A 57,671-nucleotide genomic window follows, 5' to 3' on the forward strand; every position below is an offset into this window, starting at 1 on the left:
AAAACAATGCCATTTTTGAGCAATCCGACCACACTTCCGTAGGCCAACTCTATGCCAAAGAACACAGCAATCCGGGTCAGGGGTTTTTCCACCTGATGAAGCCCCCGCAGCGCGGGAATAATCAGCATGCTGCTTACCAGCAGCGGTGCCAGACTCAACAAGGAAACCGAGTGGTACGTCCCCTCCATCCAGTCCACAATCCGGCGGATTTCCGGCCCCACCGCCCATACAACTAACGAGTAAGGAATCAGCAGCCGCGATTGAAAGATTGCCAGCAGAAAGGCTGGAAAAACGAGCGCTAGCAATATGGCTCCTTGCTGGCTCGTGGTGGGATTCATCTTGGCGCTGACAAATCCGATGACAAGCGGCAGCATGCAAGCCAGCACCCCCGCGCCAATCATGCCGATTCCCCGCCGATTTCCCAATAAAATAGACATCTGCTGATCTGCCAACCGACTCACGTTTCTCACCTCTGACCTCCCTTCATCCGTTCCCGTTTGAATATTTCCTTGAACAGCAGCACAAGAAACTGGGAATCCTCGATCAAATATCTCCTCCACAAACGTTTAGGCTCCTGAGACAACCGCCAAAACCATTCAAAGCCCGTCTTCTGCATCAGCTTTGGTGCCCTCTTCACATTTCCCGACAGAAAATCAAAAGTGGCTCCCACTCCAATCGAAACCGGAGCGCGGTATGTCTCATAGTATCTGTAAATCCATTTTTCCTGTTTGGGTGCGCCTACGCCTACAAAAACGATGTCCGGCCTGGCCTCTTGAAGCAAGCGGACAATGTGTTTGTTCTCTTCCTCATTTGACTCAAAGCCATAGGAAGGAGAGTAGCAACCCACCACATTCATGTTGGGATACGATCGCTGGAGATTGCGCATGGCCTTCTCCGGTATACCGTCAGCCGCACCCAGAAAAAACAGTCGGTAGCCCCGATCCTCAAAAGCCTCTCCCAGCCGGATAAACAAATCTGATCCCGACACCTTTTGCTTGAGGGGCTTTTTCAGCAGCTTGGAGGCCCATATGATAGGCATGCCATCGGCCACTATAGCTCCTGCGTCCGAATATACCTTGCGGAATTCATCATCCTTGCGGAGTTTGATCACATGATCGACATTACAGGTCAAAATGTAGGAATGACGCTGATGCACAATTGAAGTATCTATAAATTCGAGTAGATCGTTAAAATCGTAATTATTAAAGTTGACATCGAACATGTTCACTCTGCTCATCGTATCACTTCACTTTGCAAAAATCGGTTTGAGTAGATGTCTGGTATAATGCATTCAAATACCAGCAAAACGGAATGATCATCTGAACCGTCGACAACGTATTATCTGAAAAGGAATAAATCAGAAAGCCCGCAATCAAGCTTGCAAAATAAGGTTTGATCGATTTGGCAAGCGCCCGGTAAATAAGAACGAACACAACCAGCAATGAAAGCATTAGAAGCCCGCAGCCAATATATCCCGTGTCAAAATAAAAGCGTATATACTCGTTATGTGGTACAACAAAACCGTTGAATAGCGTTCCATCATTTGCAACCGTTACTGCACCAAGTCCTCTGCCAGACCACGGGTAATCATGAACTTTGTTCAAAAAATATTCCCATGCCTCCGAGCGCCCCGACAGGTCAATGCCTGTATCGGTCTCCCGCTCGAAGGAGCGTTTTTTTAAATTGTTCCATTGCAGGGCCACTGCCCCCAGAGCAACCAAAAACGATCCGGCCAGCGGTAGCAAATAATTGACTTTGCCCTTGAGGTACTGACGGGCAATATCAAACAGATACACAGCAAGCATCAATAACAAGGCCAAAATCGGCCCGCGAGTACCAGTAGCGATCAAAATCAGGAAATTCAAAGCTAGTACGGTGTAATAAAAGGCAGCTTGCTTCGGCTTGCGCTTGATCTCAATCAGGGAAACGGCAATTCCGAGAAAGGAGAGCATCGCCAGATGCGGCGGTATGTTCGCTCCCTGTATTCTTACCGCGCCCGTAAATTCCACATCGGTAAATGAATGCAGCCCTGCGGCCTGCAAGCCTAATCCAATGACCACACTAATCGTGGGCAGTAAACTGATCAGCAGAATATGCTTTTCCGCCACCTCCTTTTTCCACTGAATCAATAAAAAAATAAAGGGGAGTGATAATCCGACGAACGCCTTCACTGCAATCGAGGTCGTCAGCAAAGGCAGCCATGCTGAAAACCCAAATGTAATCCCGAGCATGACCACCAGGGCCCAGACCGGATAACTGAACTTGAGACGTATACCGTACACGAGCATACAGGGCACCAGCAGAGCCAAAATACCCAATTTGTACAGGGACAAGATCTCAATGCCGAACACGCCGCCCTGATACAGGGAATCTACCGATACTGCTGTGCTTAGCAAGACTGCATAACCGATGCGCTCCGGATGATGAATAGAAACGGCCAGCAGAAGCAGCAAGCATACTGCAGCAATACTGGCCGCAGGCTGATATGTAGCCGCAATTCCTACAGCAAAAGCGCCCAGCAGAAAAATAAAAACATGCTGTATGATGTTCATTCTGGAAGTCCAAGGATAATTGCTCATGTTCAATTTTTCACCCCGCAGCTGACTCGCTTTTCCGGTTGCGCAACGTATCCAGCGTTCCGCGAATACTTTCAAACCTGCATCGGTTTAACAGCTTCCTGCTCTCAGTACGTGCCAGCAGCGAATCCATCGTGATGTATAACACTTTGGCTGCTGTCTTTGCCATCAGCATTGCGTTGCCAAGCAGGCCTACAGCCTGAGCAGCGTTAGACATGCCTTGACAGTAGTAGCGATTCATAATCCATTCCTTCGTTAGCCGTGCCGCCGGAACAAAATGCTTTACAGCCATGTGCGGATGATACATGATCGTTCCGCCATTTTTGCGAATTTGCTCAAATACCCATGATTCTTCACCAGACAACAGGATATCTCCCTTTCTGCCCAGATGAAGCGGGAACATGACCGCGGCAAAAGCTGTCTTGCGCATGGCCATATTGGCTCCGAACGGGTTCAGTCCCACCGGATACTCGCGTACGGCCTTCCCCAGATCAATTATTGTGTATGGCAGCTCAAGCGGGCCTGTCAGCCACCCCGGTCGCTCCGTTTCAAACATAGGCTCAATTTTGCCGCCCATAGCCGTCAGCTCGGAATTGCTCCCAAAAGCCGACATAATCGTTTGCAGCCATGTAGCACAAGGGATGGCATCATCATCCAGAAACGCAATGACTTCTGCTCTCGATAGCGTAATGCCCGCATTACGAGCAGCGGACAAGCCTTGCTCGCGCTCATAATGATACCGGAGGTGAATATGCTGACCATGTGCGGCACTAAATTTTTTGATCGTCTCCGCTGTATGATCGGTGGACCGGTTATCGACCACAATGATCTCAGCCAGTGCAAGGTCCTCCAGCTTCAGCAGAGACATTAGCGTTTTTTCCAGCAGGTCCGCCCGGTTATAGGTGCAAATAACGACAGACACAGCGGGACATCGCTTGAATACATCCATCAGTAAGCATCCTTGGAGAACAGCATCTTAACGCCTGTTTTCATGATGATTTTAAGGTCAAGCCACGTATTGCGGGCATGGATATACTTCAAATCCATTTGCACCATTTCTTCGAAGCCTACGCTGTTACGTGCGCTCACCTGCCAGTAGCCGGTACATCCCGGTGTTACAATCAGGCGCTGCTTGTCATAATCGGTGTATTGCTCGACCTCGCTGGGCAGTGGCGGACGCGGACCTACTAACGACATGTCCCCGACCAGCACATTCCACAGCTGCGGAATTTCATCAATACTTGTCTTGCGCAAGAAACTGCCAACCTTCGTAATCCGGGGATCGTTTTTAATCTTGAACATGGCGCCGCTCACTTCATTCAGCTCCATTAAGTCCTTTTTCAGCTCCTCGGCATTGGATACCATTGAACGGAATTTATACATGTTGAATAACTTCTCGTTCTTGCCCACCCGGATTTGCTTGAAAAATACGCTTCCCTTTGGATCTTCGAGCTTAATCAGTATGCCTACGACTACAAAAAGCGGAAGCAGGAAGATCAAACCCACGAAAGACAACAGGATATCAAGGAAACGCTTTGTGACCAGGTAAGACGTTTTATCCTGGATTTGTGTATTTCCGTATGGCATGTAAAACGCTTTACCTGACATGACAGCCTCGCCGTCCTCCGGTAAATTTTCCATGCTCATGCTGACGTACCTCCTCTCAACCTACTGTGGTTGTTTTCTCGGTCTTTTTCAACCATTCATGCATGGCCTCCATAACCGGATACTTCAGATCATCGTTGGCGAGTGCAAATTCAAGTGTGGTCAAAATATATCCGAGACGCTCACCTACGTCATATCGGGTGCCTTCAAAGTCATAAGCGTAGACGCGTTCGCTCTGATTCAGCTTTTGGATGGCATCCGTCAGCTGAATTTCGCCGCCAGCACCTTTTTCCTGAAGATCAAGATATTTGAAAATTTTCGGCGAGAACACGTAGCGGCCCATAATCGCCAAGTCGGATGGCGCTGTGCCCGGAGCCGGTTTTTCTATAAAATTGTTTACTCGGTACAAGCGTCCGTCCTGTTGATCCGGTTCGATGATGCCGTAGCGGTTCGTGAATTCCTGCGGAACCCGCTGCACGCCGATCACGGAATTTTGTGTTTCCTCATATTGATCCATGAGCTGGCGCAGGCAAGGTGTCTGGCCTGTTACGATATCATCGCCCAGCAATACACCGAATGGCTCGTCCCCGATAAAACGTCTGGCGCACCATACCGCATGTCCAAGACCTTTGGGTTCTTTCTGGCGAATGTAGTGAATTTCCACTCCAGAAGAGCGCTGTACTTCTTCCAAAAGCTTCAGCTTGCCGTCCTCCAAAAGTCTTGATTCCAGCTCAAATGCGTTGTCAAAGTGATCCTCAATCGCACGTTTGCCTTTACCCGTAACGATAATGATGTCCTCAATACCGGAAGCAATCGCTTCTTCGACAATATATTGAATCGTAGGCTTATTGATGATTGGAAGCATTTCCTTTGGCATTGCTTTGGTCGCAGGAAGGAAGCGTGTACCTAGTCCTGCTGCTGGAATAATGGCCTTTTTCACTCTCTTCATCATCGCACTCATTCTCCTTGTTTCATTGAATTTTGGTGTTGCTTACTTCACCTGATTCATCACAATTCCAACCAGTGTCGCACCGGCCTGTTCCATGAGTTGCTTGGTTTTGCGTAGATCATCGCGTCTGGTCCGGCCCTGTCTGGCGACGAGAATCACACCATCCGTCAAGCCCGCGATCAGGCGGGCATCCGTATAGTTCAGCGCTGGCGCAGAATCGAGCAGGATCATATCGTATTCACGTTTAAGCTCTTCCAGCAGTTCTCCCATGCGTTCGCTGCCCAGCAAATCTGCGGCGTTATACAAGGTGTCTCCACCTGGAACAACTGATATCTCCAGGCCTTCATGTCTAACAATGGATTTGGAAGAAGCGCCGCCGCGCAAATAAGCCGATAACCCCCCTGTATTCTCCATTCCGAACATCTCGTGTAGCGCCGGTTTATGCAGATTGCAATCCACCAAAGCCACCTTTTTGCCTTCCTGAGCAAAAGTAACCCCGATATTGGCAAGCAGCGTGGTTTTACCCGCTCCGTTTTCCGGCGAGGTCAGCAGCAGGACCGTTCCACGGTCCTTTTGCCTGATGACCTGCTGCCGGATATATGTACGGAGGGAACGAAATGATTCGGAGATATACGACGAAGGATTGCTTTCTGTAATCAACAAGTCATTCAATCGCAGCATATTTACGCTCCCCTACCCGTTCTTTGGAATTTCCAATTGTCCCGTCGATGTCCTTCTTGCGAATGACCGGAATCGATGCAATCACTGAAAGACCGATATCTGCATCCGCTTCTTTTTCCGATTGCAGAGTTCCGTTAATACTTTCCAGAAACACAATCGTGCCCAGCGCAATCATCAGCGATACAAGAAAGCTAATTGCAATATTCATGAGCGGATTTCCATTAGTCGGGTCAGGATGGACCTGCGGGTCCGCTTCATTCAAAATTTTCACATTATTTAATCCCATCAGCCCCGGAACCGTCTGCACGAACTTCTGAGCTACCGCATTGACAATAGCAGCGGCCTGTGAATAGCTCCCTGCCTCAAATGTCAAGCCAATAACCTGGCTTTTATCCGAGGATTTAATCTGGAGCTTTTCGACCAACTTTTGCTGCGTCAAACCAAATTCCGGATGAGTTGCTACGACAGCCTCCATAATTTTGGGTGAAGTGAGAATTTGCTTGTAGCTTTCCACCAAATTAAGACTTGTGTTGACGTCGTTCAGATTGTTGCTTCCCTGCTTGGCGGAAATGTGGTTAATCAGCAGCTGGCTTGAAGCAGAATAGACTGGCTTTACGACAATGCCGCTCACAATGTAAGTCGTTACACATGAGAGCAAGACAAAAATCGCAATCAGCCACAATCTTCTTTTGATCAGGACCAGATAATCCAAAATGGTTTTCTCCACAAAAATCCTCCCTCCTGTACAATTTCTCTTCTTATCTTAAGTATGACTTTATTGTAACAATCTGCTTTGTGGACGACATGGAACCGAATGTCACTTTCTCCCTCACCAGAGAGGAAGGGGAATGTATACTTTGGGATACGGCATGGTATACTTTTGTACCATTTTTTGTCGATATTGCCGAAAAAGAAATCGAGAAAAAGCCCCAAAACCACCGAAATTGGTGATTTTGGGGCTTTTTCTGCTGCTTGCACGCGAACGTGTGGCGCAGCTTGATGAAGTCAGCGCATCATACCATGTTGGTTGGCTCGTACTTCGCCAGGCCAATGGCATTGGCATACAATGCTGCCTGCGTACGATCGGCCAGCCGCAGCTTGGCCAGAATCTGACTGACATGTTTTTTGACAGTAAACTCACTGATAAATAACCGGGATGCAATTTCACGATTGCAGGCGCCCTGCCCCAGCTCGACCAACACTTCCTTCTCCTTCGGTGTCAGATCGTCTGTCAGGTTGCCTGCATCCTCACGCAGCTTATTTTCTAGAATAGCCGGATCATAATATTTGCGTCCTTTGTTGACAAGGTGAATCGCGTAAATTAGTTCCTCAGGCAAAGCCTCCTTAAGTACATAACCGTCCACGGAAGCTTCCTCCGCTTTCAGAAAATCTTCACGTGTTGCAGAAGAGGTCAGCAAAATAAATTTGCTTCTGAACCCGCGCCCGCGTGCAACCTTGATAATATCCAGGCCCGATTCATCGGCTAGCTTCAAATCCAGCAGCACCAGGTCTGGATCTGTTTCCTCAATCACTACAAGCGCCTCCTGTTGATTCTTGGCCTCTCCCGCAAACTGAACATTGGGCTGCATAGATATAACTGCAGCTAGTCCTTTTCGTACTAAAGGATGATCATCGACAATGACAATTTTCATGATTCTGCCTCCTGTCTACAGTTCAGGATTTGCATAATCCCTATGTATCCGATTGTTACCGCAGATTTTGTATTGCAGGATGTTCATATATGTTATTCGAGAATTTTACCAATCCCTTATTTATAGGCATTTACCGGAATAGACAATCGGATCTGTGTCCCTTCTCCGACTCGACTTGAAATATCAAATTCGCCTCCCATCGATTGAGCTAAATATTGCATATTCATCATACCCAGGCCTCCGCCTGTTCTGACCGCCTCACCTCCTGCTACTAATCTCGCCGTTTCAAACCCTACTCCGTCGTCATGTATAGACAGTCTGATCACTATGGGCGTCAATTTTAATTTCACATCAATACGCTTGGCCAATCCATGCCGGATGGCGTTTCCCGCCGCTTCGGAAATAATGCGGAACAAAGCCTTTTGGTATAAATACGGTAGAGAATAATGATCGCCATGAATATCAAAATCAATTTGGATATGGTTCAGCTTGGAGAGTGTATGCAGATGGCTTTTCACCGTCCCTAACCAGGTTAAGCCTCCGCTTTTTTTCGAGCTCAGGCTATGAATTGCCCCTTTCAGCTCTCTGACCGCTTGGTTGGCCGATTGCTGTATGAGCTCAATTTGTTCCTCCACCTGCTCCTTAGGCTGATGACACCAGGTTTGCCGGAGAGAATGTGTCGCGTACACAATGCCAAAAAGGCTTTGTGACACATTATCATGCATTTCATTCGCAATCCGGTTCTGCTCGTTCCTTACAATCAGCTGACTTTCAATACGCTCCAGCTCGTAACGCTCCAGAAACCCAGCGCTCAGCTCGGCCAAGAATATGAGCTGCTGCACGAGCCAGCGTCTTCCTGTCAGGCTTTGATCCGGACCCAGCTGGAGACCGATCGTCGCTACAAAGCGAGTCGTCATCGGTACAGTGATCATCAGAAAATCGCCCCATTCCGGCAGATGTCTGAAAAATGGCTCACGCTCTTCCCTGAATTCCTTCTGATAATTCCCCAGCACTTCGAAGAGCTGCTCCTCTTCCTCTACCGTCCAGCCTGTCTGGCTGCTTTCCGGCGCATCCTCCTCCTGGCTATCCAGCCAGAAAAATGCACGACTCTGCTTCGTCAGCTTAACGGTATAGTCCGAAATAACCTGTCCCAGATTCAAAGCCTCATTGTGACTGGTCGTCTCCATGATGTGGTAAATCGACTTGATATGATCCATTGTCTCATTGGCTTGTTCCTTGGCCACCTTCAGTTCGTCTTTCATGACACCAATGACCTGCATCGCCATCATGGTCACAATCAATACCAGAAACAAATCGGTATTCTGTGATACAAGATCCCACAAAAAATATTGACCTGGTGTAAAAAAGATATAACAAAATGTGAGAACCAAGACGATATAAGAAACGAGGAGGGTCCAACTGTACCTCATAGATAGGTGGGAGCAGGCTACCAACATAGGGGTAATGACATACCATTTGAACGGACTATCCATACCTCCCGTCGGGAACAGCAGCAAAATAATCCCTGCGGTTTCTAGCGCAATACTGCACTTCAAGACCAGATCATGAAGTCTGAAATTGCGGTAAACCCACGTAAATAATGTAACAGAAAAAAATAGAAATACAATCAGTAAAAGCTTCTGCCACACGATTAATCTGGATGGCTCGAACAGAAAAAAAAGTGATGTTAATGATAACGATACATAACGGTACAAGAAAATCATTTTGTCTTCTGCTGACTTCTTCAACTTCATCCTGTCACCCTATTCTGTGTTTTGAAGGGACGATGGGTATACTAAAAAAATCATAACCAATCCAAAAATAAATAACAAGACATAAACTCTAACGCAAGCAGTTAAATTCTAAAAAAATTGCTACTTTTTATGACATATTTATCGTTTCAGGAAAACAATCTGAGGGTAATGTCAGAATTCATGACGTTTGTCAAGGGAAAAAATTACACTTTCAATCAAACCCAAAAAGGGACTTGCTGGTACCACCGTGGTTATAACGGCGGTATGCAGCAAGTCCTTTTTTAACAAGCTTGATCGGTTTCATTAGCCTCCGGTACGCGCCAATTCGCGCATACTAGCCTCAAATGCCGCCAGCAGAGCCTCATCCCCGCTCAAGCCAGTTGCCTCTTCTTTTTGTATCTGTTCAATCATACGCTTATAGTCCTTTGGAATCACTCGTACAAACTGCTGCACAGCAGTCTGCCAGTCACCCAAAATGCGCTGTCCCACTTCACTGCCCGTGTAAGTAACATGGCGCTGAATCAAGCCGCGCAACTCCGCTGCTTCCGCAGGGTCTTCTACACCCTCCAGCAGCACCATTTCCAGATTACAACGGTTCAGGAACGTTCCCTCAGGGTCATAGACATATGCAATTCCTCCAGACATCCCGGCTCCAAAATTCCGCCCGGTTCCACCCAGAACAACTACACGCCCGCCCGTCATATATTCACAGCCATGATCGCCAACGCCCTCGACCACAACACGTGCCCCGGAATTCCGCACAGCAAAGCGCTCCCCGGCAATTCCGCTAATATAGGCTTCCCCGCTGGTTGCTCCATACAAGGCTGTATTCCCAATAATAATGTTCTCTTCTGCCTTAAAGGTCGCTTTGTGGGGTTTTCTCACGATGACCTTACCACCGGATAGTCCTTTGCCGACATAGTCATTGCTGTCGCCTTCCACACTCAGTGTAATGCCTTTCGGAATAAACGCGCCGAAGCTCTGGCCCGCCGATCCAATGAAATTAAAGCGGATTGTATCTTCCGGTAGACCTGTAGCCCCATATTTGCGAGTAACCTCGCTGCCCAAAATTGTACCTACTGCCCGATTGACATTCGTTATAGGCATGGTTCCCTCGACAGGCGTTCCGTGCTTCAGTGCCTCTGCAGCCATCGGTACAAGTCTCTGCATATCGAGTGTCTCTTCCAGGCCGTGGTTTTGACGTTGTACACGATAACGTACACTTCCGTCTTCCAACTCAGGAGTATGCAGCAGCAGACTCAAGTCGATCCCCTTTTTCTTCCAGTGTGAATCAGCGTTTGCTGCATCCAGACAATCCGTACGTCCGATCATTTCCTGAATCGTCCGGAAGCCCAGCCCCGCCATAATTTCACGGACATCTTCCGCGATAAAACGCATAAAATTCACCACATGGGCAGGATCACCCACATAATTTTTGCGCAGCTCCGGATTCTGCGTAGCCACACCTACCGGACATGTATCCATTTGGCATACGCGCATCATAACACAGCCCAATGCCACGAGTGGCGCTGTAGAGAAGCCGTATTCTTCTGCACCCAGCAGGGCAGCTACCACCAAATCGCGACCAGACAGCATCTTGCCATCGGTCTCCAGCACTACGCGGTCGCGCAGGTTGTTCAGCATCAGCGTCTGATGTGTCTCAGCCAAACCCAGTTCCCAAGGCATACCCGCATGACGGATGGAGCCTTGCGGGGAAGCGCCTGTACCGCCGTCATAGCCGCTGACCAGAATAATGTCAGCCCGCCCTTTGGCTACCCCTGTAGCAATCGTGCCTACGCCTGCCTCAGACACCAGCTTCACGTTAATGTCTGCACGCGGATTGGCGTTTTTGAGATCATAGATCAGCTCCGCCAAATCCTCGATCGAATATATGTCGTGATGCGGCGGTGGTGAAATCAAGCCTACGCCTGGCGTGGAGCCGCGTACCTCAGCGACCCAAGGGTATACCTTGCGTCCCGGGAGTTGACCGCCTTCGCCCGGCTTTGCGCCCTGCGCCATTTTGATCTGAATCTCGTCGGCATTCACCAGGTAATTCGACGTTACGCCGAATCGGCCAGATGCTACTTGCTTGATCGAACTGCGACGAGAATCGCCATTGGCGTCCGGTACGAAACGTGCAGGGTTCTCTCCGCCCTCACCCGTATTACTCTTGCCGCCGATGCGGTTCATCGCAATCGCTAAATCTTCATGCGCTTCCTGACTGATGGAGCCAAAAGACATCGCTCCTGTTTTAAAGCGGCGCATAATCGATGCTGCAGATTCCACTTCATCCAGCGGCACAGGCTCACCGGCAGGCTTCAATTGAAGCATGGAGCGGATCGTCAAATGCTGCTCAGTTTCACCCTGCACCAGCTTGGCGTATTTCTTGTAAAGCTCGTAATCACCCGCGCGAACCGACTGCTGTAGCAAATGCACCGTTTGCGGGTTAAACAAATGCTCCTCCCCGTCGTTACGCCATTGGTAATCGCCGCCCGAATCCAGCACCTTGTCATTGCCGTCCTTGTCGGTAAAGGCACGGTTATGGTGGGCCAGCGCTTCCATCGTCACTTCCTCCAGCCCAATACCGCCAATGCGGGAAGGCGTCCAGGTAAAGTAACGGTCTACAAAATCCTGCTTCAGACCTACAGCCTCGAAAATTTGCGCTCCACGGTAAGACTGAATGGTGGAAATCCCCATTTTGGACAATATTTTTACGACACCCTTCGTTGTCGCTTTAATATAATTTTTAACTGCCTTTTCATGTGAAATACCGCGCAGCAAGCCCTGCTGAATCATGACATCCAGCGTCTCAAAAGCCAGATACGGATTCACCGCACTTACGCCGTAGCCAAGCAGCACTGCATAATGGTGAACATCTCTCGGCTCCCCGGACTCCAGCAAAATGCTTACACGTGTGCGTGTGCCCTGCTTGATCAGATGGTGATGCAGGCTGGAAACAGCCAGCAACGCCGGAATGGCCGCATTCTCTGCATCCACTCCACGGTCGGACAAAATCAGGATGTTATGTCCCTTATCAATGACACGGTCAGCCGCCTCGAACAGTACTTCCAGTGCCTTCCGCAAGCCTTCGGCGCCTTCCTTGGCTTCAAAAAAGATCGGAATCGTCATCGACTTGAAGCCCGGACGGTGTACATGACGAATTTTGGCAAAATCCTCATTGGACAGCACCGGCGATTCCAAACGAATCTGACGGCAGCTTTCCGGCTCCGGATGCAGCAAATTGCGCTCAGGTCCAATCATAGTTGCCGTTGACGTTACAATCTCTTCACGAATGGCATCAATCGGCGGATTGGTAACTTGGGCAAACATTTGCTTGAAATAATTGTACAAACGCTGCGGACGATCAGACAGCACCGCAAGCGGAGCATCGTACCCCATCGAGCCAATCGGCTCTGCGCCTGTAAGTGCCATCGGCTCCAGAATCTTACGCAGTTCTTCAAATGTATATCCAAAAGCAAGCTGCAACTGGTTTACATTTTCGTGCTTCGGCTCCGGCTGCTCCAATGCCTCCGGCAATTCATCCAGGTCAATCAAATGCTCATCCAGCCATTCCTGATAAGGCTCCTCAGAAGCGATACGTTCCTTCAATCCTTCGTCAGAAACGATTCGCCCTTCCTGGGTATCAACCAGGAGCATCCGGCCCGGACGGAGACGGTCCTTATACAGCACATTCTCGGGAGCGATATCTAGTACGCCCGCCTCGGAAGAAAGTGCGATCAGGTCGTCCTTGGTTACATAGTAGCGAGCAGGACGCAAGCCGTTACGGTCGAGAATCGCTCCGATTTGGATGCCGTCCGTAAACGCCATCGCAGCAGGGCCGTCCCACGGCTCCATCATGGTGCTATGATATTCATAAAATGCCCGCTTCTTCGGGTCCATGCTCTCATGCTTGTTCCAGGGCTCCGGCACCATCATCATAGCTACATGAGGCAGGGATCGTCCACTCAGATACAGAAACTCCAGTGTATTATCAAACATGGCTGTATCTGAACCATCTGGGTTGATCACCGGTTTTACCTTCCCGATATCTTCGCCAAATGCTTCACTTTCGAACTGTGTCTGACGCGCATGCATCCAGTTCACGTTGCCGCGCATGGTATTAATTTCTCCGTTATGAATCATAAAACGGTAAGGATGGGCACGGTCCCAGCTAGGGAACGTATTCGTGCTAAAACGGGAATGAACCAGCGCAATTGCCGATGTCACACGCTCATCCTGCAAATCCAGATAAAATTTGCCCACCTGCTCGGTTGTCAGCATTCCCTTGTATACAACCTTGCGGCATGACAAGCTCGGAATATAGAACGATTCACCTTTCGGGTCCTCTTCGTTATAACGAATCGCAAGCTCTGCACGTTTACGAATCACATACAGTTTCCGTTCAAAGTCCAGATCTTCCTTCAAATCGCTACTGCGGCCGATGAACACCTGACGCACGCCCGGCTTGGCCGCTTTTGCCGATTTACCCAACATTTCGTCATAAGTCGGAACATCGCGAAAGCCCAAACAATTTTGGCCCTCATCCATGATGATCTCTTTGAGCTTTTGCTCATGTGCCTCACGAACTTTGGGATCATTGGATACAAAAAGCATGCCTACACCGTAATGTCCAGCCTTTGGCAGCTTGAAGCCTAATCGCTCCGCTTCCTCTTGGAAAAACAGATGGGGCACCTGAATCATAATCCCCGCTCCGTCACCGGAATTCGGTTCGCTGCCCTGACCACCCCGATGCTCCATATTGACGAGCATGGTCAAAGCCTGACTTACAATATCATGCGATGGTTTTCCCTTGATGTGAGCAACAAAGCCCATGCCGCAGGCATCTTTTTCGAATTGGGGATCATATAGTCCCTGTTTGGGTGGTAAACCTGTCTGTCTCATAGAACGCAACCTTTCTGTTATAAAGTCATGCTGGCCTGAAATACAGGCGGCCGTATAGAAGACAGTGGCAACTAGAGGTGAATCAAAGAACAACTACGAGGAAAAGAGGATAAAGCATATGACGTATTCAGGGCGGTACGGTCCGCCGAATGCGCATATTTTTCAATAATTATGCAATGGCTTGACTCAAAAAAACACGTCGGATCCACTGATGAATCTAATTAGTTCTATCATTTTATCATTGACCTACCATGTTAGCAATTCAAAGTTTTTATAGTTGCGATAATAAATCTTTTACATTTCAGCATCAACGCACCAATGCAAAAATATGCTATATTTATGTATAAATATTCATCTTATAAAATCAGCCTTTTCTATTCCGCCTGGAACAGAAAAGGCTGACAAAGATGTCTTATAACAAATAGACGATCATGCATATTCCCGCAAATGCGGGCAAATTCAAGTATTCCGAATTAAAATTCGAGGCTTTCGCCGGGCTTCAAGGCTTTCCCTTCAATTCCTTCTTTGTGCAGACGGTCACAGAAAGCATCTCCGTCTTGCTCAATACCTGGGAATGTATTGTAATGCACAGGTATCACGCGTTTTGCACGCAACCATTTTGCTGCCAACAAGGCATCCTTTGGTCCCATCGTATAACAATCTCCAATGGGCAGTACCGCAGCATCAATGGAGTTGATTTCTCCAATGAGACGCATATCGCCAAACAAGCCGGTATCGCCTGCATGGAAAAATGTTTTGCCTCCCATGGTTAGTAGAATTCCTGCCGGCTCTCCCATATATATCGTTTGTCCATCCACCTTCAAAGACGAACTGTGGAACGCAAGCGTGAATTTTACATGGAAGCCATCAAATTGATGACCACCGCCAGTGTTCATACCGTGAGCTTTGGCTCCGAGGGATGAACAATAATCAGCCAGTTCCGCCACTGCAATGACAGGGCAATCATTGCGTTTGGCAATTTCGACTGCATCCCCAAAATGGTCGGCATGACCGTGTGTCAACAGCACCGCATCCACCTGAATATCCTCAGCCTGCACGACCGCTTTAGGATTCCCGGTCAAAAAAGGATCAATAATAATTCGTTTGCCCTCTGCTTCCACCAACACAACTGAATGTCCGTAATATGTGATTTTCATATCATCTGCGCCTCCATTGTCACTTTCAATATTCGGGTTGCTTTCCTTTATCCATTATACCACTTCTTGCATGCAAGCTTCACCTGTACACCAAAATATGCCCGGGAAAGCTGCCCTATTGTTTAGAAAGGACTGTTATTTGTAGAGGGCTGCCTTTATTTATAAAAGGTATGATGACCGATTGTTTTCACCTTGGTACGCGAATGATGAACCGTAAGGTCCTGGGCTAACGTCAGCGACAGGAAAAAACAGGTATTATCAGGCACAGCCTTATGGCCGTTCAAAGCAGCGTTAACGGCACGGATGCTGTCCTGGTTGGGCTGAACACGGCGAAGACGCCCGTTCGCGACCGGGCTAAATTGCGCTTTTTGATAAATTACCGCCTGAATCGTATCGGGAAATGAGGCTGACCGCAGCCGGTTTAAGACAACGTTGGCAACTGCCACTTTGCCTTCGTACGGTTCGCCTTCTGCTTCTGCCATAACTATTTTTTGCAGCAGGAGCAGTTCTTTAGCGGAGACATGATAGCTCCAGGTAGACAACGCCTTTTCATCCTGGGTAAGCATTTTTGCCTTCGTAAAGTAAATGGTTGTAGGAGGGGTTAGGATTGCGGACTTGCTATGCTGGACTTCAGGCTTTTTCGCGCCTGTGGCAACGTTATTCCGCGCCTGTTCCGCCTGCTTCATCTGGGAAGCGGGTAACGGAGCCGGCATGATGTCTTTCCAGCTTGGCTGCCCATGAGCTGTAACAAAGATGGGGCTTGTCCTGTTTGACCCGAAATGGGTCCCCATCCTATCGCCATCTGAAGAAGCCGAAGTGTTCCCTGACCAGCTCAGAGACTGCATAGATGCATTTTTATGATTTTTCTGTGTTTGCTGAACCTCAGCATACAGGCCTATCCCCAATATACAAACAAGCAGCACACTCAAAAGAGGTGCAAACCAACGATGTTCTTTAATGATTTCCATATTGTTCCTCCCGTTAACTGTAAGCACATTCCTCAGATATGTAAACTAAAATGCGCTTTTTGAATAACGCTGAAACAATATATCACTAAATTCGCTGAAAGATCAAGGCTTTTGGAATGGAAATGGGAAGTTTTGAATTATTTGGTACATCGGTTTTTGCCCCATTCGGGTTGCATATAAAACAAATTCTCCCACTTCCCACGGCTTGGCAATTCGGTCATTGGCCTGCCAAACCGGCGGTGGAACAGGCTGCTGCCCTGTGTATGAACGTGCTACGGTGATGTGAGGCCGATAAGGTCTTTCCTCGGGTTTGAAGCCAAGCGACTCGGTAGCCCGAAGTATGGACTGATACAGCTGATTCAGCGGTTCCAACTGTCCCGTAACTCCCCTCCACGCCACACGCGGAAATAGCTCCCGCCCAAAAAAGCCTGCTTCTCCAATACCGAGTGTGAACGGAGCATGCTCGGCTGCAGCTTGATATAAAGCCTGCTCCAATTTGGGAATATCTGCCGTCGCCACATCACCCAGAAATTGTAGTGTCACATGGTAGTCCCTTAAATCACTCCATTTTCGAAACGACAGGTCACCCAAATTCTGCTCTACCCACTGGTGCAGCTTCTGCTTCTGCTCATCTGGAAGAGCAATGGCTGTAAAAAGTCTTTGCGATGGTGAAACGGCAGAGTTTGGTGTTGCGCTGGATTGTTTATCCCTTTCCATTTATTTCGTTCTCCTTTGCTGGATATGTCCCGGCAGTGCTGTCTGGGATATTTTTCATTGCGATAGTGACACCGCGAGCAAGTGATCCTTCTTTATGCTTTTTTTCCGGCAATCTGTTATCCTTGAAAGATGGTTAGGCGGAAGATATTAGGAAGCTCCAAGCTCCATTAAAAGCAAGGAGGCTAGAATCATGGGAAGCATTTTAAGTTTACACCAGCTTACTGAAGAACAAAAAAAGCAAGTTCGTACAGCGGCTCCAGGCCATGAGCTGATCATTGGCAAAGCCCAAGAATTAGAGGCCGGGCAAATCCGGCAGGCCGAGATTATCTTAGGCTGGTCCAAGCATATTACCGAGGAGGCGCTGCATCCGGACAGCAAGCTGAAGTGGATACAAACCTGGTCGGCAGGAATTGACAAGCTGCCGCTGGCTGAGCTGGAAAAGCGCAGCATTTTACTTACGAATACAAGTGGTGTGCATGCGATTCCGATTACAGAGCAAATTTTTGGAATGCTGCTGTCTCATACCCGGTATCTACAGCAAGCAGCTCTCCTGCAGCGTCAGAAAACATGGCAGCAACCGGAAGGTCAACTGACGGAATTACGTGGCAAAACGCTGCTGATTACAGGTGTTGGCGAAATTGGCCGTGAAACAGCTCGGCTAGCCCAAGCCTTTGGCATGCGGGTGATCGGGGTCCGGCGTTCCGGCCAGTCAGCTCCCCATGTAGAGCGTATGTACACGAACGAGCAATTGCATGCAGCGTTGGCAGCTGCGGATATCGTGGTAAATATTTTGCCCTATACCAGGGAAACCCAGCACTTCTTTGACGAAAAAGCATTTGCTGCCATGCGTAAAGGTGCGTTCTTCATTAATGTAGGCCGCGGCGGCACCGTTCATACAGATGCGCTTGTATGCTCCCTGCAGCAAAAGCATATTGCCTTCGCCGGACTGGATGTGTTCGAGGAAGAACCGCTGCCCGCGTCACATCCGCTGTGGAGTCTGGAGCACGTTCTGATCACACCGCATATCGCAGGTGACACGGATCGGTATGCAGAACGAGCGGTAGATATTTTCCTCACCAACTTGAAAGCCTATGCCGCCGGACAGGAGCTGCCGCTGAATCTGGTAAGCTATAGCGCACAATATTAAAAGATCTATGAGATAAAACTCGGAGAAAACGGAGTAGACGGAATGGTTCTGTACCAGCGGCAGCGTTCGCTTTTGCCCCCGGATTTCTACCATGTTAAAGTTCAGTTTTTATGGCTCAGCTACTCACAAACCCATATTTCCCGGCTCATCCCTGTCTTGCGTATGCGGCATTGCTCCTTAAGAGTCCAGCCTGACTCGGCTAGCAGTGCTTCCATCGGCTCCTTGCTTACAATCACCGCCCGTGCGGCCAGGTATCTCAGACTGTACAGCATCTTCTGTCTTTCATCAGCAGAGAGCACGGAGCACAGGTTATAGGGCATATCCAATATAGCTGCATCGTACGTGCCCTCCAGCATATTTATATCCCCGTGCTTCACCAGTTCCTCGTCATATCCATAATGACGCAAATTGACGCGCGCTCCACGTACCGCCAACGGGTTGATATCATAACCCCGAATCGACTGCCCCATGCTCAATGCTTCAATGATCACATTGCCCATGCCGCAGCACGGGTCCAGCAGTTCGAGTTCGTCTCCATCTGCCTTGCGCGCGGCTCCGGAATGAACTGCCATATTGACAAGCGCCCTGGCTACGAACACCGGCAGGCCAGTAGAATAATTCTGCGGTTTCTGGCGGCGCTCCATCCAGGAACGGTCGCTATACACGCACCGGCCCAATAGCCACCGCTCCCCTGCCCTTATCACACCGAGTGTAATATCCGGTTCCTTCATAAACGCCTGTCCTTGAATTCGCGCACCAATCCGGCGTTCTATCCCGCGCCGCTCGTCATAGTCGGCCTTGTTGTCGCCTTCCTTGAGACACAGAATCTTGAAGGTCTTTCCGCCTTCAAGCTGTAGCCTGGATGCTGCTTCGCACAGTTCTTCCAGCGTGCCTGCATCCACGGCTATATCCAGCCGAAGATGAATAAACGGGCTCGTCCCCGGCTCCAGCCGCCACTCGGACAACAGGATGGACTCATGCACAGGCGGCTGACCGAACAAGCATTTTAATTCCAACAGGCATAGCTCTCGCTCTGTTTCATGGCACGCATAGGTGTATACGTACCTTTGTTTTGTTTCGTTCGTGTTCATTTCATGTTTGTTCATATCATATAGAATCTCTTTTCATTTGGAATGATGTTATCCATTAAAAACTAGTTTCTTCTATTATATAGAGTTACATTAAACATCAGTCCAGATCATAAATGGAGCCTACCTTCAAGCCATACAGCTCATTATAAATTTTCTCGGCAAACGCATCGGTCATGCCTGCAATATAGTCGATGACCATGTGCTCCCATGCCCAGATCGGCTTGGCCTTAGCCTGGTCACGCTCATAGCGCTGGAGCCAGTCAGTCGGAATGATGGACTTGGACGTCTCAGGGTCCAGAAAAGCCAACCATAGCCGTCTAAGCATCCATTCACTGCGCTTTTGCAATCGCTGTACGCGCAGATCGCGGATCATCGTGACCCAGGCGAAGCTTTTCAGCACACTTACGGTACGGAGCATATCGAGATCCTCGCTTCCATCGCGCACAAAAGTCACCTTTTTCCAATCTCCATCCTCAATAACACCCAAGCTGCTGACAAACAGACTGACCCAATATGCCTTGACTTCACGACGTGTGCGGGAATAATCGTGCTCACACATCGGCATCTTGCCATTCCATACCTTCAAAAATTCGCTCAATACAGCTGCCACCTTCTGCTCAATCTGAGCCAGCTGCCAGCCCTGCCAGAAGCTATCCTCCAACGTCGTGATTTTTTCCGTAATCAGACGAATCAAATACGGATCATATAAAAAATGTTCATGCACCTCAATTTTGCCTGCCTTAATCCCATCCTCCAGATCATGCGCGGAATAAGCGATATCGTCACACAGATCCATAAGCTGAGCTTCCAGCGTTTTTTTACCATCCGGGATGCCCCAATCCTGGCGAATGGAATGAATGTATTCCCACTCATGCAGGTACATCCCTTTCTTATTCAAAATTCCCGGATAGGGGTACTTATTGATTCCCAATAATACGGCATCGGACAAATTCAGACCGTCCACATCCTCGCGCTTCTCCAAAAACATAATTAGCCGAAAATTGTGCGCATTCCCTTCAAAATGCTCATAGATTTGCCGTTCACGTGCATAGGCCTTCAGCCCCCGCTTGGACTCTGGCGTGAAGCCTCCTGCGGCGGCGGCTTTTTCGACTTTCGTTTCAATTAATTGATCTAAAATGCCATCCAGTACCTCTTCGCCCTTATGTCCGAACGGTGGATGCCCAAAATCATGCGCGATGGCCGCACATTCCACCACCTCAGAGTCAATGATCAGTCCGGCGTTATCCGCCTGCTCCAACCCTACCTCAGGATGACAGCGCAGCAAGCTTCGTGCTGCTTCACGTGCAATCTGTGCTACCTCCAGAGAATGCGTCAGCCGTGTGCGGTAATAATCGCCTGTACCTGCGCCAAACACCTGTGATTTGCCTTGCAGCCGACGGAAGGTCGGTGAATGAATCAATCGGGAATAATCCCGCTCATACGCTGCCCGTGAAGCATCGCTTCGTGTCTGTTCCGCAAATTGCCGATGCTCTCTCTTGTTCTGCCATGTCATAATGTCCACTCCCAACGTACTCAATTGGAGTGATTATACATTTTTTTCACGTCACAGGAAAGCTTACATGACTTTCAGCTGTAAAAGTTGCATTTAGCGCCGTTGCGCAGTCGGATGGTGTTTCCCATATGTACTTTTTCAGTTCTACTCCAACACGAGAAATATCGTACAAAAAAGGTGTTTCCCGCCATTAGATTCAGGGAACACCTCTTTTCTTCTATTTCCGTTTATATACCTCGCTACCTTTGCCCTAATGCTTTGCCCTCGGGTCCAGCACATCCCGCAGCCCGTCACCCATCAGGTTGAAGCCCAAGACGGTCAGCATAATGGAAATGCCCGGAAAAATGACCGTCCACGGCCCATTCTGGATATATTGGCGTGAATCGGACAGCATTTTGCCCCATTCCGGTTCAGGAGGCTGTGCACCTAGGCCAAGGAATCCAAGCGCTGCCGCTTCGATGATCGCTGTCCCTATCCCCAGCGTTCCCTGTACGATGATGGGCGTCAGACTATTAGGCAAAATATAGCGCAGTATAATTCGGGCATTGTTCGCCCCAAGCGCCCTGGCAGACGTAATATATTCCTCCGTTTTGACACTCAGCACCTTGGAGCGAACCAGTCGTCCATACGTTGGCACGTTAACAATCGCAATAGCGTACAGCGCATTTTCCAGTGAAGGCCCTAAAATGGCCACAATAGCAATCGCCAGCAATATCCCCGGAAATGCCAGTAAAATGTCGAACAGGCGCGAAATGATCATATCTGCCCATTTCCCATAAAATCCGGCGATCAGACCCAAAGCGGTCCCGACGATCATGGAACAAATAACAGACAGAAAGCCGACCCATAACGAAATTCTGGCCCCATACAGTGTGCGGCTCAGCAAATCTCGCCCGAGATCGTCTGTACCGAACCAATGCTCCGCCGAAGGAGGCTGCAAGCGGCTGACCAGGTTTTGCTCTTTATATTCAAAAGGAGCAATCCACGGCGCAATCAACGCAATAATGACAAAAAAGACAATAACACTCAGACCGATTAATGCCATCTTATTATGCTGAAATGCCCTCCATGCATCCCTCCAAGGGCCAGACACGACAGGCGAATGTGTCAATATCGTGCGTGTCGTCGATATGTTGTCGGGTTCCATTGAAAATTGTGACATCGGACAAGCTCCCCCTTGAGTAATTGACGACTTGATCACTGATAATGGATACGTCGGTCAAGAACCGCGTACAGCAAATCGACAATCAGATTGATGATGACGAACAGGAACGCAATGATCAAAATTCCGCTTTGAATCACCGGATAGTCACGCGAGCTGATCGCTTCAAAGATGTACCGTCCGATGCCGGGCCATGCAAAAATGGTTTCCGTCAGCACTGCGCCGCCCAGCAGCGAGCCGGTTTGAAGACCAACGACGGTAAGCACGGGAATGGCGGCATTTTTAAGCGCATGCTTGTACAGCACTTGAAAAGATGCCAGCCCTTTCGCCCGAGCTGTGCGGATATAGTCCGCATCCATAACCTCCAGCATGCTGGAACGGGTAATACGCGCAATAACCGCCATCGGAATGGTTCCGAGTGCGATGCTCGGCAGAATCAAATGCTTGATGACGGTCCATACCTGTTCCATACGGCCCCCTATGATCGCATCAATAATCGCCAGATGCGTCACGGCCTCTACCGGATCACGGGAATTCATCCGTCCGATGGAAGGAAGCCAATGCAGCTTATTGGCAAATATCCACTGCTCCATCAAGCCCAGCCAAAAAATCGGCATCGACACCCCGACAAGCGCTATGACCATGCTGACATAGTCGAACCAGGAATTTCGCTTCCAGGCACTCACGATGCCTGCGTTCATCCCGACCACAACGGCGAAAAACATGCTCGCTGCCGTCAGCTCCAGCGTAGCCGCCAGATAAGGCACCATTTCCCGGACAATCGGCTGCCTGGTGCGGATGGAATCACCCAAATCCCCATGTGCCAGCTCGCTCAGATAGGTTCCATATTGCTGTACCCATGGCTTATCCAGTCCCAACTGCTCGCGTAGCGCCTGCTTGGACTGCTCTGTGGCCTTGTCTCCCAGTATGGTTTCCGCAGGATCGCCCGGAATAGCATGAATTATCGAAAACACGATGAGTGTCATGCCCAGCAATACAGGAATCAATACGGCCAGTCTTTTTAAAAAATATGCATTCATATCCAATTCACCGCCTGCCCTGTGTTTGGGCTATTCAAAATAAATATTACCGAACGACTCACTGCTTGTTGGAGAAGGTACATAGCCTTTAAGGGTTGTCTTTCCTGCCATCACAGGTGTTGTGTGTACCAACGGAATCCATGGCGCATCCTTTTTAATAATTTCCTGCGCTTGCTTATACAGCTCAGTCCGTTTGTCCTGATCTATTTCCGTTTGAGCTTTTACCAACATTTTGTGCAGCTCCTCATTCACATAAAAACTGCGGTTATTGCCTGGAATCGTATCCTTGTCCAGCAGTGTGTACAAAAAGTTATCCGGGTCGCCATTGTCCCCGTTCCAACCCAGCATATACAAATCGTCCTTTTCTCCCCCTTTAAGATCATCCAGGTACGTAGCCCATTCCGGGGATTGAATATTTACTTTTACACCAATTTTTTCAAAATCAGCCTGAATGGCTTCTGCCACCTTTTTACCATCAGGCATATACGGACGTGATACCGGCATGGCATAGAAGGTTAACGGCTCAGGAAGTCCATTAGGGAAGCCCGCCTCCGCCAGCAAGGCTTTGGCCTTGTTCAGATCATAAGCATAATCCTGGATGCTGTCGTTATATCCCCATAACGTAGGTGGCATCGGATTGACTGCAGGCTTGGCCTGCCCGGCAAACAATGCATCAATGATAGCCTGTTTGTTCACTGCGTGATTCAGCGCCTGTCGCACCTTGGGATTATCGAATGTCTTTTTCTTTAAATTGAAACCAATGTACGCCACATTAAAGGATGGACGTTCAATTCTTATTAACTCACTGTTACCTTCCAGTTGCTGCACATCATCCGGATTCATATCATCCATCAGATCAATTTCCCCGTTTTGCAAAGCATTAAATCGCGCGGTATTGTCGGGTATGGAGCGAACAATGACCTTAGCCAGCTTCGGCTGCCCCAGTTTCCAATAGTTTGGATTTTTATCCAGCGTGATAGAGTCATTTCGTTTCCATTCCTTAAATACGAACGGTCCTGTACCGACCGGATTGCTTTTGAAATCACCCTTTTTCTCCTGAACGGCCCTGGGACTGGCGATTCCAAACGAAGTCATGGCCAAATTTTGCAGAAAAGGAGCCTGCGGCTTGTTCAGCTTAAATTGAACGGTGTTGGCATCTACGGCCTTGACCGATTTGATGATCCGGCTTTTTTCAGAACCAAACATGGAATCATAGTAATCAAATGAGTCTCCCTCATATTTATACGAACTTTTCGGATCAGCCCAGCGCTCAAAATTAAAAACAACTGCTTCCGCATTAAAGTCAGTTCCATCATGGAACTTTACACCCTGACGCAGCTTGAACGTATAGATCAAGCCATCTGGCGATACTTCCCAGCTTTCTGCCAATCCCGGCTGTACAGTCGTTGTGCCGTCCTTATACTCCAACAGGGAATCAAATACCTGTTGTCCGATTTTAAGGGATTCGCCATCGGTCACAATAGAGGGGTCCAACGCGACCGAATCCCCGCCGCGTCCGTAAATTAGCGTATCCTGAAGGCCTTCTCCCGTTCCGCTCGGCGGTTGCCCGGCCTCTGGTTTCGCTCCCGTTCCTCCGCAGCCGGAAAGCGCCAAAACAGCTCCCAACGCAAGCACCAGCAGTACGGTCCAGATATTGCGTTTTACGTATTTATTGCCCATGCAACAAACCCCTTTCACACCTCATATATTGTTAAATCGTTGATACTGGATGGAAGCCAATCCTATGGGTTGGCATGACAGGCCTGCCTTTAAGCTGTAGTCCCAAGTTTCAAGTTCATTCAATAGGTGTAGGAGAAGGGTAGTTTTGCAGATTCTATGGACAGGCTTTTTTTAAAAATACGGGTCAGAAGCTTTCATAAGCTAGTGGTTGAGATGCTTTAGAGTCAATGAGTATATGTAATTAAAACGAAGAGGAGTATGTTAGATCGTGGTAAAAGTGTGATATATACTCACAAAACAGTGAATATAATGTTCAAGCAAAGCTGATTAATGGATACTTTACTATAAAATCTGGAAGCAGACAAGAGTGTTTTTCATGCATTGCGATATGTTTCTATGTATCATGTTAATTAATATTACAAACCAGCTTACATGAGCATATTCTAATCATTGCTCCTGCTTATGATCCTTACGTTCCAAGCAGGAGCATGATTTTATCCCAAAAATGTATCCAGCGCCGAACCTGCAGCCATAGCTTAAGCCCCTTTGACAATGGAAGAATGAATGACCCTCCGCTACTTTGTAGGTGAACATGTCACCCTTGCATTAAGGTCCCCATCCTTTTGCTCCCAGTTTCCAGGCACGTTCTGAAATAAACAAACATACAGGTGCTATGACAGCTTGATCCGGCCGTGAATGAGTTCCTTCGAAGATCATTTTGTTGTTTTGAATATACCCAGACGGTTCAGCACTACCAGTAGACGATAAAAATCATAGCTGCTTGGCAGCTTCGTATCGACAATCGGGCTTGCCGGGTTAAAGGCCACGGCAGCAGTCATTGCTTCTTTCGCCCACGCTGGTACAGGCATCGACTGACGGGCTTCCAGCTCAGCTACTCGCTGATCCACCTTTTTAATATAAGCACTCTGTTCATTCAATGTCTGCTTGAGCACATCCTTGCTATTTTCAAGTTCGGCGACCTGCTGCTGCAAAGCCTTAAATGCCGCTTTTTCTTCCGCTGTCATCGGCTCATCCCCCTCTTCTCCTGCAAATGCCCGGCGCAACTCGTCCTCTGTCCCAGTGTATACATTCAGGTCAACCGGCCCTTGGATCCCGGCCACCCGTCCGCTATCACTATATTGCCAAAAATCCCAGCTTTTCCATGCTGTCGTATCACTGGGCACCCGCGTGCTATAGCGTGCGATCCACAGCTTATAGCTGCCGAGCGGAGCTTTGAAGTGTGCGGCAAAGGCATTGCCCGTATATACCATCGGCTTGCGTCCGCTCACCCGTTCAAACTCCGCTAAAAATGCCAGCGCGACCTCATGAATCGCATCTGAGCTAAGCCCGCCCGGATTGTTTTCATAATCCATCACTGGCGGAAGGTCCAGCGTTTTGGCGCCGCCAACCTGATCCAGTACCTCGGCAAAATGTCTTGCTTCCGCTTTTGCTGCGTCTACACTGGTCGCATCTACAAAATGGTAAGCTCCCAGCAGGATGCCAGCTGCTCTTGCCCCTTTTGCATTCGTGATAAAGGTCGGATCGACGTAGCGCTGCCCTTGGCTCGCTTTAATAAATGCAAACGATTTGCCATCGGCACGTACACGCTGCCAATCAATCGTTCCCTGATACCGGGACACGTCAATGCCTTCGGCAGCATTAGGGCTGCGATTTTGCATAAGTCGTTCCCTCCTTCTCGTTCATTTGTAAGCTTGCATTCCAACGCTGTTTTTGTTATCCATATGCTTGGACCAATGAAACGGTTTGGGCTTTTCCACCTTTGCGCCAAAAATAGGACAAAGGCGTACCAGGCCAATGTCAATTCTTGTCCCCGTATAACCTTTTAGGATGCTTTATTTCCTTTATCGGAAGGGTCTGTGGACTTGGTCTTCTCCCCGTTCGACTTGGATTCAAAAATAGCGACCGCATTCCGCAAAATATCCGGCATCGGCACCCCCATTCTGCCCACATTTTCAATAATCGACAGCAGCTCATTCGCCAAATAAAAGAAAACGACGGCATCCCGGAAATAATGTGCATCCCCCAGAATACCGTCGATCAGATGAGCCACCGTAATCATTAAAAACACTGTAACCTTGCGAAACACACCGTAATAGCCCTGGCGGCTTTTCAATTGCCCATTAATCCAGGCCGCCGCCCAGCCGGTGAAAAAGTCGATAATGACCATCCATAACAGCAATGTCAGCATCGTCGTCCACCCTCCGAAAAAATAACCGGTCAGGGCCCCCGTAGAAACCCCCAGCCAAATCTGATCGATTTTTTCATGCATATTTGTTCCCCCTTTTGATACAAAGATGTGAAATGAATGCCCTTGGACTGACCCAAGGGCATATAAAAATACGCTCTGCATTGGGCGTGTGAATTATAATTGTTCTGTTTTTATTATATCTAAATTTGTCTTAACCATGTCTTTCAGCACTACTGGCACATCCTCAATCGTACGACGACCAGATAGAATAAGATGCACGAAAGTTTGCGCGAATACTTTTTTGATTTTATCATCCATCGGATTTCCTCCTTCGGTGGCTATGTCAAAGCCAAAAACTCTTCTTAAAAATTCACTGAATTTCGGTACGTTGCGACATAATGAGCTGAATTAGTCCTGAAATTGTCTCTTTATTATCTAAATCAGCTTGTTTTAACACCTTAATATCTTCCTGGAGCTTTTCCTTAGCAGATAGCTTAGGTTTAGATACCGGATTTTTTTCAAACTTACCTGTGTCAGGGTGGTATATACTCCCTAACACATCAAATCCATCAACTTCAATCACTTTATCGCTTACTGGTGCTTCCATACTCTGTGATACCGCATAAATTACGTAATCATTATTATATTGAGCAAAATATTTCAATACCAACACCCCCACCTTAATTAAATTCTATGACTTCAAAACTTGCGAAAATATAATTCTCTCCACTTCGTGAGTGAGTAAATTTGACTTGCGTTGAGTTTATAATACTGGCCGTATGAGGAGTGTCGTCTCCAAAAGTTGTCAAGTTTAACATTGCTTTTTGGACATTAACAGGAGCAATGTTAACAATACCGTCAGGCACAGTACTAGAAATACTAAATCTTTGTATGCTTTTCACAGAGCCTGCCTCCTTTATGTTGTTAATAAGTTGTCTTAATTCATCACCAATTGCCTTTACCGCACTCGGCGTAGCTGCCTGATCTGTAGCTGTGCTCCCTGTAGATGTATTAAGCTGTACAATTCCTCTTGTCTGAGTAGATGCAGAAGGCAAATCCGATGCCGGGTGACTATGCTGCTTTGGTGCTGCGTACTGCTCTGTATACTTCTTGGCATTCCCCTCTGCTGCACTCCATGCCGCTTGCTTGGCTGCGGTAACATGAAGCTCAGTATTAGCAGCATGATTGTCTAGTGCTGCCTTTGATGCAATGTCGTTCCCCGCCGGATCAGTTTTGATATTTTCAATCTGTGCAGCCAATTCCTGATCATTTGCATAAAGGGTATCAATCGGTACATTCAGAACGTCCGCATGTCCCTGGTCAGTGGTAACAAATCTGCGTGGCTGTTGGATACTCATATTTTTTTATCCTCCTTAATAAATGTCGTCAATCTCAAAAATAAACTCCATGTCGCTGTCTTTAATCTTATTGGTCATTGTCCGGATGGCCGTCAGCTTACCCGCTGAATCTACCAAAGCAAGCTCATTAATCGTCTCACCCGCCAATTCAGTTTCCGTAAGTGAGCAGGTATAACGGATTGTCGCAGGAGCAATGAATTCAAAGCTGGTAATATCCTTCTGAACCAGTTCCTTTTTCAGCGCCTGTTCTGTTCCATCCAAAGGCAGCGGCTTACCCGATTGATCCACACCCCCGCTGCCAAACGCCATTTTTACCACTTTTGTCAGTATTCCTCCCTCAGCGCGGGCACGCGCCATTTGTTCTCTTGCGTAAGCAGTCGTGACTGTCAGAACTTGTTCTGCCATGCTTACCATCCTCTCTGTTTTCAAATTAAAATTGATCCTTAGCTAAATCGATTGCAGGATAACCATGTTGCTGACTTACAAATCCCTATCAGTGGTACATGAGCCAATATGCTTTTAGATGGAAACAACTGTTTCAGTTGAGCTTAATATCCGATTTCCATCCAGTTTCATACTCCCATCCAGCTTCCAATAATGATCCCGAATCTTCACACTGCCTTCCTGTCGATTATCCACATGATGCAAAATGGCTAGCTTCATACGGTTCGAATTCCGCAGGCGTTCCCCAGTCCAACCGGACAAGGAAGCTGCACCATTCAATTTCTCAACACCATCCAAATGCCATGGCCTTCCACCAAAAAAGTGAACTCTTGAACGTAATCTTATACGTGAAACAACCTCATTCTCATGAAGGAATAGAAGCCTAGTCTTGTAATTCATATAAAAAGCAAGGTGAGCAGGCTTAATATCTTCTATGATCTTTTGGAAATCCACTCTATTTTCAGGGATATGATTTTCAAAACTTATACCAAACTTGTACTCGGTCGGAGCAAAATTCACTTCTCCTTCGACGCCAAACGAGTTCATTATTTTCCGTACTAAATCTCCTGAAAATTTGCCACTGCCGCGAAGCTTCGACTCCACTACGGCACGCCGCTGATCCAACGGTTTTTCCAAATCAATAGGGATACCCAACTCCCTCTCCCAACGTTCCAACGCCCAAGTGGCGGTCCGAACAAAAAATTGGGCCAAGATTTCATCCAGCGCGAGATATAGAGTATCCAGTTCACTTCCCTTTGCATCCATATCGGCGTGCATTACACGGGAGGTTTCATAATAAGCCGGTAGATATGAGAATAGCTCCTGTCCACGTGAACTGAATATTTGCTTGTTGATATCACCCGTGATCCATTCTTGCATACATCCTCGTTCCTCCTTTGGTACAGGCTGTTTTGGCTCTGTTTTCTATACTGTTTTTTTGTGGAAAATAGAGCTATACCATTTAACCTTTTCTTCCTGTTTATTGGAAACCTCTGTAGATGACGAATTCATCCTATTATCCAGCATCAGATCAGAGCGATTAGAGATAATCATTTTCATCACTTGCTCACGTTGCTTTTCATCCAAAGCATAGCTTCCAATAATTTTTGCCATGTCACTCTCGCCCTGATCATAACGAGTAATACAAGCTTGGGCACAAATACGCAATTGAGCTTCTGTTAGAGCTGCCATAGTGATGACTTCACCTCTTTTGTATAAATTTTGTAGCTGTATATAGCAATCAGCACACCTTATTTGCCTTCATTACCAAGCAAGAGCTGAGTCAGCGTCACTTCGAGATCTGCTATACGCTGCTTCAATTGGTCTGCCTCGTGTGGCTGTTGCTCCGCTTTTTGTGTCAGTTCCTCGATAGCTTCGTCATTCAACCCTTCACCCCAGAATGTTGTCGGGTCTCTTCGTGTCATCTTTTCGTCATATTCTGCTTCATAGGTCAGCCAACCTTGTATGTCAAAACGAGGATGATATAACCCCGGTGGCACTGGAATACCCACGGTATAACCAGCAGGGATGTTTTCTGAATTTGTTTCATCTTTTGCACTCGAACTACTGGTAGTATGCTGATAATTGTCTAGCTGCTGGTCTGTATCAGATAGTGCGAGCGAAGATGGAGTATAAAAAGGGACGACGCCCGAAAAGGCATCGTCCACCAACTCGTCCTCCAGATAGAGGCCGTCTTTATTTACTTTAGGCACTGCTTTCATTCGGCTTTCCTCCTTTATTGATCTGCCAAAAACGTGATTCCGTCTAGCGACAACCACTCATTTCCCCCGGTGTAGGGGATCACTATTCCCGTTGGGGCGATCTCCAGGTTACCTATCGCAACCGCTCCAGTTGTGACTTTCGTAACAGTGACGTGCTCAGACATAGCGCTCGGTTTGTACCCGTCAGGCAGACGGAACACGGCCGACCCGTTAGGCCCTGATTTCAGCATGCCTCTCAGCCTCACAATCCCGAGTACGTCTTTGTAATACCCGACAGGTTGTAGGGTTGAGTAGGCGGTCCAGCCGTTAAGCAACGTCGGCGTAATCCAAGCAGGATTGTCTTTGTCAGCCTTCTTGTTCTCCAGCACTGACACCCGCGCCACGTTCTGCTGTACACTTTCTACCAAGTCCGCAAGCAGCGACTTTTCACTTACGGCATAACTGCCGACAAAGGATGCAACAGGCGACTTGTCCAGCATCAAGTATGTGACACTGTATATTGCCGATTGATCAAACCTAGCTCCCGATGTGAGCGCTTGAGAGACCCCGTATACATTTTGATCAACGAGTTGGACAGCTACAGTCCAACTATTGTCCTTCCCATTCCTATAAACTGCGAGAATTTTACTAGTTCTTTCGCGAAGCTTACCCGCTCCACCTAAAGCGCCGTTAATCCAGAAATTATTCCCGGAAGGAGAAGGTTTAACGCCCTCTCTAACTATCAACCCCGTACCTACCTCAACCTGATTATCTTCCTCAATAAAGGATAACTGGCCTTCGGATACGATAGGCTCTACTGTAGGTGTAGCCAACTGATATATAAGCTCATAAGGCGTCCAATTTTGTGCTAGAGTTGTTGGTAGTGTCGCTGTAGGGTCCGCAAAAGCACGAAACACGCCGTCTTTACGGCGGCACCAAGCTTTCGACCCAGTGCCATTATACACATTGCCTGTTGGGTTGTCAGGATTAGCTGCACCACCGTTTAATGATCCGTCGTACATCACCCAACCCATAAAATAAGCCTTGATCTCATCTGCTGTCGGTGTGTAACTGTCTCCCCATCCGCTGTCTGCCGAGGATACTGTGACGTACATTTTACCACCTGTTCCGTAAGCTCTATCAACGATTGTGAAAGTCCCATCAGCTACTAATATCTGCCCGTCATATTTATACCCAGTGCATCCTAGGGCGATTTCAGTCGCATTGGATACTGAACTCACTTCTATATTTTTATACCCGATCCTGGATGCTTGCAAAGCGTAAGTTAATCCGCCATCCAAAGTCAATCCTTGCCACTTACTAGTCTTAAAATACTGCCCATCACGCTCGAACACTGTATCAGCATTAGCTCCTGTAACTGGATCAGCGTACAGGTCTGTTTGTATTGCCAGCATGGAATCCTCGCGCGGTTTAAATGGTTTGGCGGTATTACCGATGTTGAGAATTGGATTGTAGAATTTATATTTCGTACCTACAGGCCAACTCCAGGTATCGACGTTAAATTCATTTGTGTAATTTGTAACACCACTAATATGCACGCCAATTCGAACAGCAGTTGCATCTATTCTTATAACTCGTGATTCACCAGGATTTATAAACACCCCTTGAATACGTATTCCAGAGGAGTTATACGTGGATATCCGCATTTTGCCTGTGCTTTCAGCGGGATTGGTAATCGTGTACTCTTTGTTCGGAATCACATCAAGATAAATAACTGCATATGCATCCGTTCCAATTGCTCCGCTTAAAAGCTCTCCCTCAATAGAATATGGCGAATCAATTGATATTTTGTGACCTGTTGTTTTCCATTCATAAAATGGCGGTAATAAATTCTCCCCATACCGTATCGCATACGGATTACGTACAGGCATTACACTATCTACATAAGGATACTTAGCATCAATTTGCTCCCCTGTCATCTCCGCCAATGCAGCGTATTCGCTTGCTGAAATTTCATATATACGCACAGCTTCAAAGTAGGAATACTGTCCTTCAGTACCCTCTATTATCAAATCTATGTTTGAAGTCACGTCGCTGGTAGGAGCAAATCTAAGCCAAGTCGTAGTAAATTTAGTTCTATCCGTAACTTTCGTTCCTGCCAGAACGCTAGGGAGAGATATTCCCGCATTTGTAGCGTTACCTACTTTCGCCTTTGCGATTGCAACGTAATATTTTCCAGCCAAAAATTTGAAATTGCTATAAAATCCAACTCCGGCTGTATATCCCGATTTGATCGTTACTTTTAACGAATTAAGCATTGTTCCTTTATTCGAAGTATCCAGCACTAGATCGGATTGAGAGGGGAGTACCCCTGTTAGGCTGCTCAAATTCCCCCATCGTCCCAACAAATTCACCAACGTACGCCCGCTCAGTCCCGTCAGCGAAAAGGGCGCAGCCTTTTCCGCATGAACAATCTGCAACCCGGGTTCCAGAGTTACCGTCTTACGCTCCGTCGTATCCAGACGCTTCTTGATCGCATTCACACCATCATTTACGCCACCTGCGAAATCGTCTACAGCACGCCAGTTTTGATCCAGATACTTCTCCAGATCAAAATACGTTGTTTTGGGCGACGTGCGGTCAATTTGATTTAAGCCAAGATTTGGTGTTTTCTCGCTTCCCATGCTATGCGCCACCTCCTAGATATCTATCCTGTGTTGTATGTTCGTTTTCATAGAGGGTCATAGACTCGACCTCGGCAATGGTCAGGTAGCGTAATCTGTACTCCACCGCCATGTGAGCAGGCTTGATCTCCTCGATAGCTGCTTTAAGATCATCCACATTAGGCGGAAGTCCGATGGTATCTATAAATTTGACCGTGAATCCCCATTCAGCTGGGTGAAAAATAACATCTACCATTCCCCCGTCATACGCTTCGGCTACATTTTTGACAAGACGGCCGGAAAAAGTCCCTGCCCCTCGCAGCTTCGATTCCACAACTGCGCGTCGCTGGTCTAGCGACTTGCCAAGATCGGTTTCGATGCCCAGCTCCATTTCCCAGCGTTCCAGCCCCCATGTAGCGGTACGTACGAAAAACTGCCCCACCGTTGCATCCATTGCGAGATACAAGGCGTCCAGTTCGCTGCCCTTCGCATCCATATCGGAATGCATCACACGTGAGGTTTCATAATAGGCAGGCAGATGAGAAAACAGCTCACGTCCCCGCAAGCTGCTCATTTGATCCTTTATATCCGCTGATACCGCTACCTGGTTGGCAAAAGTATCATTATCATTTGCGTTACTCACTGACACTCACCGTCCCCAGCACTGCCACCTGTCCTGTTCCAATCTCAATATTCTGATTGCTCTGTCCATTGATTTTCAGATCGGAGAAATCAATAATGATCGGAATGTCCAGCAAAACAGCAGAAATCCGGGTATACCGGACCAACGGGTCTTCCTTGCAAAAAGCAAGCTGCTTCAAATAAGCCTGCACACCGCTTTCGATCAGCTTTTTGATTTCATCCAGTGTGGACGGCTTCTCCTTGGTACGCTGTACTTTGACCGAAATGTTAATCGCCACTTCCTTCGCTGGCATGATCGTCACCACAGGACCTGCTGGTGCGAGCCCTTCGCCTTGACCATCCTGGGTCGGATCAATATACTTCTGCACCGCAGCGACGATATCCGGGCTGGCAGCCCGTTTGTCCGTGTCCAGCACATATAAACCTACTGTTCCCGGTCCCTTCCACAGCGGAACAACCTCCACACCACCGACTCCGGCAATCTCATTCGCCCACTGGGTATACTGCGCCTTGTTGCCGCTTGTGCCCTGGTTTCGCACCTTGGCATAAAAACGCTCCAGCAACAGCTGGTCGCTCTCCATGTCTGTGCCGCTTTTCGTTTCCTCTGTATTGATTACGGAGGAAACACCGCTAATCGGGGTCGCCATCACCTGAATGACACCTGCAGGCACGTTGCCGCTGCGTCCAGGATTGATCGCCCGAATGCTCGCAGTTCCTGTCCCCTGTTCATCCAGCGTGACCGATACCGTGGTCGCATACTCAATGGAAGCTTCCCCGGATACATCATCTGCCGGAGTCGCTACCAGCGTTCCCGCCGGAACGGTCGCTCCCGCTGTGCCTGTAAACGTGACTGTACCTGAAGCGGCAACCGCTTCTCGCCTTGTCACCCCATGCTCTGCTGTTCGCAAATCCAGTTCCGGTGAGTGAAAATCCGGGTTGTCGCTGGCTGCCGTACTGGCAAAGCCGCGCCGCAGCAGCTCCTGCGCCCAGATGGCCGCTTCAGATAGCATAAATGCGACCGGAGCCTGCGCATCCCAAATAAAAGAGCCTTCGGACTTATCAATGTCCGAAGGCACTTTTTCCAGCATCCGATTTAAAATGTTCTCTTCCGTCTGGTCTACCAGATATTCCGGCAAGTCTGCCATCAGATCACCACACTTTCCACAATTTCCGTTTCGTCACGCACATTCGTAATCTGGCAGCTAAAATGGCATGCTTCGCCTTCCCAGCGGAATGTGAACTGATCCACACTGGCTGTTCGGGCATCGGCCAGCAGCGCTTCCGTGACCATGCGTTTAATTTCACTTTCCTGCACTCCGTGCCCGTAGCTGCTGCCAATCAGCTCCTCCAACTCGCTGCCATAGTCAGGGGAATAAATCACATGACGGTAGCGAGGGGTACGAATCGCTTTTTCACACCACTGCACCCAGGCTTCCTTTTCACCTGTGGCGACGATTTTACGACTGGGGCTCATGACGAACTCTCCGGCTTCAAAATCAAACCGCCAGCTTCGCCCAAATACTGCACGATGGTCCTCCAGCACATCCGGATCGGTCATATCTGTATCTGTCCAAATCAAATCATCGGTTTCCGGAAATAAATTAGCCACGTCCATTCACCACCTTGCATACAACAACCACATCGTTACCACTATTCACCCGAACCGCAAGCACACGATCTCCGGGTTTTAGTCCTTCGTTCAGGCTCAGATTTACATCCTTTAGCTTGTCCTCCCCGATATAAAAGGAAGTTTTGAGCTCTTTGCCCTCCCAATTCTCGGCTTCCACCGAGGCCGAGGTCCCTTTATACATATGACGGGGCACAGACAGCAATCCCGGCAGCTCAGCGACCAGATAATCCTGAAGCTCATGTTTAAAATCGTCCAGCTTGAGTCCCGTGGAGGTAATCGTGCCCAGCACCGCGCCTACTCCGCTCAGCGCTTGCTTGGTATGCTTGTGAAATGAGGATTGCAGAGCGGTGACCAAATGCCCGTAGGGGTCCTTATTCAAGATAAAACCTCCTTTTTACATCGTCATATGTTCCCAGCTCCAGCGACATGCTGCCCGGATTCCCTAATTCCCTGCTCACGGAAATGACCAGCAGCTTCATGGAACCGAGCATCACCGCGTCCCCTGCTCGAATCGTGTTCATGTCCGGCGCATTCACGGATATGGTCTGCTGTATGCCTCTCAGCTTGCTTTTGGCCAGTTCACGCGCCGCAGCACCGGATTTCACCTCATCATCCTGTACGATGACCTGCAGGGTTCCGTATTTGGCAATGTCCTTTTCCTGAATCGCCATCACCTTGGAGGGAACCTCTTTGCCTGTTTCACTGGCTGCCGTAGCCAGCACCTTCACTCTCGTGGCGGCGCCTTCCAGCGTACGGGATTGTGTTGTATCCGTGACTCTCTCGAGCACATACACATCTTTGTTCGTTCCCAGCTCGTACAGCTCCAAGCCGGAAGAGATCATCCGTGGATGATATAGCTTGCCGCCCGCCTTAGCCGTTTCCCGCAGATCGCCCAGCATCATGGAATAAATGGACTGTGTCCGGTATACCGCGCGTCCGAGCTGTTTTTTCGTATCCGGCAAAGAAGCGATTTTCAGCTTCCAATCCCTCGCGTATTTCTGAAAACGCTGGGTAGCCGTCTGCTTGGCAGGAAGCAAATATTCATCCTCCGATTTGTCCAAATACACCGTACGATCATACAGCGTCAGCGTCATGCGTTTTAGTCCACTGTTGGAGGTTTCCACTTCCCAGACAACGGCTGGGGACAACAAGGGGACATAGTCCTTTTTTCCATACGGAATTCCGCTAACACGGATCGACATCCCCGGAGAAATGGGCGGCAGATCGGGCGTAACGACCAGATTGACCGTGCCCTGATAAGCGATTTGCTCTAGCGAGTCCCTCAAATTGATATTCTCCACGAGCGGCGACAAATCATATTTATCCTGTAAAATGACTTTATAGCTCATAACAGCACCAGCTTTTGCCCCGGTTTAATCGCATTCGGATTTTGCCCAATCACCTTTTTGTTAAGCTGATAAATACGACTCCATTGCGAGCTGTCTCCCAGCTCCAGCTTGGCAATTTTGGACAAGGAATCCCCGGATTTAACCGTATATGTTTTTTTCTTTTCTTTCATATCTGTCCGAGGCTTTTTGTTGACTGTCGCGGACTTCGAACCGCTGCCAGCTTTTTTGGATACCTTCATTTCCCTCCAGGTCCGCAGCGACAGATCAAAATTCACATCCCCGGATTCACCGCCCCGAAAGGTCGAATTATGAGAGGCTACAATAACAGGCACATTTACGGATGTCCCGCTTATAATGAAGCGCAGCGGCTTTTGAGACAACAAGAAACCATTCAGCGTATTCATAGCTTCCTGCGGATCAGGGATGTTCCTATATTTACAATACGATTCATCGTACTCCTTGGGAAAAAAAGAAGAGAAGGAGATTTCCTTCACCTTCTCCCCTTGCGGAAAATCAAACTCCCCATAGGATAAAATCGTCGCCGTATCAAACCCCTTTTGCCGTGAGATCGTTACTTCCTCGGGATTCACCGGAAACACAAACTTAAATCCTTTGCCATCTGTCAAACTGAATTCCATCTCTTTCCTCCTTTCCCATAGCTACCATTCCACTGTATTACACAGCTCCTGCGCCCGCCGGCTTGGTGTTTTGCGTTGCCCGCAAAATTTCAGCTTTGAGACGGTAGCCAATTTGCGTAATCAATCCATCCACATCCAGCTTGTTTTCATGCACAGTGACCTGTACAGCCCCGGCTGGAAGATTGAACTGGTTGGTGGTTTCCGTTTTAAAATCCTTCAAAAAGCCAGACAGTGTTCCCATTTGCTCAGGGCTGATCTGTACCACTTGAGGAGTCGGATTGCCATTGACTTTACCTTTCGCTTTGGCTCCATTGTTCGCCTGAGCCGCAGTATTCAATAATGGGCTTGGGTTGACACCCTGATTAGCGATAGCCATTGGTCCGTGATGGTTAGGAACGCCTTTTGCACCTGGTTGCATAGGTCCATATACGGCTGGAGTGCCAGGGAAAGGCGGCATAGGTGGTAACGGTTTAGCGGCCACGGCTACAGCCGGTTGAGGTGGTACAGCAGGTTTGGGAACTGCGGGCGGTATTACTTCCTTCTTAGGCTTGTCATCTCCGCCAAAAGAAAAGAAGTTAGAAATGCTATCACCAAAGGCTTTGGATTTTTCAGAAAGCCAGCCTGTTACCTTGGATGCCTTTTCCTTGATTTCAGAGCCATGATCTGAAATCCAGCCGCCTACTTTGCCCCCTAAAAAGTCACCTGCTAAACCGCCTACATATGAGCCAACAGCAGTACCGACACCTGGAAGCAAAAATGTCCCTATTGCTCCCCCTACCGAACTCCCAACAGCCCCACCTACAGTGGAACCAATCGCTTGTGCGCGTTCCTTGCCCGGAGCTGATGTAGCTATGCTTGCTACATCTGCCAAGACTCCCAATGGCCCGCTAATGAACTTTTTGCTTATGCCCAGGCTTTTGCTCACTTTTTTTACTAATCCGCTGTCTTTTACCATATCCAGAACGGAGGAAGCATCTAGATCTGTTCCACCAGCCAGTAACCCTCCAACAATGCTGAGAGCACCACCAGACCTGGAAGAGCGACGACCCCGAGGATTTCTTGGAGAATTTCTTGGATTATTTCTTGGGCCTGGAACTCTTCTGCCAGGACTAATTCGGGGATTGGATTCCGCAGAACCCGCAGCGCTTGGTCGTCCGCCTCTGCTTCCTCGTAATGAGCTTTGATTTCTAGTACTATTCCTCGCAATATCTCCGGCTCTTGAGCTAAAATCTCTTTGACCACCCGAAGATCGCCGGCCACCGCCTCTACTCCCGGACCTTCTGCCTCCTGAACGTCTGCCTCTTCTCCCAGGAACATTGCCACCACCAATACCGCCGCCATTAGATCTATCTGACGTAACTTGAATTAATTTTTTAATTAATTCTTTAATCTCCGAAAGGTCTTTATTGCCTGATGCACCTTCAGTGTTTCCTTCTGCCGCCTCTTCTTTCTTTGAAGAAAAGAGAGTTTTTAGTCCGCTTATTGCGCCGCCTTCTCTCCAGGCGTCTTTTGTTGCTGTCCACTTTTCTTTTCCTTTTGAAATTGTATCAGGAATACTTAGGATAGTTTTAGCACTTAAATCCTCACCAGTAACCCCTTTGTATACTTCTTGGACAACCTTGGCAGGTTCATTATACTTTTGCAGTGCCTCAGCCCAAGCAGGAAGCTTTTTCTCTTCTTCCTTAGCAGGCTCATCTTTTTTAAATATATTTGAACGGGAGTTACCTTTAACTGCTACTGTATTCTTATTAAGAGCTATAACAAGACCACTAATGCCGTCGATAGATACACTACTGCTGCTTTTCACCTTCAAATCCACGTTCCCCGAGGCGCGAATGATCTGGGATTTGACCCGGTTAATCTTACTCAAAAGATTATCCAAGCCTTTGGAGGCCTTATCGTTCAGCACAATTTCCGGGGCCATGCGAGTACGGCCGATTTTCAGAACACGCCCTTGAATCCGCTCAAAATAGCGTTCCATTGCGCGTAATTCGCGGTTCGCCTTAATGACGTTTTTGGGATCAATCACAAGGTTCATGCGGTAATTTAATGCTTCTGCCATCTATCATGTTCACCTCCTTCTTTATGCTTTGGAAGCTGCCATGCTGTCCATTTCCTGCTCGGCAAACGCCAGCAGCAGCATTCGCTCACCGCGGGGAAGCCGCCAAAAGTCTCCGGGACGGAGGTGGTGCCGGACCCACAAGTGGTACAGCATCGTCGTCATTCCCCCGGAGCCGATTAGTTTTTTAGATCAGCAATCTCAACGCCAAAGCCGGACAGCTCCAGCACCTTATCTCCTACCGCATCCAGCTCACCTGCCAGCAGCATACGACGGACAGATTGTTCGCCACCGGACAGCTTCAAGCGGCTTGTAATCCGGGGATCGCCCCAGCCGTTAAGAGACAAGCCCTTCACTTCCAGCTTGCCGGTAGCTTCCGAGATCAGCAGGGCATTAAAGGTCTCGGTATCTACCTTCTCATCCACTGCACCCTTCACGGTCCGCCGAATCGTACAGCGTTCACGAATGCTGTCTACTTTGCTGGAGGTCAGGCCGTGCAGCACAATTTTCATATCGAGGCGCTTGATGCGAACCGTCTCCTCCGGCAGCTTTTCAGCAGCTTCAAACAGGCTGTCCAAAATTTGTTCTTCTGTCATATTGTCATTCAAGCTCATAAGTCATTCTCCCTTATTTTTAATTTCAGGATTTTACAAAATCCTGATTTGTATTTGGGGAACGGAATGCCTGACAGCACCCCATCCCCCGTTTTTCAACTTAGTTCGCTACAATTGGATCAAGCAGCTCATAGCCTTCGAAGGTGAAGGTTGTTTCTTCCTGTACTTCCTCGCCTGCTGTCCAGTTGGCAAGCTGGATTTTGTCAGGAGTGCAACGGATGAGACGAATACTTTCATGTCCAAAGGCTTCAGGATCATCCAGTTTGGTAATAATCTCAAAACGGTTAAAGCCACGACGAATCATATCGGATGTGACCTTGTAGCCACTCATTGTGCCCGTCCCTTTTTTGATACCGCGCTTATGCACCTTCCACTCATTGCCCACGAGATTCAGCTCGCGTTTTTCCATTTCCACGCTGGCTTCCAGCTTATTGATATTCGTCTGCCACACCCCGTCCACATGCGCCTGACCATACGTACCTAAAATGACTCTTGAAGCATCCAACATTTCTTTTTCCTCCTCAAAATAATCCATAATATAGTTTGGGATTTACCAAAACCTCATAATTAAAAAACGAATTCAGTCTTGCTGAATTGCCGCACCATGCTTATGCACGTAAAATGTCTATTTATTGCACGTAAAATGTGCCGAACAGCTGCTCCATCACGTCGGTCAGCTTCACGTTCCATTGCAGGAACACTTGATCCGGCTCCGGTTTAATTACTGGAGCATCTCCGTAATAGGCCGGGTCGAGAATGACATCATAGCCATTCGGCTCGATCACGTTGCTCAAAGACAGCTGTGCCAGGTATTCTTTGATCGCACCGATGAGGGCCAGACGGCCTTCCACCGTATTGTTGATTTTGCCGATGTAAATCTCTTCGGCTGCACGCTGCAAGTCAGCATTAATCGCGTCCATGACACGGATGGAGCGGATTTTCTTCCATGCATTGTTTTGACCGGCAGCCGGGTTCACCAAGCTGTTGATCCCGCGCAGCGCTTTGACCTGACGACCGTCAAAGAACAACAGGAAAACCCCGTTACGGACAGCCTGCTCCTGTTCGGAACGGGTCCAGCGGCGGGTCACGTCCTCAAAAGGCGTAACCGCATACGTCGCGGATTGATTCAGACGCTGGCCTGCAATCAGTCCGGCTACATACGCAGCCGTTTGGGCGGAACTGTAATCTGTTCCGGCCAGACGCACACCTGTGCCGACGTTCACGATACCTTCGTGGTTCAGCACCAGGGAGCGCTCGGAGGCTACGCTGACAGCCGTTTTGGACACATCATCTGCTGCAGAACCGCCGAATACAGCGACTACGCCTTTGCCTTCGCTCCGGACACGCTTGATCCAGGCGGCAAAGCTTTGCAGCAATGCCATATCGGCTGCATAATCCAGCGCCAGTACATTAAATTCCTGTCCTTCAAGCGCTTCCTGCATGGAGATGTAATCGGCATTAACCAGTTTGCTATTACCGCTGTTGCCGCCAGCGAGGTGTACTCCGCTGACATCCGCCGGAATGCCGCCATTGCCGACAACCTCAGCTTTCACCCAGACGTTTCCGCTGTTTTTGTTGATGGCTTCAGCAATCGAAGCTGCCGTTCCGTCACTGCCTTTGTACGTACCCAGCAGCTTGGTTCCTTCATAAAGGCGCACTTCACGTGCCTGTTCGTCATCCAAAACGGGCTGTACAGTAACAGCAAAACCGTTACCGCGGCTACCTGTATACAAAGCCTGCAAACGCAGCACGTCTGTTGGTGTCTCGCCGTCGCTTTTCAGCGTCACGGATGCTTCCGCTGACGTATCATCTGCCAAACGGTAAGCGAGCAGTTTTTTCGGACCGCCCAGCAAAGCTAGATACAGTGTGGAATATGCTGTCGCACCGTCCTCACTGTCTCCTGAAAAGATTTGGCTAATGGCTGTTTCGCTGCCAATCTCTACAAATTCACGTACAGGGCCCCAATTGGCCTTGACGGGTACAACGACCGTACCGCGCGAGCCGCCTTGAATCGCTGAAGCTGCTGCCGCCTGAAAATTCATATACAAACCCGGCAATACCGGTTTATTCGTGTTTTCCCATGTTCCGCCTGCCATAATTAGTCCACCTTCGCTTTCATAAATTGTTCGATTTTAGTGTGTGCTTCTGCTACCGTGAACAGCTTGTCCTGTGCGCCAAAAAAGGCTCCGTCCAGCACTTCTTCTTTCACGGAAAACAGTGATTCCGCGTGTTCCTTGAGCTCCTCCAGCGTATAGCGGGGGCCTTCTGATTCCTGCCCGGGATTTACCGGGTTCTTCTCATGATTTTCCAAGGTCAATCGGACCTCCTCATTTCAAAATCGGATGAATTTCCACTCTGCGAATCAACGCCGCATCCTCAGCCGGGCGCATTCGCCGCTGTACCAGCGTTAGCTGGAGCTGGCCGTCCAACATCGCATCCACCTGTAAATCTGCCGATGCTTCGGCTGTCGTTATATAACGGCCCTGCCCCTGAGCCTGATCGAGCGGAAGCTGGATTTGAGCAGCAAAGCCCTCGACCAGCGCGGAGGCTGCGCAGTTCTCTTCAGCGCTGTCCGGGGCCATAATATGCCCGATGAACCGCTTGCGAAGCTCATACATGGAGGCTCCCGCCATCCGGGTCTCGCAGGCGCTTAAACGCCATAGAACCGCGTGCCGTCCCGGCTGTGCGGGCCATGTATCGGCGTATACCGTCCACGTCTCGCCCAACTGCTTTTGCGTCCAGCGGGTCAGGGCGGCCAGCCATTCATCCGGCTGGGCAGCACCGCTTGCCGGGACAGCCGAGTTCCCCTCCGTCTCAGGCACATACACGCCAAAACGCAGCGTTCTATAGGCCTTGCCCGTGACGGTGTCCAGCTTTTCTGCATCGCGCGCGCCCAAATAGTGCGGGGTAAAAATCGACGTGTCCTCACCTTGACCCGTCACTGATTGTCGGTGCAGTCCGGCAATCAGGGCATTCGCCCAGACATCGGCCTGCGCCAGTCCGGCTTGTCCTGCATACAGCTTGATGCGAACAACCTGCCGATAGCCGGCCCAGGAAGACTTCCAGATTTCCTCACCCAGCGCCATCACAGCATACGGCTCCTCTGCCGTCTGCGACGGTGGCTGAACGTCGTATACGCGCCCTTGCAGCGCCGGAACAATGTCAATGAGCTTTTGCTTAAAGGCTTGTCTCATCCTGCGGCATGCCGCCTTTGCGCATCCTGCACCCGCATGCTGTGACTGCTTAGCCAGGCTTTTCTCCACTTTCGTGCTCTCATCCGGCGCAGCCTCATACTCATGCATTGCAGCATCCCTTGCTTAGGCAACACGACTCCTCCTTTCTGTACGACAAATTCCCGGGAACCCGAAGAGACGATAACCGCATGAAAAAACCGGCCCTGATGGCCGGCTAACGTTTGACTGTGTGTGTCTTCGGTATGTCCTCTTGTCTTGATTCCCGATGATATAATCTTACACCCTAATAATGAATACGCTGACGGAGAAATGGACGATAAAAGCAGAGACTAGGGATGAAGTTAGGCGATATTTTGCGAACGAATGTTCCCATTGTTATAGCTGCGTTAAATCTCCATATCGATATTGCACAAAAAAATAACCGCACTTTATTCAATTTAGGCAGTGTTAGGCAACTGTACGGTTCGCATCTCTCCTACTCAACATAAGGCTATAATACATGTGGCCTGAGGGCATACGTCTTAGCCATGTTACTAATGCTGGGTAGGAGGAATACGCTATGCCGCTTAAGAAATTTGTAACCCCCAGGTCTTTTTGCTTGGCACTGTCATATTCTGGAGCACGAGGACTACGACATGATGAGGCCCATGAGAGTCGTCCGCGGCAAGGGAATCCCAAGAAGAAAATGATACGTTTTTTACAGAATCCTGAAGCTGTTCATTTGGACATAAAAAAACTGCACCTCCAGTTGTTAGTTATATCTAACAATTGGGGTGCAGTTCATTAAAAAGGCAGCCATGATGCAGTTCACGTCCAGAAGATATCGATTTATGAACTTGTAGTTCTTTCCTACACTTTGCGGTCGGTTTTTTAATCCAATACTGACAGTCGCTAGCGATCACTTCAATTGGGAGGAGAGCATCCTCATCTTATTCGACGCTGTGCTTCATACTCCTTGCTGCCCCGTGTTATTTACTAACCAGTTTTCGATCCGCGCCCTTCTGCAGGCTTGCCAGATTCAAAACGCCCTGATCCGCCAGCGCAAGCGCCATTTTGTAAAAAGCACGTGTGCGCAGCTTCGTATACGTATCCTTGCTAACCGGCGGGTCCAGAACATAATTGTATACCTTGTAATCGAACACATCGTCATCCTTTAAATAACGCTCACGGATGAGCAACTGCTCGCGTTCATTCAAGCGGCTGACTACAGCATCTACCATTTCGCAATAGGCCAGTCGGGCGGCAGGAGCATCTACATTATATACGGCTGTCCGGGCCGTCGGGTCGCTTGTCACATTGGTCGGGCCGTTTGGCCGATCCGTATAGCCAGCCGTAATAAAGCTTTCCCGGTCCATAAAGGTTATCGTTTTATAAATCCGGTACTTCTCAAACACGTTCTCCAATGCATTTTGCGTTTTACGACGATCCAATTCAGGCAAGTTATTGTTCATATAAGCAGCACTCCTTATCTTATGCCTTTTGTCAATGAAGTAATTTTTTAGCTTTCACAATTTCTATGTTTACATTTTGTTCGTATCTTGTTCGCATCTTGAGTATAACATAGCATTATTTAGGATTTCTATCCATCGTCAAAAAAAGCGGTATGATCCCAAAAACAGGATACTCGCTTTATTTTTCTATGCCTTTTGGCATATTACGTGCTTTTGCTCTTTACCTAATGGTATAATGGAACTAATTCATGATTCTATTTCAGAAAGGAGCCTCCTTTGTGGAACAGCCAGCATTCGGAACTTACTTAAAGCAGCAGCGCGAACAAAAACAATGGAGCATCAACCAATTGGCAGCTACCGCAGACATTAGCAACTCACAAATTTCCCGTATTGAAAATGGGCTCCGCGGCATTCCTAAACCCTCTACCCTCCGTAAAATAGCGGACGCACTCGACGTACCCTATACCGAAATGATGAAAGCCGCCGGATATTGGGGAGATGACCATTCAATAGAGCAGCCTTCACACGAATCCTCCCTTACTCCTGTGCCGGAATGGGCAACCTCCAAGGACCGCCGGGATTTCAAAAGAATGCTGGAAGAAGACGATGAATTAATGTTCGACGGCATTCCATTGGACGAGACGGACCGTCAGCGGATCAAGGATGTGTTAACAGGCCTGTTCTGGGAAGCCAAGCAAATGAACAAGCACAAGAAGCCCCAAAAGCCCCGGGGGGACAAAGATCAAGATAGCAGGTGAGCGTATGAACGAACTCATTCACAAACTCGTCCGAAAATACCGTACCAACTGTCCCTTTTTTATCGCCAAAGCTCTGGGTATCCATATCCGTTATTGTGATCTGGGTTCCACAACCAAAGGGCTGTATTACCACAAACTACGCAGAAGATTTATCGTCATCCACAATGGCCTTACACCGGAATGGGAACGGTTTGTCTGTGCGCATGAATTGGGACATGACCGGCTGCATAAAGGCATTAGCCGTTTTTTTATGGAAGAGCATTCCTACTTTGCCCCAGGCAAATTTGAACAGCAGGCCAATCGTTTTGCTGTACTTTTGCTAAGTAAAGGAAAACCGCCACAGGCTGACGAAACGCTGGAGCATTATTTACCCCGAATCGGGCTGCCCAAAGAGACTGCTCTTTTTTTTGATCACAACCAGAACACCAGTTCTAATCCCGGTTAACTGCCGCTTATGACTTGCTTCTTTAATATAGGTTATTTGACAACGGCTTTAACAACCAATCTATCAAAAAAAATTTGAGGTTCTGATCTAAAACAGGAGTTATTCTTACAATCTTCTGATAAAATGTGGACGTAAACGGTTTCTCTAATTCATTCATTTTTATGGGAGGTTGAAGGAACAATATGAATTCATGGAAAAAAATCTCGTCGCTCTTGACGACCGCCGCACTTCTGTTCGGATGTCTCGGTACAGCAGCAGCGGACCCGGCAACCAATGCGGGAACGGCTACGGCTTCTGTCAGCGGTAAGCACATCACCATCCTACATACAAATGATACCCATGCCCATGTGGTCGCAAGCGACAAGGAAATGGGCTTTGCCAAGCTGGCAGGCATCATTGACCAGTACCGCGCTTCCAATCCCAATACATTGCTGCTGGATGATGGGGATACTGTTCATGGAACGACTTTTGCTACTTTGGTCAACGGTGAGAGTATTGTCAAAGTAATCAACAAGCTGCACTATGATGCAATGGTTCCGGGCAACCATGAGTTCAATTATGGATGGAAGCATCTGGTTGAGCTGAGCAAGGGGATTCAATTCCCCGTACTGAGTGCCAACATAAAGCAAACGGACGGAAAACGTTTGTTCGAGCCCTATGTTATTAAAGAAGTAGATGGCGTCAAAATCGGCATTATCGGCCTGACTACGCCTGAAACAGCATATAAGACCAATCCCAAAAATGTGGAGGGAATTCAATTTACCGATCCTGCGGCTGAAGCCAAAGCGGCTGTAGACGAAATCCGCAGCAAAGTAGATGTCGTCGTCGTACTCGGTCATCTGGGACAGGATGCATCCAGCAAGGGCACCAGCCTCAAGGTCGTCAAGGAAGTGCCCGGCATTGATATTTTCATCGATGGACACAGCCATACCGTACTCGAAAAGGGTCTGGCCGCTGACAATGGCACATTGATCGCCAGCGCAGGTGAATACACCAAGTATCTGGGTGTTGTGGATTTATGGGTCGACGGCGGCAAGGTGATCCAAAAGCAAGCCAAGCTGATTGATTCGACCCAGGCAGCGGGCGTTAAGCCCAACGCTGACATTGCTGCATTGATCGCCTCCATCCAAAAAGACCAGGAGTCTATTCTTAAAGAGGTTGTAATTCAAACGAGTGTGGATCTGGAAGGAGCCCGCGAAAAGGTGCGTGCAAGCGAAACGAATCTCGGAGACCTGCTCACCGATGCGATGCGTGATGTTACGGGAGCAGACGCAGCTTTAACGAACGGCGGCGGCATCCGTGCTTCCATCAAGGCGGGAACGGTAACCAAGGGAGACATCATCACCGTGCTGCCTTTCGGGAATCAGATCGTTACCCTGAAAGTGAAAGGCTCTGACATTCAGGCAGCGCTTGAGAACGGCACAGCCTCCTATCCGGAGCCAAGCGGAGGTTTTCCGCAGGTATCAGGCATCTCGTTTAAAATAGATACATCCGCAGCCAAAGGAAGTCGCGTTCATTCCGTTCTGATTGGCGGAAAAGCGCTTGATCCCGAGGCGACGTACACACTGGCTACCAATGACTTTACTGCTGTAGGCGGCGACCAATATACCATGTTCGCCAAATATCCGCAGGCAGGTATGTTCGGATCGCTCGACGAGGCATTAATCCGCTATATGCAAAATGTGGGTTCCGCCAGCCTGAAAGTACAAGCAGACGGTCGCATTCAAGAGGCCAAGGCAGACGGGAATGCCTCTGTCCCGGCCACACAGCCTGTATCATCTGCGCCAACGGCAACACCTGCACCGACACCAGTTCCTGCCCCTGTGCAGGAAAAGCCGCAAGCCGTCTCTACTCCGGCTGCCAAACCGTTCCCGGCGAAACCGGCACCGGCAAAAACACAAGCGGCCAAGCCACAGCAGGCATCAGCTCCAGCACAAGCTGCCAATAGCCATGTGTATGTTGTAAAATCCGGGGATACGTTATATGACATTTCCCGCAAACACGGCATCACCTGGCAACAGCTGCAAAAGCTGAACAAGTTAAAAAATCCTCACCGCATTTATCCGGGGCAAAAGCTGAACCTCCCGGCCTAAATCAATAGGATGTCAGAAGATTTGAAGCATGCGATCGTCCAAGCTCACTTGGACATCGCATATTTTTTATAAAGCAAACCTTTTAACCGCTGACAAGTTGTGGACCGAGAGGTATGATGGAGGAGAGCCATTCGGGCAGAGACATCGTCCCGGTAAGCATCGGGATTAGTTAGGTGTGTGGAAGGAGTCCAGAAATGCAGTACATTATTTATGATCTTGAATTTACCGTTAGCCGTAACGCCAGATATTCCTCCGAAATCATAGATATCGGTGCTGTCAAGGTCGTTCAGGGAGACGATGGTCTATACGTTGCAGATACGTTTCACAGTTTTGTAAGACCCTCCAATCGACCTGTACTGTCTACAGATACCGTTCAATTCACAGGCATTACCCAGCGAGACATTGATGCTGCCCCACTCTTCCCTGAAGCGGTGAAGCAATTTATTGCCTGGCTCGTTACGGATTCACCTTATTATTTGTGTGCATGGGGGCCGGATGATCGGCAAAAGCTGGTGTCCCACTGTCGTACCCACCATGTAGATCTTGGATGGATTCATAATACGAATGATATACAGAAACAAATCTCCCGTTTACTTGGCTCAGGCGGCAAATACCGTCAGTTGAGCCTGTCTCAGGCGCTGGAATTGTGCAACATTGACTTTGACGGCCAACAGCATCGTGCACTGGACGATGCCCTGAACACCGCACAGGTATTTATGTACCTTTTTGATCGTATTACATTGGCAAATAACGCTGCGGACGATGAGGAAAGCCTGGGCTCGAAGCTCGTATACTCCTCGCCGGAGGAAAACCAAGAGCAATACAGTCCATTTGGCAATCTTGCCAACCTGTTTAAGGACCGTTAAGCGGATAGCTCCCCGGCCCGTTCGGGGGGATCTCCTCCTTTTATTCTTGATTCCCTGCCTTTTTATCGAAATAAAATGCTCCCCACTTCCGCAGTATTTCCTGCATTCGCTGGCGGTACCGCAAAGGCTCCAGAATTTCAGCCTCTGCTCCATACGTGGTGAGCCAATCCAGAAATTCACGGTCATGATTGACCGTCACCTCAAACAACAAACTTCCATCCGGCAAATCCTTGAGAGAAGGCTTGACGAATAATTCCTCCTCTTTGACACGATATACAGATTCGGCAGAAAACCGCACCTTGAATCGAATATTTTGATTTCCTTTGGCAACCGACCAGGTTCCTTTAAAAAACGTTTCCATCTCTGTTGTATTTTTTTGAAAGGTATACGGTAAAATTCTCATATTGCGGAAGCGGCTGATCCGAAAGGTTCTCATGGCAGATTGCTTGTGACAAAAACCAAGCATATAAAACCGCCGATCTTGCGGCACCAAGCAATAAGGATCTACCTGAACCAGTGAGACATCTTCGTTTTGAGGCGAGCTGTATTCCGCTTCAATAGTCTGCTGCATAAGACTTGCCAAAACAATCAGCCTGAGCAGATAGGGCTGGTTTTCCCGATCAAGTGTCGAGCCGAGCCGGATGATATTTTTCATCTCCTGCGCGAAGCTCGTCTGGTCTATCTTTTTTTTCTGACTTGAGGCCATCACCTTCTCATAGGCACTTTCAAAAGCCGGCGGCAAAAGAGGCTTTACCGTTTCCATAATATCCCCCAACTTGGCAAATGCCTGTGCCTCTTCTTCCGTCCAGTTCAGAGGATACAAAGCAAAATTACCAATAAAAATGTACCCTTTGCCATGTCCCATATTCGTAATCGGAATATGCATAGCACTTAGCGCCTCCATATCTCGGTAGATGGTACGTTCTGATGTTTCACAACGTTCGGCAAGCTCTCTTGCCAAAATCCCCGGATTTGCCTGAACAATAGTAATTATCCGCATTAAACGTATCAACCGATCAGTCAAGGAAGTCTCTCCTTTACAAAAAGATAGTAAATTAGACTCACTATGTTACATAAATAAACTAACAAAATTGCCCATTCATACTATTAATTTCATTAAACTTATACATCGTCCTCTGACATCAATGAATCAAAAAGGACCTTTTGACTATGAATCATAAATGACCCAAAAGTCCTACTCCATTTATTACGCAGAGTTAGCAGTAACTCAGCTTCCTCCAGGTAATTCATGTCTTCTGTTCTTGCTGCACGTATAAGCAATTCATCTGCTTGTCTGTTAAGTATAAGCGAGCCTCGCTCATGCTCACCTTTCTCGTACATACGCAATGCCTTTTTTACAATCAGAGGCGTCTCATTCAGCTTTATGTATTTTTCCACCACCGTATGGGGTGGAACGCTCAGCAGTCCAAGATGATGCGTATAATTGATGTAAAGCTGATCCGTCCGGATCAGCTTTCGCCTTTCCTGGGATGGCTTGCGCCAGCTCCACTCTATCAATCCAACGGGATGTCTTCCGGACGGGTGAGCGGGTATAGAGAACGTCAAGATAGCCTGTTTATATTTTCCCCGCCGCACATCTCCACAGTGAACCAGCATGCGCTCTCCGTCTTCCGAGCGTTTGAAGCCGAGTCTCACCCCTTCGACTTTTAGCAGACTTACCCCATTTTCCGGGATGAACTGAAGTTGAAGGTCACACCCCGCTGTTTTGGGTATTTGATTCCCTTTTCTTTTACGAATAGCTCCATAGCCCCATTCTATCAGTAGATTTGCTTGGTCGGACCCATTAGCAGATATAGACTCTTTGTCCCACGTGTATGTTACATTAACCATAGACTTTACCACTGGTAATTTCCCCCTAAAAGAACATGTAACTCTAAATTAACAGTGTTATCTGACACTATATTGTCAGGGAACATACGTTTGTTTGTGAAAATTATACATGGTAATCTTTATAAGATGGGGACTGAATTGCCAAATAACATTTTAACCCATTTGAATTGCATCAATGCACAAAAATAGCCCGGCTTATGCCAGGCTACCATATAGTCTGCTCTCGTATTATAAATTACGAAATTGCAGATTTTGTTAAAGGGACATTCGTTTTTGTGCAATTATCGGTCTTTGGCGCAAAAGTAGTACTATCCAATATGAGTTCTTTCGATAATGGTTTTCCATTGACCGTGATTCTTAAAATCTTATAATCCTGCTCTCTCTCGTTCATCTTTCAAGTCTCCTTCTATTTCTCTCTTCCTTATGAGATTCGTATTTTACACTGATCAAATATGAAAAGCTTTTGGAACATTCGGCGGAAAATATCCCGACATACGAATGCTTCCTTGATATACCCCTATTTAAGGTACACTTATAATATATATCGACTTTTTAAGACGCATTTTTCCGCAACTATTGACCCTTTTTTCTAAAATCTGCATCCTAATTATGATCATGTACGTAACCATGAGTAGTGATGTGCAACCATCCAACATCTTAGTGTATTAAAAGGAGGGAACATCTCTTGGCACACCATACTTATCGCCTTGCTTTCTACAGCCGTGTTGTCTGCGCTGTTATTGCGCTTCTGTTTATTTTTGGGGGAGCTCGTGTGCCCGGAGCATATGCTTCCTATTGGGACGATGTATATCAAGGCTTTGAACAATTTTCCCGATTGCCCAGCGATGTATATCAGCTCAAGGAAAGTTATCGACAAACTCAGGATGAGCTGCAAAAGCCCCGCAGCAGCATAGAAGCCTATCAAGAACAAAATGCCGGGCTGCTGGAGCAAAACCGTAGGCTGACTGACACGGTTACGGAGCTAAAAAATCTTCAAACCCAGCGCGATCAGACCTCACACCGAAATAAGGTGCTTGTAATCACGGCTGTCATCCTGCTGGCTGGTTATTTTGTAGGTACCCGCCTGCTGCGTTACGGGATGCGCCGACGTTCGGGAAGATACTAATTGTCTGAAAGGATGAAACGTCTGAATGGACATACAAGCAGGCCAACACCATGATGAAAGCGTCGGTTCGGTTGTAGCGATTAACCTGGCAGAAGGGGAAAAGCTGCATGTTCTGCATCCGCAGCAAATTATCGCTTACCGTGGCCCCAGCTCAGGCCGCAGTGATAAGCTGATGAATATAAAAGGCATGTATCGCAAGCACAAACTGATTCAGGCCGATTTCACCGGGGCTTGCCGTCTGATTGCCGCCCTTCCACCCGGCTTTAGCCTGAAAATGGTTGAGCTTCAAGGAGGCGACGATCTGTTGTACGATTTTCGCAATCTGTTCTGGTACAGCTCAGGCATCCATATGCGTACCAGGCTGCTGAGCATGAAAAACATGCTGTTCACCCGCGACGTCATTAAAATGAAATTTGACGGTGTAGGTCAAATTGGTCTATTGACTCAGGGATGGGTATGCCAGGAACAGCTTCATCCGGCAGAGCCAATATATATCGACGCGAGTAGCGTGATTGCTTACCCTGAAAACGCCAAGCTGGAGTTGACCGTGTACGGTAACCATCTGGCCAGCCAGCATATGAATTATCATTTTAAAATGACCGGACAGGGTAGCGTGCTGTTTCACGCCGGCGAACACCATCGACGCCTCCAACAGGATATGAACGACGATGGCGTAATCAAACGATTTTTAAGGGAAGTTATTCCCTTTGGCGGAGTGTTTATCAAATAGCTCTGCCATGCTATAATGGCAATGCTATCAGTAAAACAGTTGGTCCCCTGCGGCCGACATTATAATGAAGAAAATCCATGCGTCATGCATGGGAGAGGTTCGCGAACTCCCTCTATAAAAAACTAACGATGCTTTGTCCTCCGCATGTACAACGACTCACGGGGCAAGGCCTGTTTTTTGTTGAAGCTGGTTCAAGAACTCTCTTTCTTCCAAGTGACAAGGGCGCTGTGTCTGCCACCATTCCAAGAAGATTGAGAGGTTTTTTTATGTTTACCAACGAAAAAGCGATCGTCGTATTCAGCGGCGGTCAAGACAGCACCACCTGTTTATATTGGGCGAACCAACATTTTGCCGAAGTAGAAACGGTGACGTTTGATTACGGTCAACGCCACAAGCAGGAAATCGAAGTAGCCGCCGGAATTGCCCGCGAGCTGGGTGTTCCGCAAACGGTGCTCGATATGAGCCTGCTCAATCAGCTAGCTCCTAATGCCCTCACACGTACTGACATTGATATTACGCAACAGGAAGGCGAATTGCCGAGTACATTTGTAGACGGCCGCAACCTGCTGTTCCTGAGCTTCGCGGCAGTTCTCGCCAAGCAAAAAGGAGCACGCCACATCATTACTGGCGTTTGCGAGACCGATTTCAGCGGTTATCCCGACTGCCGGGATTCTTTTGTCAAATCGCTGAACGTCACACTCAATCTTTCGATGGACTATCCCTTTGTTATTCATACTCCGCTCATGTGGCTAAATAAGGCTGAAACCTGGAAAATGGCCGATGAGCTGGGAGCCTTTGAATTTGTCAGAGCCCGTACATTAACGTGCTATAACGGCGTTATTGGCGATGGCTGTGGCGAATGTCCTGCCTGCCAGCTTCGCCGCGCTGGACTGGAGCAATATCTCGCGGTTCGCGAAGCCTCGTCTCAAGGAGCGGAAGGCCATGCGTGAGCCAGGTACCTTTCGCATTGTCGACAAGCTCCAGCAGTTCGGGACAGACATTGAACGCTCCCAGCTGCGCTATCACCGCAAGCGCGTATTGGTCAGCAAGCAATTTACGTTTGATGCAGCACATCATTTGCACTGCTATGAAGGCAAGTGCAAAAACCTGCACGGACATACCTATATTGTCGTTTTTGGCATAAGCGGCATACCGGACGAGACTGGTCTGACGATGGATTTTGGCGATATTAAAACGATCTGGAAAGAGCGGATTGAGCCTTATTTGGATCACCGCTATCTGAATGAGACACTGCCGCCAATGAACACAACTGCGGAAAATATGGTCGTCTGGATCTTTGAGCAAATGGAGTCCGCCCTAACCTCGGATGCATACCGTTCCCGTGTGGAAGGTGGACGCACCGAATTTGTGCGGCTGTTCGAGACACCTACCAGCTACGCCGAATTCCGACGGGAGTGGATGCAGGATGAATAATACCGTGACTGCTCACCATACAGCCACGTCGTCACGCAGGACCAAAACGGCTCCCATCCCCGTACTGGAGGTGTTTGGTCCCACCGTTCAGGGCGAAGGCATGGTCATTGGGCGCAAAACGATGTTTGTTCGTACCGCAGGCTGTGATTACCATTGCTCGTGGTGTGATTCTGCCTTTACTTGGGACGGCAGCGCCAAGGATCAAATCCGCCGCCTGAGTGCCACAGACATCTGGCAGGAGCTGAAGGCCATCGGCGGCGAGCGCTTTGCGCATGTGACCCTTTCCGGAGGCAATCCTGCCCTGCTGCCACAGCTTGGGGAGCTGATCACCCTGCTGCGTAGCCAAGGCATTGCTACCGCCGTCGAAACCCAAGGCTCCCGCTGGCAGAATTGGCTGTACGATATCGACGAGGTGACCTTATCCCCCAAGCCGCCCAGTTCAGGCATGGCGACCAACTGGGATGTGCTGGATGATATCGTTGCCCGTCTGACGAATCGGAAGACTGCTGATTGGAAGACGGTTGGAGAGTCCTCGTCAGCGTCCAACGTCCCAACCGCAATGTGTGCGAAGGAACCCGCTAATGAATCTGTAATGTTCTACTCAGGAGCTTGCAGCTTGAAGATCGTCATATTCGATGATACCGATCTCGCATATGCGCGCACCATTCACGAGCGCTACCCACATGTACCGCTGTTCCTCCAGACCGGCAATCCAGATGTGAACACCGAGAACACCGGACAGATCGCAGAGTCTCTTTTGCATCGTTATGAATGGCTTATCGACCGTGTCATGGATGATTCCCGGCTGAACAACGTTAGAGTACTTCCGCAGCTCCACACCCTGGTATGGGGCAACAAACGCGGCGTATAACATTTATATGCAATATATTCCGTAGAGGCTGTATGTGATACACAAGATGCTTGTAATTCGTCGAAGCACTCCTTCACTATCCAGGTTACAAAACAAGAGAAACCCTCGTCCGAGAGGACGGGGTTGGTCAACAAGAACTCGCTCCCTTTATACAGGAGCGAGCACTATTCACTTTTACTCACCATCATGTAAAAAGAGCAGGGACTTTATGGTGTTGACGGCGATCGGAGGCTCAAATCCTACGCGGAGCATCACCTAACCGAACCTCTACCACCATAACTCCCTGCCTCTTTTACCAAATTAACCAAACTTAAGGAGCCTCACCTAACATGACCGGAAGAAAACCCGAAGAAATGACCGACGTTACCCTGCTTGGCAATAAAGGCACACAATACACCTTTGCCTATGATCCTGCCATTCTCGAAAGCTTCGATAATAAACACCCGTACCGCGATTATTTTGTAAAATTCAATTGTCCGGAGTTTACCAGCCTGTGCCCGATTACAGGACAGCCTGATTTTGCTACGATCTACATCAGCTACATTCCTGATATTAAAATGGTAGAAAGTAAATCTCTCAAGCTGTACCTGTTCAGCTTCCGCAACCATGGCGATTTCCATGAGGACTGCGTCAACATCATCATGAATGACCTGATCAAGCTGATGGACCCGCGTTATATCGAAGTGTGGGGCAAGTTTACGCCGCGCGGCGGCATCTCCATAGACCCATACACAAACTACGGCAAACCGGGGACCAAATATGAGCAAATGGCCGAACATCGCATGATAAATCATGATATGTACCCGGAGACGGTGGATAACCGTTAAGCTCATATCTCTTCTGACATAGCATAAATACCAAGGGGGTGTCCTAAAAGTCATAAAATGGCTTAAAGGCAGCCCCTTCGTCGTTTTGCGAGTACTCTATCAAGCACGACCCGTAGTCTATATACGCGTAAAATTGTAGGTTTGATTTTTTGTATTACATGTTTAGATTCTGACGCGCAAATTAAACAATATGATATAAAATAATATCAAAATGCCCCCGCTTGCCATTAAATCAAGCAATGACGAGTATGCAGCCGAATGGGCTAGCAGCACCGAGTAAAGATAGGCTTTATTCCACTTTCAGCCATTTGCTGCAAACGGATCGCTTCCTATATCTTAAAATGTACATACATCACCGGAGGTTGCTATGACTACTAAATCTGCAGCAAAAAAAGAAACGGGCCAATCGCTCCCGCTGCAGGGACCGCAAGCGAAAGGCACCGTTTTTGCGATTCTGATTGCCATCAGTTTCGTTCATCTATTCAATGACTCGATTCAATCGGTCATTCCTGCGATCTTTCCGATCTTGAAGGAATCTATGAACCTGAACTACACGCAGATCGGCTGGGTTTCATTCGCCATTAATTTTACTGCTTCGATCATGCAGCCGGTCATTGGCTTGTTTTCGGACAAAAGACCTACGCCTGCTATCCTGCCCATCGGTATGGGCTTTACGCTCACAGGCATGCTGCTGCTGGCTTATGCCCCAGACTATAAAGCGGTGCTGCTGGCGGTTATCTTCGTCGGCCTTGGCTCAGCGGCTTTTCACCCGGAAGGCTCGCGGGTATCGCATATGGCGGCCGGAACCCGCCGCGGACTGGCCCAATCCATCTTCCAGGTCGGCGGCAATGCAGGGCAATCGCTGGCACCGATGCTTACGAGCTGGATTTTTATCCCGCTGGGGCAATTCGGCGCGATCTGGTTCACAGGCGTTGCTGCAGCCGGAATTGTGGTGCAGTCGTTCATCGCCCGCTGGTACGGTAACATGCTGCGTATAGAAGGCATTATTCGTAAAAAAACGGCCGCGCGCCGCATAAAACCCGAAGCACGCAAACGCATTATGTTTGCGATGATTGTGCTTATTATACTGGTATTTGTCCGTTCATGGTATTCAACCTCGATCGGAAGCTACTATTCGTTCTACCTGATGGAAGTGTTTAAAATGTCACTGGCTGATGCACAGCTGTACATCTTCCTGTTCCTCGGAGCTGGGGCAGTGGGTACTTTCTTTGGCGGACCGCTGTCGGACCTTTTTGGTAAACGGAATATGATTTTCCTGTCCATGGTATTGGCCGCGCCTCTTGCACTGTTGCTGCCTTATGCTAACCAATTCTGGACTGCGATCCTGCTGCCGATTATCGGGTTTATTATGCTGTCGAGCTTCTCGATTACCGTTGTATACGCGCAAATGCTCGTCCCCGGCAAAATCGGAACGGTGTCCGGTCTGATCACGGGTCTCGCTTTTGGTCTTGGCGGAGTAGGAGCGCTGGTACTCGGCAAGTGGATTGACAAAGTAGGCATCACGAACATCATGTTCCTGTGCGGCTTCTTGCCGCTGCTCGGCATGTTGACCTTTCTGCTTCCTACAGATAAAACCTTGAACCGTTGGGCCGAAGAAAATGGGGCTGAGGTGTAAGAGGCCAGCGTGTGGCGGCCATCCCGGCCGCCGTACCTTATAGTATGTTAAAAACACGCATAGATTGGAGCTTATCGATGAATAAATCCAAATGCAGCTCACAGGCGGTTTCTGCCACTGTTGTAGAGCTTGCACCTTACCATTGTAAGCATGATGCCATTTTGCATACGTTTTATCTGCCTGAGGATCAGCGGCAGTTTACAGGAATGCCGGATGAAATGCTGGCACTGGCCAAGCAGGACCCGCACCGTTATCCTGTCGTCATTACCGCTAACGGAAGAGCAGTTGGATTTTTCATTTTATACGATGGAGAAGATCTAGCGGACTATGCGAATGCTTCCGAGGCTCTGCTGCTCCGTGCCTTCTCTATTCATTATGCAGATCAAGGACAAGGATACGCTAAACACGGGTTGCTTCAACTGCCCCAATATATCTCCAAACATTTCCCAAATGTTCGCGAAATCGTACTGGGTGTCAATGCGCGCAACCTGCCTGCTCAAAATCTCTATCTCACATGCGGCTTTCAAG

58 protein-coding genes, 1 pseudogene and 1 riboswitch (2 of these 60 only partly in view) are annotated in these 57,671 nt (G+C 48.5%); of the genes and pseudogenes, 14 read left to right on the plus strand and 45 right to left on the minus strand.

Going from position 1 to position 57,671, the window contains the following annotated elements; translation table 11 throughout:
- The 14 genes from JO375_RS22805 to thpR form a co-directional block, all read right to left on the minus strand.
- A protein-coding gene (locus tag JO375_RS22805) for an O-antigen ligase family protein (RefSeq protein ID WP_322098781.1) crosses the window boundary here: on the minus strand, positions 1-461 show its beginning. It extends 982 nt beyond the left edge of the window; the window shows 461 of its 1,443 coding nt (coding positions 1-461); it begins with the start codon at positions 459-461; its stop codon lies beyond the left edge, outside the window.
- Positions 462-466: 5 nt separating this feature from the next.
- Positions 467-1,237, minus strand: coding sequence for a WecB/TagA/CpsF family glycosyltransferase (locus JO375_RS22810; RefSeq protein ID WP_229526603.1), 771 nt, complete (start codon positions 1,235-1,237; stop codon positions 467-469).
- A 4-nt stretch (positions 1,238-1,241) separates the two neighbouring features.
- Positions 1,242-2,579, minus strand: a complete 1,338-nt coding sequence (locus tag JO375_RS22815; RefSeq protein ID WP_229526604.1) for an O-antigen ligase family protein — start codon at positions 2,577-2,579, stop codon at positions 1,242-1,244.
- 10 nt (positions 2,580-2,589) lie between these two features.
- Entirely contained in the window at positions 2,590-3,525 is a 936-nt protein-coding gene (locus JO375_RS22820) for a glycosyltransferase (RefSeq protein WP_229526605.1), read from the minus strand.
- On the minus strand, positions 3,525-4,223 hold the full coding sequence (locus JO375_RS22825) for a sugar transferase (RefSeq protein WP_229526606.1): 699 nt from the start codon (positions 4,221-4,223) through the stop codon (positions 3,525-3,527). The genes JO375_RS22820 and JO375_RS22825 overlap by 1 nt, the downstream gene beginning before the upstream one ends.
- A gap of 16 nt (positions 4,224-4,239) precedes the next feature.
- Entirely contained in the window at positions 4,240-5,130 is an 891-nt protein-coding gene (gene galU / locus JO375_RS22830; protein WP_229526907.1) for a UTP--glucose-1-phosphate uridylyltransferase GalU, read from the minus strand.
- A gap of 42 nt (positions 5,131-5,172) precedes the next feature.
- Positions 5,173-5,811, minus strand: a complete 639-nt coding sequence (locus tag JO375_RS22835; RefSeq protein WP_229526607.1) for a CpsD/CapB family tyrosine-protein kinase — start codon at positions 5,809-5,811, stop codon at positions 5,173-5,175.
- The gene (locus JO375_RS22840; RefSeq protein WP_229526608.1) at positions 5,795-6,538 is read right to left on the minus strand and encodes a YveK family protein; all 744 of its coding nucleotides are present in this window, start codon (positions 6,536-6,538) and stop codon (positions 5,795-5,797) included. The genes JO375_RS22835 and JO375_RS22840 overlap by 17 nt, the downstream gene beginning before the upstream one ends.
- 286 nt (positions 6,539-6,824) lie before the next feature.
- Positions 6,825-7,463 (minus strand): response regulator, encoded by a 639-nt coding sequence (locus tag JO375_RS22845; RefSeq protein WP_229526609.1) that lies wholly within the window; start codon positions 7,461-7,463, stop codon positions 6,825-6,827.
- 116 nt (positions 7,464-7,579) lie between these two features.
- Entirely contained in the window at positions 7,580-9,217 is a 1,638-nt protein-coding gene (locus JO375_RS22850; RefSeq protein ID WP_229526610.1) for a sensor histidine kinase, read from the minus strand.
- 303 nt (positions 9,218-9,520) lie between these two features.
- Positions 9,521-14,119 carry a glutamate synthase large subunit gene (gene gltB / locus JO375_RS22855; protein ID WP_229526611.1) on the minus strand — a complete coding sequence of 1,533 codons (4,599 nt, stop codon included), beginning with the start codon at positions 14,117-14,119 and terminating at the stop codon, positions 9,521-9,523.
- Positions 14,120-14,592: 473 nt separating this feature from the next.
- Positions 14,593-15,276 (minus strand): metal-dependent hydrolase, encoded by a 684-nt coding sequence (locus tag JO375_RS22860; RefSeq protein WP_229526612.1) that lies wholly within the window; start codon positions 15,274-15,276, stop codon positions 14,593-14,595.
- A 155-nt stretch (positions 15,277-15,431) separates the two neighbouring features.
- Positions 15,432-16,244: a cell wall hydrolase gene (locus JO375_RS22865; RefSeq protein ID WP_229526613.1), complete on the minus strand. Its 813-nt coding sequence runs from the start codon at positions 16,242-16,244 to the stop codon at positions 15,432-15,434.
- Between the two features lie 102 nt (positions 16,245-16,346).
- Positions 16,347-16,961, minus strand: coding sequence for an RNA 2',3'-cyclic phosphodiesterase (gene thpR, locus JO375_RS22870; RefSeq protein ID WP_229526614.1), 615 nt, complete (start codon positions 16,959-16,961; stop codon positions 16,347-16,349).
- Between the two features lie 190 nt (positions 16,962-17,151).
- Here thpR and JO375_RS22875 point away from each other — a divergent pair, with 190 nt between their 5' ends.
- On the plus strand, positions 17,152-18,108 hold the full coding sequence (locus JO375_RS22875; protein WP_229526615.1) for a D-2-hydroxyacid dehydrogenase: 957 nt from the start codon (positions 17,152-17,154) through the stop codon (positions 18,106-18,108).
- A gap of 119 nt (positions 18,109-18,227) precedes the next feature.
- On the opposite strand, the gene JO375_RS22880 is transcribed toward JO375_RS22875, so the two are convergent.
- The 28 genes from JO375_RS22880 to JO375_RS23010 all read right to left on the minus strand — a co-directional run bounded on the left by JO375_RS22880 (position 18,228) and on the right by JO375_RS23010 (position 43,163).
- Entirely contained in the window at positions 18,228-19,214 is a 987-nt protein-coding gene (locus JO375_RS22880) for a methyltransferase domain-containing protein (RefSeq protein ID WP_229526616.1), read from the minus strand.
- Between the two features lie 82 nt (positions 19,215-19,296).
- Complete coding sequence (locus tag JO375_RS22885; protein ID WP_229526617.1) at positions 19,297-20,712, minus strand: deoxyguanosinetriphosphate triphosphohydrolase family protein; 1,416 nt, start codon at positions 20,710-20,712, stop codon at positions 19,297-19,299.
- Positions 20,713-20,962: 250 nt separating this feature from the next.
- Positions 20,963-21,874, minus strand: a complete 912-nt coding sequence (gene nikC, locus JO375_RS22890) for a nickel transporter permease (RefSeq protein ID WP_229526618.1) — start codon at positions 21,872-21,874, stop codon at positions 20,963-20,965.
- A gap of 35 nt (positions 21,875-21,909) precedes the next feature.
- Positions 21,910-22,914 (minus strand): ABC transporter permease, encoded by a 1,005-nt coding sequence (locus tag JO375_RS22895; protein WP_229526619.1) that lies wholly within the window; start codon positions 22,912-22,914, stop codon positions 21,910-21,912.
- 30 nt (positions 22,915-22,944) lie between these two features.
- Positions 22,945-24,594: an ABC transporter substrate-binding protein gene (locus JO375_RS22900; RefSeq protein ID WP_229526620.1), complete on the minus strand. Its 1,650-nt coding sequence runs from the start codon at positions 24,592-24,594 to the stop codon at positions 22,945-22,947.
- A gap of 713 nt (positions 24,595-25,307) precedes the next feature.
- Positions 25,308-26,273, minus strand: a complete 966-nt coding sequence (locus JO375_RS22905) for a glycoside hydrolase family 25 protein (RefSeq protein ID WP_229526621.1) — start codon at positions 26,271-26,273, stop codon at positions 25,308-25,310.
- Between the two features lie 164 nt (positions 26,274-26,437).
- Positions 26,438-26,884 carry a phage holin family protein gene (locus JO375_RS22910; protein WP_229526622.1) on the minus strand — a complete coding sequence of 149 codons (447 nt, stop codon included), beginning with the start codon at positions 26,882-26,884 and terminating at the stop codon, positions 26,438-26,440.
- Between the two features lie 93 nt (positions 26,885-26,977).
- Positions 26,978-27,121, minus strand: coding sequence for a CD1375 family protein (locus tag JO375_RS22915; protein ID WP_229526623.1), 144 nt, complete (start codon positions 27,119-27,121; stop codon positions 26,978-26,980).
- 52 nt (positions 27,122-27,173) lie between these two features.
- A complete protein-coding gene (locus tag JO375_RS22920) occupies positions 27,174-27,467 on the minus strand; it encodes a hypothetical protein (protein ID WP_229526624.1) in 294 nt (97 codons plus the stop codon).
- Positions 27,468-27,483: 16 nt separating this feature from the next.
- Positions 27,484-28,161 carry a phage tail protein gene (locus JO375_RS22925; protein ID WP_229526625.1) on the minus strand — a complete coding sequence of 226 codons (678 nt, stop codon included), beginning with the start codon at positions 28,159-28,161 and terminating at the stop codon, positions 27,484-27,486.
- A 15-nt stretch (positions 28,162-28,176) separates the two neighbouring features.
- Complete coding sequence (locus tag JO375_RS22930; RefSeq protein ID WP_229526626.1) at positions 28,177-28,566, minus strand: phage tail-collar fiber domain-containing protein; 390 nt, start codon at positions 28,564-28,566, stop codon at positions 28,177-28,179.
- A 114-nt stretch (positions 28,567-28,680) separates the two neighbouring features.
- Positions 28,681-29,484, minus strand: coding sequence for a putative phage tail protein (locus JO375_RS22935; protein WP_229526627.1), 804 nt, complete (start codon positions 29,482-29,484; stop codon positions 28,681-28,683).
- Between the two features lie 45 nt (positions 29,485-29,529).
- Positions 29,530-29,796, minus strand: a complete 267-nt coding sequence (locus tag JO375_RS22940; RefSeq protein ID WP_229526628.1) for a hypothetical protein — start codon at positions 29,794-29,796, stop codon at positions 29,530-29,532.
- A gap of 59 nt (positions 29,797-29,855) precedes the next feature.
- Positions 29,856-30,326, minus strand: coding sequence for a hypothetical protein (locus JO375_RS22945; protein ID WP_229526629.1), 471 nt, complete (start codon positions 30,324-30,326; stop codon positions 29,856-29,858).
- Positions 30,327-30,340: 14 nt separating this feature from the next.
- Positions 30,341-32,950: a hypothetical protein gene (locus JO375_RS22950; RefSeq protein WP_229526630.1), complete on the minus strand. Its 2,610-nt coding sequence runs from the start codon at positions 32,948-32,950 to the stop codon at positions 30,341-30,343.
- Between the two features lies 1 nt (position 32,951).
- Entirely contained in the window at positions 32,952-33,503 is a 552-nt protein-coding gene (locus JO375_RS22955; RefSeq protein WP_229526908.1) for a putative phage tail protein, read from the minus strand.
- A 61-nt stretch (positions 33,504-33,564) separates the two neighbouring features.
- Positions 33,565-34,716 carry a baseplate J/gp47 family protein gene (locus JO375_RS22960; protein WP_229526631.1) on the minus strand — a complete coding sequence of 384 codons (1,152 nt, stop codon included), beginning with the start codon at positions 34,714-34,716 and terminating at the stop codon, positions 33,565-33,567.
- Entirely contained in the window at positions 34,716-35,186 is a 471-nt protein-coding gene (locus tag JO375_RS22965; protein WP_229526632.1) for a DUF2634 domain-containing protein, read from the minus strand. Before JO375_RS22965 ends, JO375_RS22960 begins: the two co-directional genes overlap by 1 nt.
- Positions 35,173-35,580: a hypothetical protein gene (locus JO375_RS22970; RefSeq protein ID WP_229526633.1), complete on the minus strand. Its 408-nt coding sequence runs from the start codon at positions 35,578-35,580 to the stop codon at positions 35,173-35,175. Before JO375_RS22970 ends, JO375_RS22965 begins: the two co-directional genes overlap by 14 nt.
- Positions 35,573-36,550 (minus strand): XkdQ/YqbQ family protein, encoded by a 978-nt coding sequence (locus JO375_RS22975; protein ID WP_229526634.1) that lies wholly within the window; start codon positions 36,548-36,550, stop codon positions 35,573-35,575. The genes JO375_RS22970 and JO375_RS22975 overlap by 8 nt, the downstream gene beginning before the upstream one ends.
- Positions 36,547-37,188 carry a LysM peptidoglycan-binding domain-containing protein gene (locus JO375_RS22980; RefSeq protein WP_229526635.1) on the minus strand — a complete coding sequence of 214 codons (642 nt, stop codon included), beginning with the start codon at positions 37,186-37,188 and terminating at the stop codon, positions 36,547-36,549. Before JO375_RS22980 ends, JO375_RS22975 begins: the two co-directional genes overlap by 4 nt.
- A 37-nt stretch (positions 37,189-37,225) precedes the next feature.
- Positions 37,226-39,250, minus strand: coding sequence for a hypothetical protein (locus JO375_RS22985; protein WP_229526636.1), 2,025 nt, complete (start codon positions 39,248-39,250; stop codon positions 37,226-37,228).
- Between the two features lie 21 nt (positions 39,251-39,271).
- Entirely contained in the window at positions 39,272-39,403 is a 132-nt protein-coding gene (locus JO375_RS24675; RefSeq protein ID WP_007429165.1) for a hypothetical protein, read from the minus strand.
- Positions 39,404-39,426: 23 nt separating this feature from the next.
- Positions 39,427-39,861, minus strand: coding sequence for a phage tail assembly chaperone (locus JO375_RS22990; protein ID WP_229526637.1), 435 nt, complete (start codon positions 39,859-39,861; stop codon positions 39,427-39,429).
- Between the two features lie 100 nt (positions 39,862-39,961).
- Positions 39,962-40,369 carry a phage tail tube protein gene (locus JO375_RS22995; protein WP_007429163.1) on the minus strand — a complete coding sequence of 136 codons (408 nt, stop codon included), beginning with the start codon at positions 40,367-40,369 and terminating at the stop codon, positions 39,962-39,964.
- A gap of 121 nt (positions 40,370-40,490) precedes the next feature.
- Positions 40,491-41,957, minus strand: a complete 1,467-nt coding sequence (locus tag JO375_RS23000; protein ID WP_229526638.1) for a phage tail sheath subtilisin-like domain-containing protein — start codon at positions 41,955-41,957, stop codon at positions 40,491-40,493.
- A gap of 2 nt (positions 41,958-41,959) precedes the next feature.
- The gene (locus JO375_RS23005) at positions 41,960-42,178 is read right to left on the minus strand and encodes a hypothetical protein (RefSeq protein WP_229526639.1); all 219 of its coding nucleotides are present in this window, start codon (positions 42,176-42,178) and stop codon (positions 41,960-41,962) included.
- A gap of 10 nt (positions 42,179-42,188) precedes the next feature.
- Positions 42,189-43,163 carry a hypothetical protein gene (locus tag JO375_RS23010; RefSeq protein ID WP_229526640.1) on the minus strand — a complete coding sequence of 325 codons (975 nt, stop codon included), beginning with the start codon at positions 43,161-43,163 and terminating at the stop codon, positions 42,189-42,191.
- A 485-nt stretch (positions 43,164-43,648) separates the two neighbouring features.
- Between JO375_RS23010 and JO375_RS23015 the strand changes: the two are divergent.
- Positions 43,649-43,744 (plus strand): annotated as a pseudogene (locus JO375_RS23015) (multicopper oxidase domain-containing protein); the annotation flags it as partial.
- A 279-nt stretch (positions 43,745-44,023) separates the two neighbouring features.
- On the opposite strand, the gene JO375_RS23020 reads toward JO375_RS23015, so the two are convergent.
- On the minus strand, positions 44,024-44,506 hold the full coding sequence (locus JO375_RS23020; protein ID WP_229526641.1) for an ArpU family phage packaging/lysis transcriptional regulator: 483 nt from the start codon (positions 44,504-44,506) through the stop codon (positions 44,024-44,026).
- Between the two features lie 278 nt (positions 44,507-44,784).
- On the opposite strand from JO375_RS23020, the gene JO375_RS23025 reads away from it, so the two are divergent.
- The 4 genes from JO375_RS23025 to JO375_RS23040 all read left to right on the plus strand — a co-directional run bounded on the left by JO375_RS23025 (position 44,785) and on the right by JO375_RS23040 (position 48,668).
- Positions 44,785-45,264, plus strand: a complete 480-nt coding sequence (locus JO375_RS23025; protein WP_229526642.1) for a helix-turn-helix domain-containing protein — start codon at positions 44,785-44,787, stop codon at positions 45,262-45,264.
- A 4-nt stretch (positions 45,265-45,268) separates the two neighbouring features.
- On the plus strand, positions 45,269-45,709 hold the full coding sequence (locus tag JO375_RS23030; protein WP_229526643.1) for an ImmA/IrrE family metallo-endopeptidase: 441 nt from the start codon (positions 45,269-45,271) through the stop codon (positions 45,707-45,709).
- 182 nt (positions 45,710-45,891) lie between these two features.
- On the plus strand, positions 45,892-47,802 hold the full coding sequence (locus JO375_RS23035) for a 5'-nucleotidase C-terminal domain-containing protein (RefSeq protein ID WP_229526644.1): 1,911 nt from the start codon (positions 45,892-45,894) through the stop codon (positions 47,800-47,802).
- Between the two features lie 194 nt (positions 47,803-47,996).
- Entirely contained in the window at positions 47,997-48,668 is a 672-nt protein-coding gene (locus tag JO375_RS23040) for a 3'-5' exonuclease (protein WP_229526645.1), read from the plus strand.
- Positions 48,669-48,708: 40 nt separating this feature from the next.
- Here JO375_RS23040 and JO375_RS23045 read toward each other — a convergent pair whose 3' ends face one another.
- Together JO375_RS23045 and JO375_RS23050 are read right to left on the minus strand one after the other, a co-directional pair.
- Complete coding sequence (locus JO375_RS23045; protein ID WP_229526646.1) at positions 48,709-49,692, minus strand: helix-turn-helix transcriptional regulator; 984 nt, start codon at positions 49,690-49,692, stop codon at positions 48,709-48,711.
- 98 nt (positions 49,693-49,790) lie between these two features.
- Entirely contained in the window at positions 49,791-50,531 is a 741-nt protein-coding gene (locus JO375_RS23050) for a hypothetical protein (RefSeq protein ID WP_229526647.1), read from the minus strand.
- A 673-nt stretch (positions 50,532-51,204) separates the two neighbouring features.
- On the opposite strand from JO375_RS23050, the gene JO375_RS23055 reads away from it, so the two are divergent.
- The 8 genes from JO375_RS23055 to JO375_RS23090 all read left to right on the plus strand — a co-directional run.
- A complete protein-coding gene (locus tag JO375_RS23055; RefSeq protein ID WP_229526648.1) occupies positions 51,205-51,645 on the plus strand; it encodes a hypothetical protein in 441 nt (146 codons plus the stop codon).
- Between the two features lie 25 nt (positions 51,646-51,670).
- Positions 51,671-52,375, plus strand: a complete 705-nt coding sequence (locus JO375_RS23060; RefSeq protein WP_229526649.1) for an AIM24 family protein — start codon at positions 51,671-51,673, stop codon at positions 52,373-52,375.
- Positions 52,376-52,463: 88 nt separating this feature from the next.
- Positions 52,464-52,507, plus strand: a riboswitch (PreQ1 riboswitch).
- Between the two features lie 134 nt (positions 52,508-52,641).
- Complete coding sequence (queC, locus tag JO375_RS23065) at positions 52,642-53,325, plus strand: 7-cyano-7-deazaguanine synthase QueC (protein ID WP_229526910.1); 684 nt, start codon at positions 52,642-52,644, stop codon at positions 53,323-53,325.
- On the plus strand, positions 53,318-53,809 hold the full coding sequence (gene queD, locus JO375_RS23070; protein ID WP_229526650.1) for a 6-carboxytetrahydropterin synthase QueD: 492 nt from the start codon (positions 53,318-53,320) through the stop codon (positions 53,807-53,809). The genes queC and queD overlap by 8 nt, the downstream gene beginning before the upstream one ends.
- Entirely contained in the window at positions 53,802-54,680 is an 879-nt protein-coding gene (queE, locus tag JO375_RS23075) for a 7-carboxy-7-deazaguanine synthase QueE (protein WP_229526651.1), read from the plus strand. Before queD ends, queE begins: the two co-directional genes overlap by 8 nt.
- Before the next feature lie 329 nt (positions 54,681-55,009).
- On the plus strand, positions 55,010-55,507 hold the full coding sequence (queF, locus tag JO375_RS23080; protein WP_229526652.1) for a preQ(1) synthase: 498 nt from the start codon (positions 55,010-55,012) through the stop codon (positions 55,505-55,507).
- A 367-nt stretch (positions 55,508-55,874) separates the two neighbouring features.
- A complete protein-coding gene (locus tag JO375_RS23085; RefSeq protein WP_229526653.1) occupies positions 55,875-57,143 on the plus strand; it encodes an MFS transporter in 1,269 nt (422 codons plus the stop codon).
- A 77-nt stretch (positions 57,144-57,220) separates the two neighbouring features.
- Positions 57,221-57,671: the 5' portion of a GNAT family N-acetyltransferase gene (locus JO375_RS23090; protein ID WP_229526654.1), read on the plus strand. It continues 68 nt past the right edge of the window; 451 of the gene's 519 nt are visible here — the first part of the coding sequence; it begins with the start codon at positions 57,221-57,223; the stop codon falls past the right edge of the window.

The sequence above is a fragment of the Paenibacillus farraposensis genome, assembly GCF_020736845.1.
Lineage (GTDB): Bacteria > Bacillota > Bacilli > Paenibacillales > Paenibacillaceae > Paenibacillus > Paenibacillus farraposensis.

Bases quoted from the DNA above. Each gene is read 5' to 3' on its own strand.
- JO375_RS22810 (WP_229526603.1), bottom strand. From the start codon at position 1,237: ATGAGCAGAGTGAACATGTTCGATGTCAACTTTAATAATTACGATTTT.
- JO375_RS22815 (WP_229526604.1), bottom strand. From the start codon at position 2,579: ATGAGCAATTATCCTTGGACTTCCAGAATGAACATCATACAGCATGTT.
- JO375_RS22820 (WP_229526605.1), bottom strand. From the start codon at position 3,525: ATGGATGTATTCAAGCGATGTCCCGCTGTGTCTGTCGTTATTTGCACC.
- JO375_RS22825 (WP_229526606.1), bottom strand. From the start codon at position 4,223: ATGAGCATGGAAAATTTACCGGAGGACGGCGAGGCTGTCATGTCAGGT.
- galU (WP_229526907.1), bottom strand. From the start codon at position 5,130: ATGAAGAGAGTGAAAAAGGCCATTATTCCAGCAGCAGGACTAGGTACA.
- JO375_RS22835 (WP_229526607.1), bottom strand. From the start codon at position 5,811: ATGCTGCGATTGAATGACTTGTTGATTACAGAAAGCAATCCTTCGTCG.
- JO375_RS22845 (WP_229526609.1), bottom strand. From the start codon at position 7,463: ATGAAAATTGTCATTGTCGATGATCATCCTTTAGTACGAAAAGGACTA.
- JO375_RS22850 (WP_229526610.1), bottom strand. From the start codon at position 9,217: ATGAAGTTGAAGAAGTCAGCAGAAGACAAAATGATTTTCTTGTACCGT.
- gltB (WP_229526611.1), bottom strand. From the start codon at position 14,119: ATGAGACAGACAGGTTTACCACCCAAACAGGGACTATATGATCCCCAA.
- JO375_RS22860 (WP_229526612.1), bottom strand. From the start codon at position 15,276: ATGAAAATCACATATTACGGACATTCAGTTGTGTTGGTGGAAGCAGAG.
- JO375_RS22865 (WP_229526613.1), bottom strand. From the start codon at position 16,244: ATGGAAATCATTAAAGAACATCGTTGGTTTGCACCTCTTTTGAGTGTG.
- thpR (WP_229526614.1), bottom strand. From the start codon at position 16,961: ATGGAAAGGGATAAACAATCCAGCGCAACACCAAACTCTGCCGTTTCA.
- JO375_RS22875 (WP_229526615.1), top strand. From the start codon at position 17,152: ATGGGAAGCATTTTAAGTTTACACCAGCTTACTGAAGAACAAAAAAAG.
- JO375_RS22880 (WP_229526616.1), bottom strand. From the start codon at position 19,214: ATGAACAAACATGAAATGAACACGAACGAAACAAAACAAAGGTACGTA.
- JO375_RS22885 (WP_229526617.1), bottom strand. From the start codon at position 20,712: ATGACATGGCAGAACAAGAGAGAGCATCGGCAATTTGCGGAACAGACA.
- nikC (WP_229526618.1), bottom strand. From the start codon at position 21,874: ATGTCACAATTTTCAATGGAACCCGACAACATATCGACGACACGCACG.
- JO375_RS22895 (WP_229526619.1), bottom strand. From the start codon at position 22,914: ATGAATGCATATTTTTTAAAAAGACTGGCCGTATTGATTCCTGTATTG.
- JO375_RS22900 (WP_229526620.1), bottom strand. From the start codon at position 24,594: ATGGGCAATAAATACGTAAAACGCAATATCTGGACCGTACTGCTGGTG.
- JO375_RS22905 (WP_229526621.1), bottom strand. From the start codon at position 26,273: ATGCAAAATCGCAGCCCTAATGCTGCCGAAGGCATTGACGTGTCCCGG.
- JO375_RS22910 (WP_229526622.1), bottom strand. From the start codon at position 26,884: ATGCATGAAAAAATCGATCAGATTTGGCTGGGGGTTTCTACGGGGGCC.
- JO375_RS22915 (WP_229526623.1), bottom strand. From the start codon at position 27,121: ATGGATGATAAAATCAAAAAAGTATTCGCGCAAACTTTCGTGCATCTT.
- JO375_RS22925 (WP_229526625.1), bottom strand. From the start codon at position 28,161: ATGAGTATCCAACAGCCACGCAGATTTGTTACCACTGACCAGGGACAT.
- JO375_RS22930 (WP_229526626.1), bottom strand. From the start codon at position 28,566: ATGGCAGAACAAGTTCTGACAGTCACGACTGCTTACGCAAGAGAACAA.
- JO375_RS22935 (WP_229526627.1), bottom strand. From the start codon at position 29,484: ATGCAAGAATGGATCACGGGTGATATCAACAAGCAAATATTCAGTTCA.
- JO375_RS22940 (WP_229526628.1), bottom strand. From the start codon at position 29,796: ATGGCAGCTCTAACAGAAGCTCAATTGCGTATTTGTGCCCAAGCTTGT.
- JO375_RS22945 (WP_229526629.1), bottom strand. From the start codon at position 30,326: ATGAAAGCAGTGCCTAAAGTAAATAAAGACGGCCTCTATCTGGAGGAC.
- JO375_RS22950 (WP_229526630.1), bottom strand. From the start codon at position 32,950: ATGGGAAGCGAGAAAACACCAAATCTTGGCTTAAATCAAATTGACCGC.
- JO375_RS22955 (WP_229526908.1), bottom strand. From the start codon at position 33,503: ATGAGCAGCTTGCGGGGACGTGAGCTGTTTTCTCATCTGCCTGCCTAT.
- JO375_RS22960 (WP_229526631.1), bottom strand. From the start codon at position 34,716: ATGGCAGACTTGCCGGAATATCTGGTAGACCAGACGGAAGAGAACATT.
- JO375_RS22965 (WP_229526632.1), bottom strand. From the start codon at position 35,186: ATGGACGTGGCTAATTTATTTCCGGAAACCGATGATTTGATTTGGACA.
- JO375_RS22975 (WP_229526634.1), bottom strand. From the start codon at position 36,550: ATGAGCTATAAAGTCATTTTACAGGATAAATATGATTTGTCGCCGCTC.
- JO375_RS22980 (WP_229526635.1), bottom strand. From the start codon at position 37,188: ATGGAATTCAGTTTGACAGATGGCAAAGGATTTAAGTTTGTGTTTCCG.
- JO375_RS22985 (WP_229526636.1), bottom strand. From the start codon at position 39,250: ATGGCAGAAGCATTAAATTACCGCATGAACCTTGTGATTGATCCCAAA.
- JO375_RS24675 (WP_007429165.1), bottom strand. From the start codon at position 39,403: ATGCTGTACCACTTGTGGGTCCGGCACCACCTCCGTCCCGGAGACTTT.
- JO375_RS22990 (WP_229526637.1), bottom strand. From the start codon at position 39,861: ATGAGCTTGAATGACAATATGACAGAAGAACAAATTTTGGACAGCCTG.
- JO375_RS22995 (WP_007429163.1), bottom strand. From the start codon at position 40,369: ATGTTGGATGCTTCAAGAGTCATTTTAGGTACGTATGGTCAGGCGCAT.
- JO375_RS23000 (WP_229526638.1), bottom strand. From the start codon at position 41,957: ATGGCAGGCGGAACATGGGAAAACACGAATAAACCGGTATTGCCGGGT.
- JO375_RS23010 (WP_229526640.1), bottom strand. From the start codon at position 43,163: ATGCATGAGTATGAGGCTGCGCCGGATGAGAGCACGAAAGTGGAGAAA.
- JO375_RS23020 (WP_229526641.1), bottom strand. From the start codon at position 44,506: ATGAACAATAACTTGCCTGAATTGGATCGTCGTAAAACGCAAAATGCA.
- JO375_RS23030 (WP_229526643.1), top strand. From the start codon at position 45,269: ATGAACGAACTCATTCACAAACTCGTCCGAAAATACCGTACCAACTGT.
- JO375_RS23035 (WP_229526644.1), top strand. From the start codon at position 45,892: ATGAATTCATGGAAAAAAATCTCGTCGCTCTTGACGACCGCCGCACTT.
- JO375_RS23040 (WP_229526645.1), top strand. From the start codon at position 47,997: ATGCAGTACATTATTTATGATCTTGAATTTACCGTTAGCCGTAACGCC.
- JO375_RS23060 (WP_229526649.1), top strand. From the start codon at position 51,671: ATGGACATACAAGCAGGCCAACACCATGATGAAAGCGTCGGTTCGGTT.
- queC (WP_229526910.1), top strand. From the start codon at position 52,642: ATGTTTACCAACGAAAAAGCGATCGTCGTATTCAGCGGCGGTCAAGAC.
- queD (WP_229526650.1), top strand. From the start codon at position 53,318: ATGCGTGAGCCAGGTACCTTTCGCATTGTCGACAAGCTCCAGCAGTTC.
- queE (WP_229526651.1), top strand. From the start codon at position 53,802: ATGAATAATACCGTGACTGCTCACCATACAGCCACGTCGTCACGCAGG.
- queF (WP_229526652.1), top strand. From the start codon at position 55,010: ATGACCGGAAGAAAACCCGAAGAAATGACCGACGTTACCCTGCTTGGC.
- JO375_RS23085 (WP_229526653.1), top strand. From the start codon at position 55,875: ATGACTACTAAATCTGCAGCAAAAAAAGAAACGGGCCAATCGCTCCCG.